This is a genomic window from Subtercola lobariae (assembly GCF_014640255.1).
GTDB lineage: Bacteria > Actinomycetota > Actinomycetes > Actinomycetales > Microbacteriaceae > Subtercola > Subtercola lobariae.
Genome location: NZ_BMGP01000001.1, coordinates 801,180 through 857,280, shown reverse-complemented (window position 1 = coordinate 857,280; position 56,101 = coordinate 801,180). Strand labels below are relative to the sequence as shown.

Genomic DNA, 56,101 nt, shown 5'->3' with positions numbered 1-56,101 from the left:
GGCCGACCACGCTGCCCTGCGTCAATGTGTCGGGCATCGACTGGATCGAAGACGACTCCCAGAAGCCGTCGTACACCTACACGACCTTCGGTCGGAGCCCCGCAACGCAGGTCATCGTCGATTCCAACGCCGTCTCGGCCTCGTCGGCACTTATCGACCTGCAAACGGCCGTCGCCGCCGTTCCCCAGACAAGCCAGTGCCTCGGCGCTGACGACCTCTTCGGCACCACGACTCCCACCCCCGACGCCGGCTAGCCACCAGCCACGTGGCCCTGTTCGGTTTGTCGGGCGATGCGTTCAGCTGTGCACGTGCACGTGCACGTCTCGACGGTGGCCGACTCGAACGACCAACACCAGCAGCCGATCGTCGCGAATCTGATAGATGACCCGGTAGTCGCCTGTTCTCACCCGCCATTCCCCCATGCCGCCCACAAGTTGTGTAGCGGCAGGAGGGCGCGGATCTTCGCTGAGCAGTTCTACCACCGCCTGAATGCGCCTGCGTGCTTGCGGGTCGAGCTTGCGAAGCTGGCGGCTGGCCGCGGGAGCAAGTTCTATGACGTAACTCACGAAAGTCCGAGTTCTGCCTTCACCTCTGCCCAGGGAACAGGAGTCTCACCGGTTCGCAGCATCTCTTCGCGAGCCAGTTCGGCTTCTCGAATGTCGGTCATGTCTTCTGCTAGAGCGATGAGGTGAGCGAGATCGTCAGAATCGATCAGTGCCGCAACCCGCTTGCCGTGACGCTCAAGATAAACGGGCTCATGCTCGGTGCGCACCTGATTCACTATCGAAGCAAGCTGCTGCCGTGCCGCAGAGACGGGTACATCGGAGAGAATCGTCATGAACAAATTGTACAAAATATCGCCACCGTGTACAACGGACAACAGGATAGCGGTTGTGGTTGTAAGAAGCTAGGCGTTCAGTCCGCGGCGGTCGAGGAGAGGGGCGATTTCGGCCGGGCGACCGCGGAAGTCGACGAATGCGTCGAGCGGGTCGTGCGAACCGCCCACGCCGAGCAGGCGGGAGCGAAAACGGTCGCCATTCGCGCGCGTAAGGCCGCCGTTGGCTCGAAACCACTCCACGGTGTCGGCGTCGAGTATTTCGCTCCAGATGTAGGAGTAGTAGCCCGCGTCGTAGCCACCTGAGAAGGTGTGGGCGAAGTAGGTGCTCGAGTACCGTGTGGGCACCGCAGGGTTGTCGAGCCCTGCCGCGGCTAACGCCGCCGCCTCGAACACCGACACGTCGTCGACCGACGCCGAGTCAGCCACCGAAAGGCCATGCCATGCCTGGTCGAGTAACGCAGCCGCCAGGTACTCGGAGGTGGCGAACCCCTCGTTGAACCCCGCAGAGGCCTGCAGCTTTTCAACGAGCTCGGGCGGCATCGGGGCACCGGTTTCGTGGTGCACGGCGTAGTTCGCCAGAACGTCGGGCCAGAGCATCCACATTTCGTTGACCTGGCTGGGAAACTCTACGAAGTCGCGAAACACGTTCGTTCCCGCGAATTTCGGGTACTTCACTCGCGCGAAGAGTCCGTGCAACGCGTGGCCGAACTCGTGAAAGAACGTGGTCACCTCGCTGTAGGTGAGCAACGTGGGCATATCGTCGGCGGGCTTGGGCACGTTGAGGTTGTTGGTGACGACCACCGGATGCCCGAGCAGTTCATTCTGCGATATGAGCGAGTTCATCCACGCGCCCCCGCGCTTCGAGTCTCGCGTGTACAGGTCGAGCAGGTAGAGACCGACGGGCGACCCGTCTTCGTTGCGCACCTCGAAGACGCGAACCTCGGGGTGGTAGCCCACGAGATCGGTGCGCTCGGTGAAACTCACCCCGTAGAGATGAGACGCCGCGAAAAACACGCCGTCGTGAAGCACACGTTCGGCCTCGAAGTACGGGCGCATCTCGCTTGTGTCGACGTCGTAGGTCGCCTTACGCACCTTTTCGCTGTAGTACGCCCAGTCGTGGGCGGCGAGCTCGAACTCGTCGCCGATGAGGGCTTGCAGGGCATCCATCTCGGCCCGCGCATTGCGAGCGGCGGGCCCGGCGAGCTGACTCAGCAGGGCGAGCACGGCCTCGGGCGTCTTCGCGGTTTCGTCGCTCGTGACGAAGGCCGCGTGGCTGGCGAACCCGAGCAACTCGGCGCGCTCGGCGCGAAGGCGGGCGAATTCGAGCACGATCGACCGGTTGTCGTAGCTGCCGCCGTGGCCACCGCGCGAGCGTGAAGCGCTCATGATGCGTTCGCGAAGCGCCCGGTTGGTGAGCGATGCGAGGTACGGATGCCCGGTGGGCAGCACCAACGTGATCACATACTTTGCTGGCAGCCCCCGCTCGCTCGCTGCAGCAGCCGCGGCCGAAATCTCGCCCTCGCCGAGCCCCTCGAGCTCGGCGACATCGTCGACCACCACTGCCAGCTCGTTCGTGTCGGCCAACAGGTTCTTCTCGAACCGGGTGGTGAGCGTCGAGAGCTTCTGGTTCAGCTCGGTGAGACGCCGCTTCGCGTCGGCATCGAGCCCCGCGCCGGCCTGCGTGAATTCAGCGAAGTACCGCTCGACGAGGTAACGCGACTCGGGGTCGAGCGACTCCCGAACCTCGTAAACCGTGCGAATGCGCTCGTAAAGCACCCCGTTCAGTCGAATCGCATCGGAGTGGGCTGCCAGCCGCGGTGCCAGCTCTTCTTCGAGCGAATCGGTCACGGCGTTGCTGTCAGCAGAGGCCTTGTTGAAGAACACCGCCGCAACGCGCGAGAGGGTCTGACCGCCGCGCTCGAGCTCGACGATCGTGTTGTCGAAGGTCGGGGCATCCACGCTGCCCACAATCGCCTCGATTTCAGCCAGGTGCTCGGCCAGCCCTCGCTCGAACGCAGGCGCGTAGTGCTCGTCGCGTATCTCGGCGAACGGGGGCAGCCCGAACGGCAATGCGCTCGGCTCGAAGAACGGATTCGTCATGCTTCGAGCCTAGGCCCCCGCGCAAAAGCAACCCCCGGGCGCAAATTGGGCAGGTGACGGGGCCGCGCGTAGCGTGAAGGCATGACAGTTTCTCTCGTGACTTTGAACAATGGCCAAACGATTCCGCAGCTCGGGTTCGGAGTGTTTCAGATCGACCCTGCCGACACGCAAGAGGCGACCCTGACGGCACTCGAGGTGGGCTACCGTCACATCGACACCGCCGAAATGTACGGCAACGAAAAAGAGGTTGGGCAGGCCGTCGCTGCGTCGGGCCTGAACCGCGAAGACGTGTTCGTGACGAGCAAACTGAACAACGGCTTTCACGCGAAACCGGATGCCCTGCAGGCCTTCGACAAGACTCTCGACGCCCTCGGCTTCGAATATCTCGATCTCTTTCTCATCCATTGGCCGCTGCCCGCCGTGGGTGACTACGTCGAAACCTGGCAAGCGATGCAAGAGATGCTTGCCGGCGGCCGCGTTCGTTCTATCGGTGTCTCGAACTTTCAACCCCACCACCTCGAGCGCCTGATCAAAGAGACGGAGGTCGTGCCGGCGGTCAACCAGATCGAAATTCACCCCTATCTCACCCAAGACGACGTGCGCACTTTCAACCGTGACCACTCAATCGCCACCGAAGCCTGGTCACCCATCGCCCAAGGCAAGGTGCTCGACGACCCCACCATCGTCGACATCGCCGAACGTCTCGGCAAGACTCCCGCTCAGGTGACTCTGCGCTGGCACATTCAGCGCGGCGACATCGTCTTTCCGAAGTCCGTAACTCGCGAGCGTGTCGTCTCGAACTTCAACATCTTCGACTTCGAGCTCACCGACCAAGACGTGCTCGCCATCACAGCGCTGAACCGCGACGAGCGCACCGGCCCGAACCCTGACGAGTTCAACCACATTCCGCGCTGACGGGCGTCACTGCCGCGCTTCCCTAACGCGTTTCCCTGCAGCGTTTCATTGCCGCGTGTCACTGCTGCGTTTCTTTGCCGCGTTTTCCTGCCGCGTTTGCCTGCCGCGTGCGCCGTGTCTCCAGCCGCGGCCCGCGCTGTAGCGTTGAGACATGACAGTACCGATGGTGACCCTCAATAACGGTGTCGAGATTCCGCAGCTCGGGTTCGGCGTCTTTCAGGTACCCGTCGATGAGGCCCAGCAGGCCACCCTCAGCGCCCTCGAGGTGGGCTACCGTCACATCGACACCGCGCAGTCGTACCGAAACGAGAAGCAGGTGGGGCTGGCAGTCGTCGAATCAGGGTTGCCGCGCAGCGAGGTATTCGTCACGAGCAAGCTGGGCAACGGTTTTCATGCGCCGACGGATGCCCGGTGGGCCTTCGAGCGCACCCTCGGTGAACTCGGATTCGACTACCTCGACCTGTTTCTCATCGACTGGCCGGCCGACGAGGTGGCCGACTTCGTCGAGACCTGGCAGGTCTTCGAAGAACTGCTCGCGTCGTGCGCTGTGCGGGCCATCGGTGTGTCGAACTTTCAGCCGCAGCACCTCGAGCGGCTGCTGGCCGCCACAGACGTGATTCCTGCCGTGAATCAGATCGAAGTGCATCCGTATTTCACCCAAGACGCACTGCGCGAGCAGAATCGCGCGAACGGCATCGCTACAGAAGCGTGGTCACCCATTGCGCAAGGCAAGGTGCTGGGTGACGAGACCATCGGAGCCATCGCCGCTCGCCACGGCAAAACGCCTGCTCAGGTGACCTTGCGCTGGCATATTCAGCGCGGAGACATCGTCTTTCCGAAGTCCACGACACCGGCGCGCGTCGCCGAGAACTTCGACCTTTTCGACTTCGAGCTGAGCGACGACGATGTGACCGCCATCACCGCGCTCAATCGCGACGACCGCACCGGCCCGAACCCCGACACGATGAACATGGTTCCCGACCGGCAGCGCGAGCTGAGGCCCTGAGCGCTGAGATCAGGCCCTGAATGCTCAGCTGAGGCCCTGAGCGCTGAGTTGAGGCCCTGTGCGCTCAGGCCCGGCAGCTACCGCGCGAAAGCGTACGGCTCAAGCGCGAGCGCGATGAGCTCGTCGATGATCTCCGGGTAGCTCAGCCCCGTTGCGATCCAGCACTTCGGAAACATCGAAATCGGCGTGAACCCCGGCATCGTGTTGATCTCGTTGATGACGAATCCACCCGGCGTCAAGAAGAAGTCGACTCGCGCCAACCCCTCGCAACCGATGGCCGCGAACGCCCGCACGGCGAGCGACTGCATCTCGGCGAGTTCGGCAGCCGTCAGATCGGCGGGGCAGACCAACTCGATGCCCGGCGCGTCAAGGTACTTCGCGTCGAAATCGTAGAACTCGCGGCCCGTCATCACGATCTCACCGGCGACGGATGCCCGTGCCGAAGCCCCCGAACGACCCTGCAGCACGCCGCATTCCACCTCGCGCCCCACGATGCCCTCCTCGATGAGCACGCGGTCGTCTTCGGCGAAAGCAACGGTCATCGCCGCGGCCAGCTCGCCCCATTCTTTGACTTTGCTCACACCGACCGACGACCCGGCTCGTGCCGGCTTGACGAAGACGGGCAGGGCGAGAGAACCCACGAGATCGGCAACCGACGACGGCGACGACGCCCATTCGCGCGCAGTCACCGTGTGCCACGGCGCCACCGCGATTCCGGCCTGCGAGAGCACGGTCTTGGTGAAGTGCTTGTCCATACCGAGGGCGGAGGCGAGCACGCCCGCGCCGACGTACGGCAGCCCGACGAGATCGAGCAGCCCCTGAATGGTGCCGTCTTCGCCGTAGGGCCCGTGCAGAATGGGAAAGACCACGTCGACGGCGCCGAGCAAGCGAACGGCACCCTGGGCATCCACCACCGTCAGCTCACGCGAGACCGCGCTCTCGGGCCAGTGCACACGCGTACCGTTGTCGTGCACCTCAGGCAAGTGCGCCGGGTCGAGCGTGAACTTGGTGGCGTCGTCGTCTTCGAGCACGAACGCCCCGTCGTGGGTGATTCCCACCGGAATCACCTCGTAGCGCGAGCGATCAATCGCCCGAAGAACCCCGCCCGCCGTCGCGCAACTGATTGAATGCTCGCTGGAACGGCCGCCAAAGAGCAGAGCCACCACGGTTTTGTCTGCCATCATTCGGCCTTTCGCCCTGGGGTTCGAGTGAATCTGTCGTGAGATGAGGTGCAATATCTCGAGGGTTCAGCGTACCGGCTAGCACCTGGCTGACCTGCTGCACGATGGGCATGTCGACTCCGCGGGCGGCGGCGAGAGTAAGAATCGGCGCAACCGAGGCCAGCCCTTCGGCCGTCTGCTGCATGCGCCCCACCACATCGGCGAAGCTGTACCCCTGGCCGAGCAGTCGCCCCGCGGTGTTGTTGCGCGAGAGCGGCGAGCTGCTGGTGGCGATGAGGTCGCCGAGGCCCGCAAGCCCAGCCATGGTCTCGGGATGCGCGCCGTACGCCATGGCGAACGCCGTCATTTCGGCGAGCCCGCGCGTGATGATGGAGGCTTTCGTGTTCTCGCCGTAGCCGACCCCGTCGACGATGCCGATGGCCACGGCGATGAGGTTCTTCAGCACCCCGCCGAATTCGGTTCCCACCACGTCGGTGTTGACGAACGAGCGAAAATATCGGTTCGTGGCGACCATAGCCACGGCTTCGGCTGTCGCCAGGTTGTCAGACGCAATGACGGCTGCCGTCGGCTGCTCTTTCGCGATCTCGAGCGCCAGGTTGGGTCCGGATGCTACAGCGAGCCGCTCACGATCGATGTCGAGACCCTGCTCGAGCACCTGGCTCATGCGCAGCCCAGTGCCCTTCTCGACACCCTTCATCAGGCTGATGACAATCGCCTCATCGCTCACGAGCGGTTTCAGCGCATCGAGGTTCGAGCGCAACGACTGGCTCGGAATCGACACGAACACCATGGCGGCACCGTTGACCGCTGCCTCGAGGCTCGCGGTGGCGCGGATGCTCGGCGGCAGATTGATGCCCGGCAGGTAATCGCTGTTGCGCTTCGCCTCATTGATCTCGCGAGCCAATTCGGGGCGACGAGCCCACAGGGTCACATCGGCTCCCCCGTCGGCCAGAATCTTGCCGAACGTGGTGCCCCAGCTGCCGGCACCGAGAATGGTGACCTTACGCGGCGGCGCGTCGATCACCTTCACCTTGTTTCGCCTGGCCATTTAGAGCGCCCCGTATTCTGTTTGGTTGTGTTGGGCCGGGTTCCAGCGCTCGGCCGGGGCTTTTTCGCCGCGAAGCTCTTCGACAAGCGACGTGATGGCCGCCATCACCAGTTCCGTCGCCTCGACGAGCGCGTTCTGGGTCAGGGCTTCTCCCCTGAAACGGCTCAGATCGACGGCATCGCCGAACCTCACGTGCACGGTTTTGCGTGGAAACAGACTGATCTTCTTGCTCCAGCGCGGCAGAATCTGCTGGGTTCCCCAATGAGCCACCGGAATCACCTCGACGTTGTTCTCGAGCGCGATGCGCACGGCGCCGGTCTTGCCACGCATCGGCCACAACGACGGTTCGCGGGTGAGCGTTCCTTCGGGGTACACGATGACGCCCTCACCCGATGCTGCGAGGTCGTGTGCAGCAGAGATGGCCATGCCGCCCGACGTTTTCGTCGCGCGCTCTACCGGAACCTGCCGCACGGCCCGCAGCGCCGAACCGAGCACCGGAACGCTGAACAGTGACGCCTTCGCGAGAAACCTCGGCACTCGCCCGAGCCGCCACACCGACCATCCGATGACCACCGGGTCGATGTCGCTGAAGTGGTTGGGGGTCAGCACGAACGAGCCCGTCTTCGGCAGCTTCTCGCCGTTCTGCACGTCGAGCTTCGAGATGGCCATCATAAATGCGATGGCCGGTGCCGCGAGTACGCGAAAGGTGAAATTCTTCTCGCTCGCCATCGGCAGGCGTTATGCCGCGAAGGAGAAGTCTGCTCCCAGCTTCTCGAGCTTGCCGGTGAAGTCACCGTAGCCCCGGCTGATCAGCCCGACATTGCTCACGCGCGACCGGCCTTGAGCCGTGAGCGCTGCGATGAGGTGGCTGAAGCCGCCGCGCAGGTCGGGAACCTCGATGTCTGCTCCGTGCAGCTTCGTGGGCCCGGTGATGACCGCGGCCTGCTCGAGTGCACGACGTGGAACCCGACGGCCTTCGCCCTCGAGCCCGTCTTTGTGCACCGTGATGTCGGCACCCATCTCGACCAGGGCCTCGGTGAAGCCAAAGCGGTTCTCGTAGACGGTCTCGTGCACGACAGAAGTGCCGATGGCCTGTGTGAGAGCAACGATGAGCGGCTGCTGCCAATCGGTCATGAAGCCCGGGTGCACGTCGGTCTCGATGACGACCGGCTTGAGGTCGCCGCCCGGGTGGAAGAAGCGAATGCCGTCTTCTTCGATGTCGAAGTCGCCGCCGATCTTGCGAAAGACGTTCAAGAACGTCATCATCTCTTGCTGCTTGGCGCCCACGCAGAAGATGTCACCCTTCGTGGCGAGGGCAGCGGATGCCCAGCTCGCGGCCTCGTTGCGGTCGAACAGTGCGCGGTGGTCATACCCCTTGAGGCTGTCGACGCCCTCGATGAGGATGACGCGGTTCGGCTCGATGGAGATGATGGCGCCCATCTTCTGCAGCACCGCGATCAGATCCATGATCTCGGGCTCGATGGCCGCATTCTTCAGCTCAGTGATGCCCTTGGCACGAACACCGGTGAGCAGAACCTGCTCTGTGGCACCCACGCTCGGGTAGGGCAGCTCGATGTTCGCGCCCTTCAACCCGTTGGGAGCAGTGATGTTGATGCCGCTCGGCAGCTTGTCGACCACGGCACCGAAGGCGCGCAGGGCGTCGAGGTGAAAGTCGATGGGGCGGTCGCCGATACGGCAGCCGCCGAGGTCGGGAATGAATGCGTGACCCAAGCGGTGCAGCAGCGGGCCGCAGAACAGAATCGGAATGCGGCTCGAGCCCGAGAGCGCGTCAATCTCGGCACTCTGGGCAATCGCCACGTTCGTCGGGTCGAGCACCAGGGTGCCCGATTCGGGGCTGCCCGTGATCTCGACACCGTGAATCTCGAGCAGACGCGAAACGACGTGCACATCGCTGATGTCGGGAACGTCGCGCAGAACGCTCTTCGTGTCGCCGAGCAGCGAGGCGACCATGGCCTTGGTGACCAGGTTCTTGGCCCCGCGAACGTCGATGCGGCCGCGCAACGGGCGACCGCCGTTGACGATGATGGTGTCAGAGAGAAGACCCACGCGAGCCGCCGCCTTCTGTGCGTCGAGCATAAGAGATGCGTCTTGGAGGAGTGTATTCATAAAAGGGTGCTGCCTACTTCACTGGGAGGGTCTTCGGTCGCCATGACGCGCGGCGGCTTTCGAATTCTGTGATCTCTGCCTCACTTCGCAGAGTGAGCCCGATGTCGTCAAGACCTTCGAGCAGCCTCCACCGAGTGTAGTCATCGATGGCGAAAGGCAGCCGGAGGTCGCCTACAGACACGGTTTTCGTGATCAGATCGACACTGATTTCACGCCCGGGAGCCTCATCGATGGCGGCCCAGATCTTCTCGATGTCGGCCTCAGAGAGCTGAGCCGCGAGCAGCCCCTGCTTACCCGAATTGCCGCGGAAGATGTCGCCGAAGCGCGAGCTCAGCACAGCGTCGAAACCGTAGTCGCGCAACGCCCAGACGGCGTGCTCACGGCTCGAGCCGGTGCCGAAGTCGGGGCCGGCGACGAGAATCTTCGCACCCGTGTACTCGGGCTGGTTCAGCACGAAGTCAGGGTCTTGGCGCCACGAGTAGAACAGGGCATCCTCGAAGCCCGTCTTTGTGACGCGCTTCAAGAACACGGCCGGAATGATCTGGTCGGTGTCGACGTTCGAGCGCGCCAGTGGCATAGCGACACCCGTGATGACAGATACAGCGTGCATGATCAGACCGCCTTCGAGGTAGCGCCGGCATCGGCGAGTTCGGCTTGCAGATCCCACGGCGACGAGAGCGTGCCGCGAATCGCGGTTGCCGCGGCGACCTGCGGCGACACGAGGTGGGTGCGGCCGCCCTTGCCTTGCCGACCCTCGAAGTTGCGGTTCGAGGTGGATGCACAGCGTTCGCCGGGCGCCAACTGGTCGGGGTTCATGCCCAGGCACATTGAGCACCCCGCAAAACGCCACTCCGCACCGAATTCTTCGACGATCTTGTCGATACCCTCGGCTTCTGCCTCGATACGCACTCGGGCAGAACCCGGAACGACCATCACTCGAACGTTGTCGGCCTTCTTCTGACCCTTGATGATGGAGGCGAAGGCGCGCAGGTCTTCGATGCGGCTGTTCGTACACGAACCCATGAACACCGCGTCGACCGCGATTTCTTTCATCGGGGTGTTCGCGGTGAGAGCCATGTACTCCAGCGCCCGTTCGGCGTTGGCGCGGTCGTTCGGGTCGGCGATGAGCGACGGGTCGGGCACGTTCTCGCTCAGCGAGACTCCCTGACCCGGGTTGGTGCCCCAGGTCACAAAGGGCTCGAGCTCGTCGGCGTTCAAGAACACCTCGGCATCGAACACCGCGGTGTCGTCGGTGACCAGCGTCTTCCAGTACTCGATTGCGTCGTCCCAGTCGGCGCCCTCGGGCGCGTGCGGGCGGCCCTTCAGGTACTCGAAGGTGGTCTCGTCAGGCGCAACCATGCCGGCGCGGGCGCCCGCCTCGATCGACATGTTGCAGACGGTCATGCGGCCATCCATCGACAGTGCGCGGATGGCCGAGCCGCGGTACTCGAGCACATAACCCTGCCCGCCGCCGGTGCCGATCTTCGCGATCACCGCGAGAATGATGTCTTTCGCGCTCACACCCGGGCGTAGCGTGCCCTCGACGGTGATGGCCATCGTTTTGAACGGCTTCAGCGGCAGCGTCTGCGTGGCGAGCACATGCTCGACCTCGCTGGTGCCGATTCCGAAGGCCATGGCGCCGAATGCACCGTGGGTCGAGGTGTGCGAATCGCCGCAGACCACGGTGACGCCGGGCATGGTGAGCCCGAGCTGAGGCCCGACCACGTGCACGATGCCCTGCTCCACGTCACCCAGCGAGTGCAGCCGAACGCCGAACTCTTTGGCGTTGGCGCGCAGCGTGTCGATCTGCAGGCGGCTCGTGGCGTCTGCGATGGGCCGGTTGATGGCGAGCGTCGGTGTGTTGTGGTCTTCGGTGGCGATGGTCAGATCGGGCCGGCGAACCGGGCGACCCGCGGCACGCAGACCGTCGAACGCCTGCGGGCTGGTGACTTCGTGAACGAGGTGCAGGTCGATGTACAGGAGGTCAGGGGTTCCGTCTTCGCCTTTGACGACAACATGGTCATCCCACACCTTCTCGGCGAGGGTGCGAGCCCTGACTTCTGACATTGGTCTTCCTTCTCGAGAGTGGGCGTGAGACGCCGCACTGTGCGTTTCTATCCGCTCATTCTAACCGCGCGGGTCTGAATTGATTCCCGGGCGCGCCTCTTGGTTGCTGTCGATGCGCATCTTGATGAGGCTCGCGACCGTCGCTACGGCCATCGAAAGAATGATGACGGCGAGGGAGGCGAAGGTGCTGATGTCGGGTACCCAGTCGATGCCCTCACCGTTGTTGATGAAGGGCAATTGGTTGTCGTGCAGGGCATGGAAAACGAGCTTCACGCCGATGAACGCGAGGATGAACGCGATGCCGTAGTGCAAGTAGACGAGCTTGTCGAGTAGACCGCCCAGCAAGAAGTAGAGCTGGCGCAAGCCCATCAGCGCGAAGATGTTCGCCGCGAACACGATGAACGGACTCTGCGTGATGCCGAAGATCGCCGGAATCGAGTCGAGCGCGAACAGCAAGTCGGTAGAGCCGATGGCGATGAACACAATGAGCATCGGCGTGAAGAACTTCTTGCCGCTGATGGTGGTGCGAATCTTGGTGCCGTCGAAGTCGGGTGAGAGAGCCACGCGTTTGCGCAGGATTCGCGTGATCAGGTTGTCTTTCTGACCCTCTTCATCATCGTGTTTACCGAAGGCCTGCTTGATGGCGGTGTAAAGCAAGAAGGCACCGAAGATGTAGAAGATCCAGCTGAAGTTCTCGATCAGGCTCGCGCCCAGCACGATGAAGATCGCGCGCAGAATCAGGGCGATGATGATGCCCACCATCAGCACCTCTTGCTGAAGCTTTCGGGGCACCGCGAAGCGCGCCATGATGATGACGAACACGAACAGGTTGTCGATGCTGAGGCTGTACTCCGTCACCCAGCCGGCCAGAAACTCCACCGCGTGCGTGCTGTCACCGATGACCCACATGAGCCCGGCGAAGATGAGCGCCAGCACCACGTAGAAAACGACCCAGAGCGTCGACTCTTTCGTCGACGGAATGTGCGGGCGCTTCAGCACCAGCAGCAAGTCGCCGACGAGAATCAGCGTCAGCACCACTAGCGACGTGATCTCGAACCAGAGGGGTAAAGCGGTCATTCAGTGAGCCTTTCGCGCGTCAAAGTCGCGAAAGTCTCTCCCGCACGCCGAGTTCGTTACACACTCGAATCGTGCCACCGCAACCGGGCTCCCGACGACGGAAACCGTATTGACGACAACGGTGAACTGGGATACTCCCCTTCACTGAGAAAGCTTACAGGAACCTCGACAACCTCGAGAAGCTCAGGCGCCGAGGTTCGTCTTCAGTTCGGCCTGGATGCGCTTCAGCTCAGAGGTGAACCGTGAGACAGCGGCCGCCGGCACGGCTGCCCGGGCAGCATGTTTGCGCAGATCGACCCGAACCGAGGCGCGAAAGCCGTTGAGTGCGAGTTCTACTTCGCGGATGGCGTCGGCGTTCTGAGTGCGCTGGTCGGCGGGTTGCTCGGTGCCGGTGGGTTGCTCGGTGCCGGTGGGTTGCTCGGTGCCGGTGGACTGCTCGGTGCCGGTGGATTGCTCGGTGCCGGTGGATTGTTCGGCGCCGTTGCCGTAATTGGGCTGCCGATCGGTGGGCCGTTCGCCTGCCGAAGCGCGAGTGCCCGAGGTGCTGCCGGTGTCGGTGTACGTGCGGCCCGGGTCTGGCCGTGACGACTGGGCCGCTGCGGCAAGATCCGCGCGCAGGCTGCGCATGGCGTCATTCACGCCCGCGCGGAGGCCGTCGGCGAGCTGCCGCACGGAGTCGGTCACGTTGTTCTCGATGGAGTCGAGGTCGTCGCGCCGGGCATCCAACTCGGCCCGGCCCGCATCAGTAATGGAGTAGACGGTTTTGCGTCCGTCGGTGCTCTTGGTGACCAGACCTTCGTCTTCGAGTTTCGCCAGGCGCGGGTAGATGGTGCCGGCGCTCGGGCTGTAGGTTCCGCCGAAACGGTCGCTCAGGGCCTGGATGAGCTCATACCCGTGGCGTGGATGCTCGGCCAGCAGACTAAGCAGGTACAACCTCAGATCGCCGTGGCCGAAGATGCCCGTCACGCTGTCGCCTCTGCCGGGGTCTCGTATGCCGGGTTCTCGTATGCCTGCGCGGCGGCCGAGCGTCGTACGGCGGTGATGTCGCCCGCAACGGAATTCGCGTGCACCTCGGCGAACCGGCCGTTCAGCGAACCAGTAGTGAAGTTCTTGCCCTTGCCGTAGATGCCGCGAAAGACGCTGCCGTCGAGGCTCAGCACGCCGGAAACAGTGTTGACGTTGTACCGGGCGCCGAGAGTGTCGTCGAAACGAACGGTGAAGCCACCCGAGACGGTGTTGTTGTCGATGGTGTCGACGGTTCCGTCGAGGTCGACGAAGACGTTGGCTGCGACCCCGTCTGCCGAGAACTTCGCCACCTCGCCACTGACCGTGATGTCGCCCGAGACGGTTTTGGCGCTGACGTCTCCCCTGTGATCGCTCACCGAGATCTCGCCGTTGACCGTGTTGATCTCGAGGTCTCCGGTGACACCGTCGATAACGACGTCGCCGTTCACTGAATTGATCTTCACCGAGCTCGTGAGGCCTGAGATGAGCGCGCTTGCACTCACTACGCCGAACTTGAGCGCAACCTCGCGGGGAACCAGCAGGCTCACGTCGGTTTTCGCCGTGCCGCGGAACGACGCGAACACGTCGATGAAGTTATCCCACCGCAACTGCGGGTGATCGATTTCGAGGTGGTCGCCGTCGATCTGCACCTTCAGGTCTTTGCCGCTGACCGAGTGCACCTCGACGCGGGCGCCGGGCTCGTCGTGCCCGATGATGTCGATCTTGCCGCCGATCAGGCTGATCTTGACCGAGCGAACCAGGTCGAGATCGATGACTTTCGGCTCAGACACGAGCCATTTCTCCAGCGCCATGCTGAACTCCTCTCACCGCCGCGGTGCTGCGAGCTGCACGGTTCTGGCAGTCGAGCTATATCGCGTCTTGCGTAGGCCCAGCGTAGGTCGGGGGTGCTGGCTAAGTCAAGCTATATCGCGTTTCTCGGCCGAATTGCAGCGCACGCCTGGTCGCCGGGGCCCGAGCGGGCTGGCGGCGCGCAACGGAATAGTCCACACACGTGTCGGCGTGCTGTGCGCACGCGCAGCGACGTGTGGACTATTCCGTCGAGCGGAGTCGCCTGGGCGCATGGGCGCCTGGGTGCCTGGGTGCCTGGGCGGTCAGCGTGCCACGACCCGTGGATGCTCGCGCCAGGCCGGAAGCTGAGCCATGTACTCGAGCGTGGCCTTCTCCACCTGCTCGGGCGAATCGGTCGGGTGCGACTTCTGCTGCCACAGCGCCATGCGCCGAAACCGCTCATCGAAGCTCTGCAGGTTTCCCGCTTCGTCGGTGCAGTGGTCGCAATAGGGGCCCGTTTCGATGGGCATGCCGCAACTCTGGCAGGTGAGCATGGTGGTGGTGTCGGTCGCCAGTGCGTCGGCCGGCATAGTGGGTTCGGTGGTGCTCTGAGGGGCTCCTCTTATTCGGCCGACCGACGTGAGGCCGAGCCGACGTGAGGCCGAGTCGGTGTTAGGCCGGGTAGCGCACCCAGGTGAGGGTCGCGAGCGAAGTGCCTGAGGTCGTTGCCACCGGCTCGACCGTGGTGAGGGTGAGCGAGCCGTCGGCAAGCAGGCCGATGCGGCGGCGCTGGGAGGTGTCGTTCCAGCTCGGAATGGCTGAGATCTCGATCTCGTGGGTCACGATCTGCGCGGCCTCGTCGACCCAGAAGCGGGCCGAGTAGGCGAGAAAGTACGCGTCGGCGCGGTCGGTGCCGGGGCCCTTGTCTGAGGCGCCGGCCTCATCGGTCGACCTGAGTATCTGCGCCGACATGCGGCCGTCACCGGTGTACAGAATCGAGCCCTGTGGATGCTCGCCGAGCGGCAATCGCGTCTCGCCCGTGTCTGCGGTCTCGACGTAGGAGCGAAGCATCCAGCTGCCGAGCAACGTAGAGGTGGTGGCGAGTGCGACTGAGGTCATACTCCATTATCGCGGCGCAGATGAGGCCGTGTCAGGCAGCGGAAGCCAGGCACGCGACGGGTGTGCCGACTTCTGTGAGGATTCGAATACGATCTCCGTGCGGGTTGCCATGTGAGCGACTCTTTTCGCCCGGACAGAGACCGATGCACGACAACACTCTCTCTTCCTGGAAGCGGTTCTGGGAACGGGGCGGGTGGTGGAAGGCACTGATCGTCGTGCTTGTCTACTACGGCCTCTACCAGCTCGCCGCACTGGTGGTGTTCTGGGTGTTCGGCGGGCTCGATCTCGCGGCAGGCAGCGCCTTGGGCATCTTCATCGGCACGGGCCTGCCGATTCTGATCGGCGGCGTCATACTCGTGGTCTTCGCGTGGTCGATCGGGTGGCTTCGCGAGCTGTTCGGCCGGCAGGCGATTCGCGGCCGCGGCTGGATGTGGGTGGCGATCGCCGTGGTGCTTCTCACGAACATTCTCCGATTCGCCGCCATCGACTATGCGCGTGCTGGTGCAGCCGTCGTTCTCTCGTGGATGCTGACGGGGCTGCTCATCGGCTTCGCGGAGGAGGTTCTGACGCGCGGCTTCGTGGTGAATCTGATGCGGAAGGCCGGGCATCCTGAGATCGCAGTCGCGCTGGTGTCGGCGGCGCTCTTCGCGGTGCTACACGGTGGTAACTTTCTCGGCGGCCAGAACGCCCCGGCGACTCTTCTTCAGGTGGGATACACCTTCTTCTTCGGCCTGCTGATGTACCTGGCGTATCGGGTGACCGGGCTGCTGATCGTTGCGATTCTGCTGCACGCCAGCACAGACCCGAGCATCTTTCTGCAAGTGACGTACCCGTCGGGTGGCCCACTCGCTGCGGTCGCGGGCTTCGGCAACGTCATTGTGATCATCACCGGGATCGTTCTGCTGATCGTGCTTATCGCCAGCGGAGGCAGAGACCGCGCGTTTGCCCGCCCCGCGCTTCTGAAGGGCGACCCTGCGCTCGCCGGTCAGTCGTAGGTGTGCAACAGCAGCCAGACGTCGCGGTGCTCGTCGTACCGAATGTCGAAGACGCGTGCCTCGCCGTCGTTAGCGGTCGCCTGAAACCGCCAGCCCGGGGTGGGGCGCGGCGGATGCGTCAGGGCGCTCGCGTCGAGAAAGAGCTCGGGAAGGGCATCCGCAAGCCGTGTCGGTGAGTCGGTGACGCGAAACCGCCTGGCACGCCAGACCAGGCGGTTGGGGCGGCCGTCTTTCAGCCAGACTGCGACCACTTCGTCGATCTGAATCATGTTGAGTTCCCTTCGCCGGTGCGGGTCGCCAGTGCATGGTGTCGCTCGGCCGCTCGCCTAGATCATTCGAAGATATGTTCGAATAAACCGACTGTAGACGGATGCTCGGTGACACGCCAAACGAATGTCGGAGCATCTCGTTAGCGTGTACGCATGGCTTATTCCACCTCGACCTCATTCATCGACATCGCAGCGAGCACCGAACGGGTGTGGGCTGCCGTCACGCGGCCCGAACTGGTTCTGCGCTGGCAGTACGGCAGTCACCTCATCACCGATTGGAGCGTTGGCGGGCCCATTCGCTTCATTTCGGAGTGGGAGGGGCAGCGGTTCGAGCAGTGGGGAACGGTGCTCGAGTTCTCACCTGCTCAGAGCCTGAAGTACACGCTCTTCGCGCCCCGGGCCGACTTGGCCGACGTGCCGGAGAACTACTTCGTCATGACGTACACGCTGACGCGTTCGGGCGATTCGACGCGCATCACGATCGTGCAGGAAGACCCGCGGCCGAGCGAGGGCGGTGACGACCTCTTCGAGGGCGCGGGTGATGACGGCGACGAGTTCGAAGATGAGCTCGACGACGAGGAATACGAGAGTGGCGAGGGCCGATTCGCCGACGACGGGGCGGCTCGCGAGGAGAACCCCGTGCTCATCGCGCTCAAAGAGCTCTGCGAGGAGTAAGGCTCGGCGGGGTCCAAGGCTCGGCGGCGCCGGAGCGGGAGAGGAAGTGGGAGAGCGAGACATGGAGACGTACACAGCAGCGCAGGTTCGTGCCGCTGAAGAACCGCTGCTCGCGGCGGGTATTCCGCTGATGGCGCGCGCGGCTGCGGCGCTTGCCGAAGAGACCCGGGCCCTGCTCGAGAGGTCTGGTGTCGCTACCGGCGCGGCTCGCGTGCTGGTTCTCGCGGGTTCGGGCAACAACGGGGGTGATGCGCTGTTCGCCGCCGCGCAGCTCGCTCGTCTTGGCGCGCGAGTGGCGATCGCGCCGACGTCTGAGCGCATCCACGAGGAGGGGTTGGCGGCGGCGGTCGCCGCGGGTGCCGCCGTGATCGCCGGGGGCTCCGCCGTCATCGACAAGGGCGCCACCAAGCTCGCCGGGGGCTCGCCCGGGATCGCCGATGGTGCGTCGTACGTGGAGCAGGTCGCCCGGGTTGCGGCCGAGAGCGACATCATTCTCGACGGAATACTCGGCACCGGAACGAGCGCGAACCCGGCATTGCGGGGGCTGGCCCGAGACATTGTGGCGGGCATCCTCGGCGCCATCACCGCCACCGCCAACACCACCACCACCGCAACCACCGCCGAAACGTCTTCGCACGCGACGGCAGGCACGGCTTCGGGCGAGTCGGGTACGGCGACGACCGGGCTCACCGAGCCCCTTGTGGTTGCGGTCGACCTGCCGAGCGGAGTCGGCGCCGACGACGGGGTTGTTCCCGACAGCACGGTGCTCGCGGCCGCCATCACCGTGACGTTCGGCGGCTGCAAGGCCGGCCTGCTGATCGAACCCGGAGCGCGCTACGCGGGCCGGGTCATCGTCGCCGACATCGGTCTGGGCGAGTCACTCCGGCGCGTGGCGAGCGACGACGCCAGTGGTTGAGCCCGCAGCATGAGCGCGCCTGGCACGCGGGCGCAGCAAGCCCGCGGGCACAGCAGGCTACAGACCCACGCTGCCCTGCATGATGCCACCGTCGACGAAGACGGTGGTCGCCGTCATGTAGGCCGACTTACCCGAAGCCAAGAACACCACGAGATCGGCTATTTCGTTCGGTTCTGCCAGCCGCCCCAGCGGAATGGCGTCGTTGAGGTCTTTGAGCTTGGCCGGGTCGGCCATGGTGCTGGCGTTGATGGGCGTTGCCACGGCACCGGGCGCCACGTTGACGCTGCGAATGCCGTACTTACCGAGTTCGACGCCCGCGGTTCGGGTGAGCATCCGCGTGCCGCCCTTTGATACGCAGTAGGCGATGTTGCCCGGCATCGGCCAGTCTTCGTGCACCGACGAGATGTTGATGATGAGCCCGCCGTCGCCCTGCGCGATGAACTGCTTCGCCGCGAACTGTGTGCCGAAGAAGGCGCTCTTGAGGTTGATGTCGAGCACGCGCTGGTACTGCTCTTCTGTGGTGTCGAGGATGCCCGTGCGAGTCTCAACCCCGGCGTTGTTCACCATCACGTCGAGTCGCCCGAACGCCTCGACGGCTGCCGCCACCATCGTGTGCAGATCGGCCGCCTTACTCACATCGGCCTGCACGCCCACGGCCTTGCCGCCAGCAGCCTCGATCTTGGCGATGATCTCGGTGGTCTCTTCGGGGTTGCTGATGTAGTCGATGACGATGTTCGCACCCTCGGCTGCGGCGGCGACCACGATACCCTCGCCGATGCCGCTGTTTCCGCCAGTGACGATGATGGTTTTACCTGACAGCAGCACGGTTTCTCTCCTTTGATGGCTACCCTCAGGCTATCGGCTGGGGCCGCGCGAGCTGGGGTCGGGGCGTGAATTTCATCTCGTTCGGCTGAGTGCCGCGAATCTCCACCCTGACGCCGATTTTCGGGGCTACGATTGCCCCGTGACCGACATCGAGCCCACTCAGCCCCCCGTCGTTGTGACCACCCCGAGGGCCGGGGCGACCGCGCCCGATTCCCAGGCAGCCGGCACGCCGGGCGCAGGCGGCTCAGCCACGAGTGCCGCACCCGGCACGACTGACACCTCCACCGGCGGCGCCACCACCATCGTGTACGTCAACCCGCCGGCCGCCCCGAGCGCACCCCTAGCCGTTGCAGCCCCCACGCCCTCGCGGAAGAGCGCCTCGCTGCTCACCGCCTACGCGCTCTTCTTCTTCTTCGGCTGGACGGGAATGCACCAGGTCTACCTCGGCAACACCCTGCGCGGCGTGAGCTACATCTTCACCTTCTCGTGGTTCACCATCGGCCTCTGGATCGACCTCTTCACCCTGCCCGCACAGGTGCGCCGAGTGAACACCGAACGGATTCTCGGTCTGCGCTGAGCATCAGGGTTCAGCCGGTCACGTCAACCGTCTCCGCGAAACCGCTCGACTGGTTACGGTTGACCTAGGCAGGAGCGTTCATGGCGAATCAGCATTTCACTCTCCCCACGGGGCGGGCCCTCGGTCTGACCGCGGCAGGCGATCCGGGTTCTCGGCGCATGGTGGTGGTGTGCCACCCTGCGCCGGGGGCGGGTGGCTTCGACCCCGATCCGCTGATCACGGCCGCTTCGGGCATCCAACTGCTCATGATCGACCGGCCCGGCTACGGCTCGTCTGACCCGTTCGCCCGCGACGACGACCCCACCATCGAGCAGCACGCCGACGACCTCGCGTACTTCTTGAACCACTCTGAGCGCGTCTCGCGCAACATGAACGCGGTCGATTTCGGTTCGGTGGGCGTCATCGGCTGGGGCGCGGGCGGGGCCACCGCCCTCTCGCTCGCGGCCCGTTACCCCGAACTCGTCGATCGGCTCGCGATCGTGGGTCTTGCGAAGGCGGGCGGTCGCGGGCTCATCGAACCGGTGCGGCGGATGCTCGGGCTTTCGCGCATCGAATCATTCTCCCCTCGCTCTGAACTTTCGCGTGTCATCGCGGCTCACGGTGAGCTCACGCTCCAGTCGCTCGGTATCGACGAAACGGACTCGGTCTTGGCGCAGCGCGGTCTTCGCGGCCGACTCGATCGCATGATCGACGACGCCGCACGGCAGGGCGCCGCGGGGCTCTCGAGCGACCTGATCGCGTTTCGCGACCGCTCCTGGACCCTCGACCTGCCCGCCATCACGGCCGAGACCCTGCTGATCTACGGCGATCGAGACCCCACGGCGACCGTCGGCGACGGCCACTGGTACGGCCGCCGCATCCGCGGTTCACGGGTGGTCGACGTCAAGAACGCCGGAGCTTTGGCGATTGTGAGCCAATGGCAGCGGATTCTTGCGCACGTGACTCGCCCGACCAGCTCGGCGCCCGTCGCTGCCGCCGACGGCCCCGCCTCCGCCGCCGCCTCTGCCTCCGCCTCCGCCTCCGAGTGAGTCCGATACGTCGAGTTGAGCCTGTTGTAGCGGCCTCAATTCGACGTAACGGGCTCACAACGCTGGTGGGATGCCATGCGACGCGGGAAGCTAGGGCGCTGCTAGCGCGAAGCGGGGGTCGAGGGCTGTTTGACCCCGTCGAGCAGCAGGTCGAGCATCCGTGCCGCCTGAGTGCGCTGCTCGGCGGTGCCGGTGATCATGCTCACACCGCCCATGGCGAGAAGCACGTCGTCGGGGTCGAGATCTGACCGCAGTTCGTCTGTCGCCACGCCGGCGGCCATCAACTCTGCGACCGCCTGCTGCATGAGGTCGCGGGTCTGCATGCGCAGGTCGCCGCCCGACGTCAGAACGGCCCGCAGCGCATCGGCCATGCCGTGTTTGGTGGCCATGTAGTCGGTGAACAGTTCCATCCAGGTGCGTAGTGCCGCGACCGGCGGCAGCGTCGTCACGAGAGTGGATGCCGCAGCCGCGAGCTTGGCCGATTCGGTTCGGTACGTCGCCTCAATGAGGGCCTCGCGGGTCGGAAACCGCCGATAGAGCGTGCCGATTCCTACTCCGGCCTCTTTCGCAATGGCTTTGAGAGAGGTGTCGGCCCCCTCGGTCTGAAAGAGGCGCGCCGCAGCTTCGAGCACGCGGTCGCGATTCGACTGGGCGTCGGCACGCAGACCCCGCGCGAGGTCACCGCTTGTTGGCTGCTCAAGAGTCATGACGCTCCACTGATCGGGGTTGCTATCTGGAGCCGCCTCCACTTATAGTAGTAAGCGGATTCAGCTCCACTTAGAGCGTACCCCAGAATCTTCGAGCGCGAAGGATGCCCATGCCCACCCCACTCATCACAACTCCGTTCGGCGCGCAATCGACCGCCGCAGAGGTCATTGCGGGTGTCGATCTCACCGGCAAACGCGCCATCGTGACCGGCGGCGCCTCGGGCATCGGTCTCGAGACCGCCCGCGCCCTCCTGAGCGCTGGCGCTGAGGTGACCCTCGCCGTTCGAGACCTCGAGCAGGGGCGGAGGGCGGCGGATGAGCTGGGCGCCACCGGCGGCGAGGCCAGCAGCAGCGGGCGCGGGCGCGAAAGTGGCGCCGACAGCACAAGCAGCAGCACCAGCACAAGCAGCAGCAACAGCAACAGCAACAGCGACAGCAGCACAAGCAGCGGCAGCGTTCGCGTGGGCCTGCTCGACCTGGCCTCCCAGGCCTCCATCGCCGCATTCGTCTCCGCCTGGTCGGGCCCGCTCCACATTCTCGTGAACAACGCCGGCGTGATGGCCACCCCCGAGTTGCGCACCCGAGAAGGGTGGGAGCTGCAGTTCGCCACCAACCATCTGGGCCACTTCGCTCTGACCGTGGGCCTTCACGATGCCTTAGCGGCGGCGCACGGCGCCCGCGTGGTGGTGGTCAGTTCGGTAGGTCACCTGAACGGCCCGGTTCTCTTCGACGACATCAACTTCGAACACGACCCCTACGACCCGTGGGCCGCCTACAGCCAATCGAAGACGGCGAACGTACTATTCACCGTCGAAGCCGCCAATCGCTGGAAGAACGACGCCATTACGGTCAATGCGCTCACACCGGGGCGCATCCGCACCGGCCTGATGAGACACCTCGACAGCCAGCCCACGGCCCCGCCCGCTCGGTTTCAGGCCGACAACCCCGACATCGTCTACAAGACGGTGGAGCAGGGCGCTGCAACCTCGGTGCTGCTGGCGGCATCACCACTCGTCGACGGTGTGACCGGCCGGTACTTCGCCGATTGCGCCGAAGCCGCGCCGCAGCAGCCGGGCATCCGTCTCGGCGTCGCCGACTACGCGGTCGACCCTGAGAATGCCCGGCGGCTGTGGCAGGTGTCTCTCGACCTGCTCAGCGCAACGCCCGACCCGGCGGGAGAAGAAACGCCGTGAAACGCAGCATTCTCGGCGTCACCGGCATCTCCACGCCAGCCGCGGTGCTCGGGGCTCGGTGCTCGGTGCTCGACCCTCGGTGCTCGGTGCTCGGTGCTCGACCTTAGGTTGCGTCGGCGCGGCTAGCTGGCCCTGGTGCGCCCGGGGTTCACGAGCAACGCGTCGACGATGAGGTTCAGCAGGCGGGCGATTCGCTCCGGCCCGTCGTCACGCGAGGTGGCGATGAACGCGCCCTGAGTCAGCGCCGTGATGTCGACTGCGATCACATCGGCCCGAAATGCGCCCGACTGCACGCCCGCCACCACGATGGTGTCGATGGCAGCAGTCACCCGAGCACGCGTCGTACTGCGCCGCCCGGGAGCCGCCCCCGCGCTCAAAGCCGGCAGAATGCCGCGTTTGGCGGCAATGAAATCGGCGTAACGGCCCATCCAGGCACGAAGGGCTGATTCGGGATCGAGCCGGCTGAGCAGATCTGCGGCATTGGTCGTCACTTTTTCGAGCTCGACCGCGTACACCGCCTCGAGCAGCGCCTCGCGGCTCGCGAAGTTGCGATAGAGCGTTCCGATGCCCACACCGGCGTCTTTGGCGATCGATTCGAGTGCGACAGCGTCGCCCGATTCGGCAAACATGGCCCTGGCGACCTCGATGATGCGGTCGCGGTTTCGTTGCGCGTCGGCGCGCAGGGGGCGCTGCACTTCGCCGGTGAACTCGGGCCGAACATCCTGAGTCTGAGCGTTTGCTGCATTCAAGTGGAGACACCTCCGTTCTTGCGATAGGTTGACCGTACTGGAGGTATCTCCGGTTATTCCATCATTGCATAAGGATGCCCGGCATGTCTGAAATCGCGTCACCTTCTCACAGCGGTAGTGCGCCGCAACGCCCGTATGCAGGCGGGCCTGCACCGCTGGCCAGCCACACCGTCTCTCGCGTCGGCTACGGAGCAATGCAGCTCGATCGCCTGCGCGGCGATCGCCAGGCGGCCGTCGACCTGGTTCGGCGAGCCGTTGAACTTGGTGTGAATCACATCGACACCGCGCAGTTCTACGGCAACGGGTTCAGCAACGAGATACTGCGCGAGGCAGTGAAACCCGACGACGGTGTGGTCATTGTGAGCAAGGTGGGCGCAGAGCCGAACCCCGGGGGCCAGCCTCACCTGAGACTCTCCCAGCGCCCTGAACAGCTGCGGCAGAACGTCGAAGCGAACCTCGCGAGCCTCGGCCTGGAGCGCATCGACGTGGTCAACCTGCGCCGCGCCGACAGCAACTCGAGACGGCAGGCCGAGGGCGACCAGATCGTCGACTTCGACGACCAGCTCGCCGCCATGATCGCCCTGCGCGACGAGGGCAAGATTGGGGCCATCGGGCTGAGCAGCATCACGCTCGATCGACTGAGTCACGCGCTTCCGGTGGGTATCGCCTGCGTTCAAAACGCCTACAGCCTCGTCGCACGCACCGACGAAGCCCTGCTCGAGCTGTGTGCGGCCGAAGGCATTGCCTGGGTGCCGTTCTTTCCGCTCGGCAGCGCGGTGCCGACTATGCCCAAGGTCACCGATGAACCGCTGGTGCGCGAATCAGCCGAGCGGCTCGGTTACTCGGCGTCACAAATCGGGCTCGCTTGGCTGCTCGCGCATTCGGCGAATACGCTGCTGATACCGGGAACCGCGAGTATCGATCACCTCGAAGCCAACGTGGCCGCGGGTGACGTACACCTCGACGCCGCAACCGTCGCTGCACTAGACAGCATCTAGCACCCCGCCAGGCATGAGGTCACACATGAGACGCACCGCACCGGCGACACCACGAGGCAGCGACGCCCGCCAGCGGCGAACGGGCACCAAGCGCGCGGGCCGACCTCACGGTCGAGTGCGGGCGGCGGTGGCGACGCTCGCCGTGGCGATTCTCGCGTCGGGGCTGGCGTTGGCAACGGGCGCAACAACTGCGACTGCTGCCACTCCTGCGGCTGCGACTGCGAGTGCGTCTGCGTCTGCGTCAGCAGTTGCGTCTGCATCAGCAGTTGCGGCTGCGACTGCTGCCACATCCCCATCAGCCACCGCGCCCGCATCCACAGCAGCAGCCTCGACCGGCCCGCACGTTCGTTCATTCTTCGTGCCGGTAGCCGAGTCGCCCGGCAGCGCCTCGACCATCCAACTCGACGTCGACCTGTACACCCCCGCCGTCACGCCTGCCCCCGCCGTTCTGCTCGCCCACGGATTCGGGCAGACCAAGGCCGACCTCGTACCCGAGGCGAAAGAACTGCAAGATGCCGGCTACGTGGTGCTCGCCTACACCGCGCGCGGCTTCGGCCAGTCGGGCGGCTCCATCGGGCTCGACTCGCTGAGCGGCGAGGTTCCGGATGCCCGGGCTCTCGTCGACGTGCTGGCAAGTGAACCCGCGGTACAGAACGTGAACGGCGACCCTGTCGTCGGGGTTGTCGGCGGTTCATACGGCGGCGCACTCGCCCTGATGCTCGGCGCGACAGATCCACGAATCGACACTGTTGTCGCCGCGATCACCTGGAACAATCTCGCGCAGGCGCTCGTTCCGAGCTCGGCGGGCGTCGTGGCAGACAGCAGCACCAGCTCTGGCACCGCCACTGATGTCTTGCGCGACTTCAAATCTGGCTGGGCCTCACGGCTTTTCGGGGCGGGAATCACACCGACCGACCCGTGCGGGCGCTTCACGCCAGCCTTCTGCGCCCTCTACCAGAATCTCATCAGCGGAGCGCAGCCGAGCGCTGCCGATCTGGCCCTCTTGGCCCAGTCTTCGCCGTCGACCGTGCTCTCGGGAATGAAAGCTCCGACGCTTCTACTGCAGGGGCTGCAAGACAATCTCTTCGGGCTCGACCAGGCCGATGCGAACGAACAGCAGCTGGTCAAGGCCGGCGCTCCCGTCTCGCTGCAGTGGTTCAACGGCGGCCATGACGGCGGCGGAATCGGGGGTACCGACACGATCATCACCTCGTGGCTCGCCGACCATCTGAAGGCGAACCTGCCGGTGCCGTCGACGTTCACCTATGCCGTGCCGCCGAGCGCTACCGGTTTCGGTCAGACCATCACCGCCGCGAGCTACCCCGGCCTGAACGGTGCCTCAACCGGGCAGCAGATCGCTCTCGCCGGCGCCGAAACGAGCATCGTCAACCCGCCGGGTGGCCAGCCGGAGTCTGTCACCGGCGTTCCGGGTCTGAACACGGGCAGTGTTGCGGGCGGGGCGATCTCTGGGTTGCTCTCAGCCTCGAACCCACCGGCCGAACAAGCCGCCTTCGTTTCGGCCCCGCTCACCGACCCGGTGATTCTCGCCGGCGCGGCGACCGTGCGCGTTCATGTGACGCCCGCGCCCGAAAACGCTGCACTCGAAAGCGCCGCGTCGACAAACGCTGGATCGACAAACCCTGGATCGACAAACGCTGCATCGACAAACGCCGCCGCTACCGGCGCGCCACCCACCACAACAGCATCGAGCGACGCCGTGCTGTACGCCCAGCTCTCGGTGACTACCGGAACCGCGACCCGAGCGTTGCCGGGCGGCGTGGCCCCGATTCATGTCGCTCTGCCCGCCAGCGGCGCAGATGTCACCGTGACCCTGCCTGCGACGGCGTGGAGCTTCACACCCGGTGACCGCCTAACGCTCACCATTCGCACCAGCGATTCACAATTCTCGGGAGCGGCCACTCCGGCCGCCTACAGCGTGGCGATCGATGGGCCGATCACTCTACCCACCGTTGCCGCACAGTCGACCGATAAGAGCGCCGGGCTTCCGACACTCGGTTCGCTGATCGGCATCGGCGTTACGCTTCTGGTGGCGCTCGGCCTCATTGTGGTCGCGCTCATTCGGAGTCGCCGCAGCCCGGCCACGGCAAAAGCGAGCACGAGCACGCGCCCCGGGGCGAGCCCCGTGCCCGGCGAAGCCGCGGCAGCGCCGTCAGCGGCGGCGGCGTTTGAATCTGAACGCGAACCCGAAGGGCCCCCGCTGCAGATCAACGGGCTCACCAAGCGCTTCCGCTCGGGCTTTCTCGCCGTCGACGACGTCTCATTCACGGTCGAACGCGGGCAGGTGCTCGGCCTCCTCGGCGAAAACGGCGCAGGTAAGACCACCACATTGCGTATGGTGGCCGGCCTCATCCGCCCCGACTCTGGCTCGGCGAGCTCGTTCGGAGCGACCATCAGCCCCGGTTCGCCCGTGCTCTCGCGGCTCGGCTGCTTCATCGAAGGCCCCGGCTTTCTGCCGCACCTCTCGGGGCGCCGCAACCTCGAACTGTACTGGGCAGCTACCGGTCGCCCAGCGAGCGAAGCGCAATTCGACGAGGCGCTGGCCGTAGCCGACCTCGGCGGCGCCCTCGCAAAGCCCGTTCGCGGCTACAGCCAGGGCATGCGTCAACGCTTGGCCATCGCTCAGGCCATGCTCGGGATGCCCGATCTGCTCGTTCTCGACGAACCCACCAATGGGCTCGACCCGCCCCAAATCACGGCTTTGCGGGGTGTGTTGCGAAGGTACGCAGAGGGCGGCAGAACCGTCATCGTGTCGTCGCACCTGCTCGGCGAAGTCGAGCTCACTTGCACCCACGTGGTCGTGATGTCGCACGGCAAGGTCGTGGCCACCGGCCCCGTCGGCGACATCGCCGGTGACTCGAGCGAGCTCGTGATCGGCGTCACCGACGTCGACGCAGCACTCGCCGCCGTGCGGAACTTGGGCGTCGACCGCGCCGAAGCTCATGAACCCAGCGGCATACGAGTTCTGCCCGGCGCGCACCCGGTCGATTCGGTAGTCGCAACGCTGGTCGAAGCAGGAGTGGGTGTTACGAGCCTGCAGCGCGGGCGGCACTTGGAAGAAGCGTTTCTTTCGTTGATCGGCGCAAGGGAGCCATCGGCATGAGCACAGTACGAGCATCCACTGCCCCAGCGACACGTGTGACCGCAGAGCGCCGGCACACCACGATGCCGTTTCGCGTCGAGCTGGCGCGCCAACTGAGTCAGTGGCGGGTGCGCATCGTGCTCATCATTCTCGTGGTGCTGCCTATCATTGTGAGAATCGCACTGCTCGTTGGCGGGCCGCCCGCAAGCAGCAGCAGTGGCGGCGGCACGGGCGCATCCAGCAGCAGCACGACCAGTTTGATCGCGCTCGCTCAGGTCAGTGGCACAACGTTCGCCGCATTCGTCATCGAACTGAGCGCCGGGTTTCTGCTGACCATCATCGCCGCACTGCTGTTCGGAGACATGATCGCGGGTGAGGCATCTCGCTCTACATTGAAATATCTGCTGACCATTCCTGTGCCACGTCTTCGGCTGCTGTGGGTGAAGGTGGCGGTTGCGTCGACCCTGCTGCTTGCCGGGCTCATTGCTCTGGCCGTCGTGGCGGTGGTTGTCGGCGTCATCTCGTACGGAACCGGCGGCATACAAATACCGAACGGCCCGCAACTCTCGTTCGCCGATTCGCTCGGGCGAATCGCCCTAGCTACCGCGACGGGGGCGTCGGGGCTGCTCTGGGCGGCCGGACTCGGCACCCTGCTCACAGTCGTGGCCAACAGCCCGCTGGCAGCGGCCGGTGGAGTCGTTCTGGTCTCGATCTTGTCGCGCCTGCTCGATTCGATTCCGACGCTTGGCGACATTCGTGTTGTGTTGCCGACGCATTACTCAGCGGCGTTCGACCAGTTCTTCATGTCGCCGGTCGATCTTGCTCCGGTGGCGAACTCCGTCTTGTCGGGATTGGTGTGGGCTGTTGTGTTCGGCGCTGTTGGTGCGTGGTGGTTCAGCCGCAAAGACATTTCCGGCTGATCGTGCGGCGACCGTACGGCTCGGCCGCATCCGAAGCCGTCAGGCATCACGCCGTGCCCGCGTCATGCTCACAGCTGAGTCAGTTCGCTGCTCACTCGCCACAGCTCGCGGGCGTTCTTTTCGTTGTACGACAGGTCTGACGAGCGCGTGAAAACCTGGTCGGTGCGGTCGAAGTAGTGGTCGTCGATGGGCACCGGGCTTTCGCCGGCGGCGAGCCCGGCCAGCGCTACGCTCGAGGTCTCGAGGCTGCCGAGGCGCGACGCGAAAATGCGTTTCATCACGGCACCCACCGGTCGCGGAATGCGGGCGAAATTCGTCTCCGTCATCAGCCCCGGGTTGAAGGCCGCGACCGAAATGCCCGACTGCTCCGCACGCAGTCGCCTCGAGAACTCGTAGCTGAAGTAGAGATTGCAGAGCTTCGAGTACGAATACCGAAGCCTCGACACAGCTGCCTTCTGCCCCGGATGCGCCAGCACCTCAGCGCCGGGCCACTTCAGGCGCGGCCCCGGCGGGCTGTGCATGTCGCTCGAGACAGAGATCACTCGGCCGTTCTCGGCGATCGAGTCGAGAAGCAGCTGGCTGAGCAGAAAATGACCCAGGTGGTTCGTTTCGAACACTCCGTCAAGTTCGTCGACGGTTTCTGCCGGGCCTCGAGAGATACCTGCGTTACACACCAGGGCGTCGATCGGCGCTTCGGCGGCGCTGTGCCACTCGGCGGCGAACTCACGCACCGACGAGATGGATGCCACGTCGAGGCGCATCGCGCGCACGTTGGTGTTACCCGTTGTTGCCGTAATGGCTCGTTGCGCAACGGTCGCTTTCGCCAGGTCACGGCAGGCGAGAACGACCGTGTTGCTCGTCGACATCGCCGCCAGCCGCCGGGCCGTTTCGAAGCCGAGCCCCGAGTTCGCGCCCGTGATGATGGCGACTCCCTCGAACGCTGCTGCTCCGTCTGTTCCGTCTGCTCCGTGTTCCCCGTGTGCTCCGTCTGCTCTGTCTGCTCTGTCTGCTCTGTCTGCTCTGTCTGCTCCAGATTGCGCCATGCTTACAGCCTAGGCTCTGCCCACGCGTCACTCAGTTCGAGCGAACCACTCCCCCTCGAGGTGTGGCTGCGGCGCCCGAAACGGGGCCGCATTGAGTCGCGGCGTCGACACAGGCTGCCACGTCGGCGGTGAGTACCTTCTGGTTCCACCCGCTCATGAAGTCGGCATGGCCGGTAACCATCGGGCCCTGGCTGGTCGGGCCCGTCGAAAGCGTGAGCCCCGTCGCGCTCGAGGTGGGGTAATTGACGTGCACCACGACCTGCGGAATCTGAACGGGATGCGAACTGGGGCATGTTGCGCTGGCCGACTGCATTTTCGCACCGGCATACACGACGTTCTGCTGAGTGTGGCCGTCGAGAGTCGTGCCATCCCAGCAATTCGGAAACGAGATGACCAGCCGTATGCTCTGGCCCGCCGGGCAATCATGAGGCGCGTCAGAGGGCTTCTCGACCGTGGTCTTCGCGGTCGCGTCAGACGGAGTCGAGCAGGTCCAGTTCACGATCGAATCGTCTTGCGGTACCGTGGCATTCTCGTTGCCCGCGATCATCGTGAGCCCGACCGGAATAGTCTGCACCGATTTCGCTGTGGCAGCCGGGGCTCGCCAGTAGATCAGTGCCTTCGACGGCGTCAACGCCACCCCGTTCTGGTAAACGACAGGAGTCCAGTACGCCGAAGAATCGGCAGAAGTCGAGCATGTCGTGCTCCCGCCCACGAGCTGGGCCGGTACCGAACTCGCGGTCGGTGACGAGTTTCCGAAGAAGTCGTGCTGCATCGACATTCCCGTCATACCTGGCATCATGATCGGGTCGTTCGGCGCTCGCAGCGACGTTCCGCAGGTATCGGTGAAGATGCCGGTCTTGCCGGTGGGAAAGCCTGCCGTGTTGACGCTGCTTGCGCCTGGGCCGCTTGTGGCGCTCGGTGCGGCCGCGCTGGCGGCAGGATGCCCGAGCACTCCCACTGCCAACGCAACCCCCGCGCCACTCCCCACCGCCACAAGTGCCACGGCGACGATGGCGCCCACCAGCACGAACTTTCTGCTGAACACGACTTTCTCCATTCCGCTGATCTCCTTCGCGCGCTCTACTACTTCAGGTGCTCTACTACTTCAGGTGCTCTACGAATTTCGGGTGCTCTATGAAGCCGGCGTGGGCGTCGCCGTGTGGGTGCCAGCACCAGACTGCACTCGGGTCTGAATGCGTTCTGCGACCTTCTGCACCTCGGCGCCGTACCCGCCGCTGAGTGCCGTGTTCTTGAGGGTGGCGGCATCCGTTGCTATGGCGGCGCCGGTGGCATTCTTGAGGCTGGTGAGGTCGGTTTGCAGGTTCGCCGGAAACTTTGCGAACAGCTTGGGCGAATTCACGAGCGTGGTGGCAATCTTCTGCGCTCGTGTTGGCGCGTCGCTGCCGGTGCGAATGTCGTTCTCGATTTCGCGGCGCAGAGGGCCTGAACGCAGCCCGGCGTGAGAATGCGCCGAGCCACTGGCATTGGCGCTGGCGCTCGGAGTTGGCGTCGGCGTCGGGCCGCCGGCGAAGGCGGCACTCGCACCGACGGCGCCCACCGCGATCAGGGCCGCGACGCCCACGGCGCTGCCTGCCGCAATGAAGCCGCGGCGATGCTTTCGCGCGGCAGGTGCGGCCTGCGTGAGTGGTGCGGGAGGTGCGGGAGGTGCGAATGGTGATGCGGGAACGTTTGAGGGGGTGGGTTCTGCGGGGTGGTTGGTCACGGTTGATCCTTTTCGGGCGAGGTAAGGCGAACCACGACATGGGTTCGATAGAGACAACCCTGCGCCCGCCAGAACAGCAGCAGGTTCGGCGCGTGTTCGAGGAGTGTAAAGATTGCGGGCATCCGCACCCCCACGAAGCCGCGCACAGCCCATGCAAAGGGCAACGGCGGTTAGATTGCAGCATGCAGTCAACCGAGAAAGGCCTGGTGGTGATCGTCGAAGACGACCCCGCCATAGCCGACCTCGAACGGCTCTACCTGTCGCAGGCCGGTTTCGGGGTGCACTCCGAGAGCGACGGGGAGCGAGCACTGGCCGAGATCAGGCGACTGAACCCCGTGGCCATCGTGCTCGACGTGGGGCTGCCGGGCCTTGACGGCATCACGATCTGCCGGAGGTTGCGCGAAGCGGGCAACTGGACGCCCATCATTTTCGTGACGGCCCGCGATGACGAGGTCGACCGAATTCTCGGGCTCGAGCTCGGGGCAGACGACTACCTCACCAAGCCGTTCTCGCCGCGCGAACTCGTGGCGCGGCTGCGCGGAATACTCCGTCGCACAGCCGGGGTTCTCGTTGGTCAGAAGCTTGTGCTCGGCGCCCTTGAGATCGATGCGGATGAACGGAGCGTTCGGGCATCCGGAACGCGCATCGACCTCACCGCGACCGAATTCGACCTGCTCGCTTACCTCTGCCGGGCGCCTGGGCGGGTTTTCAGTCGTGAGCAGCTGCTGTCTGCCGTGTGGGGGCAGGCGAATTACAGCGGGGCGCGCACGGTCGATGTGCATGTGGCGCAGCTGCGGGCGAAACTCGGCGAGGCGAGCCCGATTCGTACGTCGCGCGGGGTCGGGTATTCGGCGGCGGGGCGGACGTGAAGCGGTGGCTGGCCTCACTTTCGGGGCGAATCACGATTGTGACGACTGCCGTTGCCGCGCTGGCGGTGCTGGTGACGGCGGCCGTGGCGTTTCCGCTGATACGGGCGTCGGCTGTCGACCAAGCGCGGGCCGAGCTCGCCCAATCGGCAGAGAGTTTCGCGGCCACGCCCGCCGCATCGCTCGCACTCGTACAACGGCAACAGCGGCTGATCGGGCCCAGCGGAACCGAAGTCGTCGTGGTCACCGCAGACGGAGCGACCACGGGCGACGGAGCGAAGTACATCAGCGACGCGTTCGCGCGTCGAGCACTCGCCGGGCAACCGGTCTCCGACACGGTGACGGTTTCTGGCGAGCGGGTGCTCGTCGAAGCACGGCCCACCAAGGCGGGCGGAGCAGTTGTGCTCGCTCGCCCGCTCGACACGGTCTATGCCGGAACTGGCCAGGTTCTTGTGCGGCTCGGCATCGCCCTTGTCGTGGGGCTCGTGCTGGCCATTCTGATCGGAACAGCTCTCGCCCGATGGCTTTCGCGGCCTCTTGTCGCGGCTGCCGCGAAGGCTCGGCGGCTTGCGCATCGGGACGCGCCGGGTGGCCGAGATTCGGTGGGGCCGGGGTCGGTGGGGTTAGGCGAGTCGGTGGGGCGGGGCGAGTCGGTAGGGCCGGGCGGGTTTGTAGGGCCCGTCGAGTGGGTGGGGCCCGTCGAGTCGGTAGGGCCGGTGTGGCCGGTGTGGCGGGGCGGGGCGGCCGGGGCGGGCGGGACGGGCGGGGCGGCGGAAGCGTCGCCGGGTGCCGGGTGGGCCGCGCGCGCGATTTCGCATCTGCCGCGATCTGCCGTTACTGAAGTCGACGATGTCACCGCGGCGCTCGAAAGCCTCGACGCGGCACTACGAACGAGCGAATCTCGGCAGCGCGAGTTTCTGCTCTCGATCTCGCACGACATCCGCAGCCCGTTGACGGCCCTGCGCGGCTACGGCGAAGCGTTGGCTGATGGCGTCGTCGCACCTGACGACATTGCGCGAGTCGGAAGCACCTTGGTCGCCGAAACCGAACGATTGAACCGTTTCGTGACCGATCTGCTCGAACTCGCGCGCCTCGAAGCCGACGATTTCAGAGTGGATGCCCGCCCCACCGACCTCACCGAACTCGTTCAAACGGTAGAGCTGGCGTGGCAGGCTCGGTGCGCGCAGGCGGGCCTTCGCCTGCAGCTCTCTGCGGTAGCGGAGCCCGTCATCACAACCACCGACCCGCAGCGAGTGCGTCAGATCATCGACGGGTTGCTCGACAACGCGGTGCGGGCAACGAGTGCTGCGCCTGCAGACGGAGGAGGTGACTCGGATGGGGTGGCCGGAGCGGAGGGCATTGTCGTGTTGGCTCTGAGGAGGGCGGCTCGCGAGCCCGGGGAGGAGGCGACTCGGGGAAACGCTGCGACGCCCGGCCGGCAGTCAGAGCTTGTCTTGGTGGAAGTGCGAGACAGCGGGCCTGGACTGTCGTTGGGTGACCGATCTGTTGCCTTCGAGCGCGGGGTTCTCCACGACAAATACAGCGATTCGAGGCCGGTCGGAAGTGGCCTGGGGCTGTCGATCGCCTCGCGGTTGGCCGCGCGGCTCAGCGGCCGTCTCACCGTACATGAGGCACCCGAGGGTGGCGCCTGCTTCAGACTCGAGCTGCCGCTCTGACGTAGATCCGCATCGCGCACATGAGGCATTTCGCGGCGGGGCGCGGAGGGGCGCGGCGCCACCCAGCGACTTGCCTCAGACTCGCCGGCGTGCGTCAGTGAGTCGTGTTCGCGACGAGGAGACGGGCGTCCACGATCTGTGGAGGGTGTGAATCCACGGGGGCGCTTTTATCTGGGGCACACCGCCGTACATTCGAATCTGCCAACCGGAGTGTTCGATGGTGCGGTGATGGAACCAGCAGAGGAGCACACCGTTGTCAGTGTGGGTCGGACCGCCCTGGGAATGTTCGGTGACGTGGTGAATTTCGCACCACGAGGCAGGAATGCGGCAGCCCGGAATGATGCACCCGCCGTCGCGGAGGGTGATCGCCCGACGCTGCCAGCCGTCGAAGCAGCGCTGCTCGGTGCCGAGACGAATCACGCGCCCGTTCTCGGCGAGAACGATACTCTGCGTTCCGCCGGTGCACGCCATCTGACGCACCGTGCGGAGCGAGACCGGTACCTCGAGCCCGTCGATCCAACCGACACCAGCCGATGTGCCCACGGCACCCCGATCCCCGCAACGCCCGCCGACTGCGGAATGCGCACCGTCGCTGGAGTGCGCGTCATCGGTGGCGTGCGCGTCGCCGCTGACATGCGCGTCATCAGTCGAGTGCGCGTCGCCGCTGACATGCGCATCATCAGTGGAGTTCGCGTCGCCGCTGAAGTACGCATCGTCAGTGGCGTCAGTGGCGTCAGTGGCGTGGGCGCGTCCGGCCGAGTCAGCCGAATCGGCCGAGTCAGCCGAGTCAGCCGAATCGTGCACCTCGCCCAAGTCGCGCTCGGAGATGCTCACCAGCACGGTAGGCGAAGCTCCGCCGATGGTCGGCGCATCGGAGGAACGGGCCGCGTGGTCGAGAATCGACAATAAGACGTCGTGCTGCTGCATTCCGCGGGAACGCGAATCAATCACCGGTTCGGCCAGAGCCGAATCGGGCAGAGCTGGTTCGTGCGGAGCCGATTCGCCGTCGCGTGCACCAGCTTCACCCGGGAAGGCGACCACGCGGGAGACCGGCGAGAGGTGCGCGTCGAAGAGGCGCTTCAGGCGCGCCGCCGCCTCAGGCATCAGCATGCCCGAGAGAGGAACCCCCGACGAACGAGCCTTGCCGAGCGTGAGAAAACGATGACGCATCGCTCGCTCTTCGTCTGGCTCCACGCCGTCTGGGTCGATGAGTGAACGCCACACCGACGCCTGAAGTTTGAGGTCGTCGGCGGAGGCCGGAACCGGGCACTCCGGGCTGACCCCGAGAGCGGCCTCGACGAGTTCGTGCTCGGCCGCTTCGACAGCCTGCGAGTCGGCTCGAAGCGTTGACACCGAAAGCCCGGAGATGATCGCCGAAGCTGCATCTACACTGACTTCGCCTGTTTCGAAGGCAGCAGCGAGCGACGGAAACCGTGGAGGCAGCACCTGCCCCGACACAGAACATTCGTCCCGCAGAGCCGCACCGAGTCGCACCCATCGAGCTGCGGTCGCCGACGAGACCTGAGTGAGGCGTTGCAGCAACTCCACCGCGTTTCGGCAGCCCCTCTTCGCGCTGAGACGGTCGGGGCCGATCTCGGGCCGAGAACGATCGGCGAGTTCGGCAACGAGCGCAATCTGAACCGAGTCGATGACCCGCCCAACACGTGCAACATCGGAGGTCAGCCGAAGCAAATCGTCATCACTCGCCGCTGCCGGATCGATTCGCCCGCGAAGCTCTGCCGCACGCACGACGAGCGAATCGAGGTCGGCGAAGAGCCGTTCGATTGTCTCGTGGGGTGCAGAAGAAGTCATGCCTCTATTTTCTCACGAAAGACTGACTAAAGCTCATGAAATGTGGCTAGTGAGCCAATCTGTGGAGAACAAAAACTCCGTCAAATTGTGGAGGAGGAGGAAGAAGAAGAAGAAGAAGAGCGCGGCGAAGACGAAGACGACGAGACACCAGAGCCCGACCCCGAATCAGCCCCAGAACCAGCCCCCGCGGCAGCACCCACTATCTGCTGCTCAGGCTCCACCCGCTCCGACCGCACGAACCCGATGCCCACCAGAATCAGCGCCCCACCCACCAACTGCAGCACACTGAGCTTCTCGCCGAGCAGCAACCACGCGTAGAACGTCGCCGCGACCACTTCGAGCAGCCCCGCGAACGACGCGAGCCGAGACCCGAGCATCTCGCTGGCCGTGATACTCGCCGCGTACGCCACCGCAGTACCCACGACCCCCACGAGCACCAACGGAACCCACCACACCACCGCAGAACCGAACATCGACACGGTACCGAACGTGAACGTGAACTGCACCAGACCCACGGCGCCCACGATCACCAGCATCAGCCCGCCGATCAGCAACCCGAACCCGGCGAGCGCCACGGTCGGCAGCCCGTCGCTCGGCCGGGCGGCGATCACGTAGTAAATGGCGCATCCGACCATCGCAGCGAGCGCGAACGCGAAACCGAGAGCGTCGAAACTGCCCCCACCCCCGGGCGACACCACGAGAACAAGACCCACCAGTGCGACGACTGAGCCGACCAGCACAACGACCTTCGGCATCCGGCGCGTGCGTGCCCAGACGAACGCCACCAACAACAGCGGAGCCATGTACTCGATCAGAATGCCGGTCGATACCGGAATGCGAGAAATTGCAGCGAAGTACACGAGCTGCGTTCCCGCCACGCCCACGCTGGCCATCGCGAGCACGCGCCACCGTGAGCGCCAGAGGGCAGACCACCGGCCGCGCAGCGAAACGATGGCGAATGGAAGCAAAACCACTCCCCCGATGAGCACTCGAACGGTAACGGCTGCGCCCGGGCTCCAACCCGACTCGAGCAGCGGCTTGATGAGTGCGCCCGAGGTGCCGAAGGTGGCGGCGGCGAGCACGGCGATGGCCAAGCCGGCGGTTGTCGAAGAGCGTTTCATGTCGGTTCCGAAGGTGATCGGTTGGTGATCGGTTGGTGATCGGTGGGTGTGCGGCGAGTGGATGTTCGGCGAACCACACCCGAGAGAACTCCCCTTGCACGGCCGCTGATTCTGACGCTAGTCTTCTCACGAGTAAGGAGTCAATTTGCATTTTGCCCCTGACACCGAGGCCACGCTCGAATTCACAGTCGCGTTAGCCAACACGGTGGCTGGTGCGACGAAAAGTGGCGCCGACGAGATCTCGACTCCGGGCGAACTCACCGTGCTTCTCGACGCCCACCGCTACTCGGGGCGATTCGACCGCGACGAGGCCGAATTGGCCGACGTGCGCGACACCCGTGAGCGATTGCGAACGCTCTGGCTCCGGGGTCGCGACGACGCCGTGGTTGAGGTCAATGCGATGCTCGAACGTGCGCGCGCCCTGCCACAGCTCGTGCGGCACGACGATTTCGATTGGCACTTGCATGCCACCGAGCCCTCTGCGCCGCTCGCCGAACGAATTCGAGTCGAGGTCGCGCTGGCTCTGGTCGATGTGCTTCGAAGCGACGAAATGGGGCGACTGCGGGCATGCGCGGCCGATGACTGCGCCGGAATTCTCATCGATCTGTCGCACAACGGGTCGAAGCGGTTCTGCAGTGTTCGGTGCGGAAATCGCATGAACATGGTGGCGTTCAGGCAGCGTGCGGCGGCTGAGAGCACACCGTGATCGGGCGAGTGCGGGGCGCAGCATCCACAGCCCTGTGCGACCGAAACGGGGCCGTCGAGGAGCCGGCGGGCGGCGAGCACAGTGCATCCGTTACGCTCATTGATAAGGAATCTCCCAGTTTGAGGTTCGGCCGCACAAGAGAGGTGGGGGCAACGAGTGGCAATTGATAGAAGCCAGGCGCTTGATCAACCCGTCATCACCGCTCTTCTGCGGGCCGATCACACGGGTCTACTGCGTGTCGACGGGGTAGCTCAGCCGTTACACGGCACCTCCGAGGGCGAGGCTCTGCAAGCACTCATCGGCCTCATTCAGAACGAGGCGTCGAAGGTCGGGCAGACGGTGCGGGTGACCGTGCGGGCGCGAACGGGCCTCAGCATTCTGCTCGCCGCTCCCGACGGGTCGATCGAAGAAGAGAGCTTCGTTCCGTTCGAAGACCTGCCACAGCCGTGGCCGCCGGCCGAAGAGGATGCCCCGGCCGACGCATCTGTGAGCGAAGCGGATGCTCCTGCCGACGTTGCCGCCGACGCAGTGGATGCTCCCGCCGACGTTGCCGCGGGCCGTGTGGATACTCCCACCACCGCCGCGGGCCAAGAAGTCGACGCCGATGATGTGGCCGAAGATCCGATCGAAGGCAGCGGCGCGCACGACGAAGAGTTCGACGATGACGCCGATGACTACGACTACGACGACGGTGACAGCGCCGCGCTTCCCTCGCCGGTATCCGCCGGCCGACCCGCTTCAGACTTCGCGGCTGCGCCTGAGGCTGAAATCTCGACTCAACAGAACTCCACCCTCATCGAGCCCGAACCCGAACCGCAGCCCGAACCTGAGGGCGCCACACCCGAACCAGCCCCGGCCACCCCCGAAGCGAACGCACCAGCTACGCCGGTACGGGCATCCACTGAACCATCGTCTAACGCACCGACCGCACCGAAAGAACACATGTCAGAGCAAGAACGTCGTGATTTGCTCGACGCCCCCTCCTTTTTGGCGCTTCCGACTGTGGCCGAGCCCGCTCGTCGAGGTTTCGCCGGGTTCATGAACCACTTCGGGTTGCATCTCGCACCGGGCCCCGATGAGCGCAGCGAACGAGCCGATATCGCCGAGGTTTCACGGCATTTCGACGCGCACCGCACCATCAGCGTGATCAACCGAAAGGGCGGAGCGAACAAGACGCCCACAGTCGTCAACCTCGCTGCGGTTTTCGGACGTTACGGGGGTGGCGGCGTTCTGGCCTGGGACAACAACGAGACCATGGGCACGCTGGGCTGGCGCACCGAGCAGGGCGCCCACGAATCGACCGTGCTCGACGTGCTGGCAAGCGCTGACGAGTTACTCGATACGCGAGCCGAATTCGGCCAGATGTCGGGTTTCGTGCACCATCAGCAGGCCGACAAGTTCGATGTGCTGCGATCTGACGAAGATGCGACGGGCATTCACGAAATGACGGCCGACGAGGTCGACGTGGTGCACAGCATCGCGGCGAAGTACTACCGGCTCATCTTCATGGACTCCGGCAACAGTGACCGCGCCGAGAACTGGTTGCGAATGATCGACCACACCGATCAGCTCGTCGTACCGACAACCACGATGGAAGACCGCGCCCAGGCCGCGTTGCTGACGCTGCAGGCCGTGCAGAGTCGCAGCGAGAAGGCCGCCGAACTCGCGCGCAACGCGGTTGTCGTGGTGTCGGAGTGGCAGCCGAAGGAGTCGAGCATCTCGCAGCGCATGGCAGACGACTTTCGCCCGTACGTGCGTGACGTCGTGATTGTTCCTTTCGACCCTGCGCTGAAGGCGGGCCGCATTCAGTACGACGGCTTGCAGCCCACCACGAGACGCGCCTGGCTCGCGGCGGCTTCTGCGGTCGCGCGCGGCCTCTAACGAAGCTCCTGAGTCAGCGGTCTTCACCGATGGCGCGGATGCTACGCAGCTCATCGGCGAGGTCAGCCGACTGGACGACTGGCCGGCCGGGCGACGCCAGCGAATTGCCCGAAGCGCGCGAAGTGGCCGACGGGCGCGAAGCCTCCGACGGTAGCGAAGCCTCCGCCGAGAGTGAAGACGCCGCCGGGTGCGAAGCCTTCAGCGCCGCGAGCAACGCGGTACCGCTCGGCACGCCGAGACCGGTACACGCATCCCACCCCGGGCCCGCGGCGAATGCTCCGTTGTTGCCGACGGTGACATCTCGAAGGCCCGACGACAGCTCGTAGAGCTTCGGCTGCAACAACCCGAGGGGCGAGCCGAGCGACTGCACCAACCGAGCCACGAGCGCGGCCCACAGCGGAGCGACCGCACTCGTACCGCCGTACACCGCGCGCTTGCCGTCGACGAGCACCTCGTAGCCGGTCTGCGGGTCGGCGTTCGCCGCCACATCGGGCACTCCTCGACCGCCTCCTCGCGTCGGCGAGGCCGGAACCCCTGCGCTCCTCTGCCAAGCCGGTAGCGCGAACACATCGCTCACTCCCCCGCCGGTCGCACCGTTGCCTACGCCGTTGTTCCACACCGTCTCGCTGGTCACCTTCGTACCTGAAGCTTCGAGCCGAGTGCCCCCGCAGGCCAGCGCGTGCGGGCTCGACGCCGGAAAATCGGCGTGGTTGGCCCCGCCCGCAGCACTGTCTGAACTCCCGTTGTCTCCCGCGGCTGCAGTCACCGTGATGCCGAGAGCCGCCGCATCGAGCAGCGCGTCATCGAGCGCGGTGCGGGCCTGGGCTGTCCATTCGTCTTCGCTCTGACCCCAGCTGATGCTGATGGCGGCGGGGGTGGGTGTGGCATGCGCGGCGGTGGCCACGGCATCCAGAAACCCAGCGTCTGTGTTCGGTGCGAAATAGACGAGTATGGATGCCCGTGGCGAGAGCCCCCCGACGACCTCGATGTCGAGCAGCACTTCACCGTCTGCTCCCTGCGCGTCTTTGCCCGGTTCGTTCACGGCCCCGTCGACCCCGACGGCGCGAACGTCGGGCGTCTGAATGGATAACCCGCCGAAGTATGCATCGAGATCACTCTCCGCGAACCCGCCACCCAGCTCGATGATGGCCACGGTCTGGCCCGCGCCGTCAGTGCCGGCCGGAAAGTCGTAGATCTCGCCGAGTTGCACCGGCGTGTAACTCACCGAGGTGGCGTGCGCTTCGGCGACGCGAAACTGCGCGCGCGCCTGCGGCCGGTCGTCAAGACCGAGCACGGCCGTGACCACGCCGGCGAGCACGGCCGGAATGCTGAGACTGCCAGCTCGATGACGGTGCGTCACACGCGAACCGTCAGCGCCTTCACTGCTCGCCGCCTCGAGCGCCGTGCCAAAGACACGGTCGATGGTGCTGACGGGCCCTGACACCCTCACCCGGCGTGAAGCCGGGTCGGTCTCGATGATGGTGAGCCCGAGCCCCGCCAACGTGCTCGTCACCAGCTCGACGTCGGCCGCGCTAGCGCCGAATCGCGCTGCGAACTCGGCCGGCGGCAGAGGCGCGGCGTCGCCGCCCGCCAACGCGGCCGGGTCGGCAGCCCCGGCCCGGCGCAAGACGAGAGTCGCTTCCACGGCGGTCTCTCGAGCGAGTGGATGCGCGGCCGGGCGCACCCCAGGGGCCGGCTGACGCTCACTGCCGGGCAACGGTACGAGCTCGAGCGGCTGGTTCGATTCATGAGATTCGGTCATACATCGGGTTTACAGGCATCCACCGACACTGAGCAAGAGCTTGCGCGAAGATCACGCAAGCACCACACCCGTCATCGCATCACTGCCGGCACCGGCTGCGGCGCCGGCGGGCCCACGTACCTCGCGGAGGGACGGATGATCTTGCCGTCAGCCGCCTGCTCCATGATGTTGGCCGTGTACCCGAGCACCCTCGCCACCGCGAACGTCGGCGTGAAAAGGTGCCGCCCGATTCCGCAGAGTTCCATGACGATTGCGGCATACCATTCCAGGTTCGTGTGCAGCTCGCGCCCCGGCTTGAGTTGCTCCAGCAGCACCGGAATGCGCTCTTCGACCTGCACTGCGAACCCGACCCGCGGCCCGCCGAAGCCGAGCGCGACCTGCTTCAGCAGCGCCGAGCGTGGGTCTTCGGTGCGGTACACCGGATGCCCGAAACCCATAATGCGCGAACCGGCGAGCACTTGCGCCGTGATGTACGCGTCAATGTTCTCGGGCGTTCCGATGGCGTCGAGGGTATCGAGCGCCCGACTCGGTGCCCCGCCGTGCAGCGGGCCCGAGAGCGAACCGAGCGCGCCGACGAGACACGATGCCGCGTCAGCGCCCGTCGACGCGATGACCCTGGCGGTGAACGTCGAGGCGTTGAAGCCGTGATCGATAGCCGCGACCAGGTACGCCGAAAGCGCTGCCACATGCTCGGGTGGCGCCTCGACGCCGTGCAGCATGTAGAGGTAGTTCGCCACGAATCCGAGGTGCGGTGCGGGAGCGACGGGATGCTCACCGGCACTCAACCGGGCGAGTGCTGCGACGACGGTGGGCACCTTCGAAGCGAGCGCTACGAGGGCGGCCCGGCGGGCATCCGGAGCCTGATCGTAGAGTGCGAGCGAACCGACTCTGGCTCCTTCGGCGGTGAGTACGAGCCGCAGGCCGGCGAGCGGGTCGGCCTTGGGGCTGGCTGCCGCCGCGATCGCCAGCACCGGGTCGAGCGCGGGATCGAGAGCCGCGTACGACGCGATCTCGTTGGCGAAGGCAGCCCGTTCGAGCGGGGTCGGCAGTGCTCCGTCGAGCAGGAGCTGCCAGACGTCTTCGAGGGAGCGGGTACGAGCGAGATCGACGGCCGAGTATTGGCGGTAGTTGTAGAAGCCTTCGAGCCCGCGAACGTCGCTGAGCTGGGTTTCGGCGACGATCACGTTGGTGAGTCCTCGTGGTACGTCGATGGGCGTGTCGTTCATTCGGTCGGTGGGTTGCATCATTTCTCCTCTGCTGCGAGTAGGTTCAGATCACCACGAGAGTTGATGAGTGCGAAATCATTGTTGATCGAATCAATATGGCGGTGGTGGTTCGCGGGCAGGCGACGATGCCCGACACGCCCGACACGCGGGGAGAGGATGCGCCGATGAGCGACCTTCCGCGCCTGACAACGGCGCAGGCGGCTGGGCGGCTCGGTGTGAAGCCGGCGACGCTGTACGCCTACGTTTCGCGCGGGCTGATTGCGAGCATCCGTTCGGAGACGGGCGGTTCGACTTTCGATGCACTCGACGTCGAAGAGCTGGCGGAGTCGATGCGTCGGCCTGCTCAGCGCGCTCAGCCCACTCGGCCCGCTCAGCCCGCCGGTGAGCGCGAGGCGCCGCACCAACGACTCGCGCGAGCGGCGAGCGCACGCTCGGGGCGGCCGTTGATGGTGCTCGACTCAGAGCTGACGTTGATCGAAAACGACGAGCTCTTCTACCGCGGCAGGCGCGCCACCGACCTCGTCGCGCATGGGCCAGCCGAGCGCGTGATGGAGTTCTTCTTGGCCTCCACCCAGACCGCTGCGTTCACCGCCCCCGATGATGTCGTGCGGCGTGCGCGTGCGGCCGGCGATCTGCTCGGTTCGCCGCAGCGGATGATCGACCGACTGGCGCTGACGGTGACGCTGGCCGGATCACTCGACCCGCTGCGCGACGATCTCGACCCCGAGGTGGTGTTCTCGGCCGGCCGTCGCCTGATCGGCGCGATGGTAGATGCTCTGCCGCCCGCCGGGGGCGCGCCCCCGGTCACAGGTGCCGCCGGGCATCCGCACGCCTCGCTCGCCGAACGGCTGTGGCCCAAGCTGAGCGCACGGCCCGCGATGGGGGGCGACCTCGCGATGCTCGACGCAGCGCTCATTCTGTGCATCGACCACGACCTGGCAGTGGCCACGCTCGCGGCGCGTGTTGCGGCGTCGGCGCGGGCGCATCCGTACGCCGCCGTGTCGGCCGCCCTCGGAGCGTTCGACAGCAGCCTGCACGGCTCGATGAGCGTCACCGCGGCCGAGATGCTGCGCGAAGCGATGGGGCCCGGTGGCATCGAACGCGCCGTCGCCCGGCACGTGTCGGCGGGTCGCGGCATTCCGGGATTCGGCCACAGTGTCTACCGCAGCCGTGACCCGCGGTTCGTCTGCCTCATGCTCCGGATGCACGGCGAACCTCGCTACTCCGACGCCGTTCGAACGACCGAGCGACTCGTTGCCATCGTCAATGCGCGCGTGGCGCGACCGGCGAACCTCGATTTGGCTCTCGCGACGTTCGTGGCCGCCGCCGATCTGGTGCCCGATGCGGGGCACATCATCTTCGCGATCGCTCGCACGGCGGGCTGGTTGGCACACGTGGTGGCCGAGTACAGCGAACCGCCGTTGCGGCTTCGGCCGGAGTCGCATTACACGGGGCTGACGATGTAGATGCGGTTCGGGTCGAGGCAGTACCAGGCGGCCTCTGAACCGGGCTGGCACCGCCACATCACGGGCCTAGCCACACGACGCGCAGCGCTAAGCGGCGGCCCCAGCCACGCGACGCGCACAGACACAGTGCAAACACAGGTTCACGGGCATAGACGCACAGCCTCGCTGGTTACGATTGATTGTGACGAGAAGAGCCTTCGCGAGTGCGCGCCCCGCGCCCGCCCCTGCGAAAATCGGGCACAAGCAGGCCGTTCGAGTTACCATCGTCGGCCACGTGTGCATCGACGAGAACATCGGCGACGACAGCTCCGTCACCCGCGTGCCCGGTTCGCCTGCTGTGTACATGGTCAGCGAATTCGAACAGCTCTCCTACGTCGTGGCTGCTGTTGTCGCGCCCTACGGGGACGACTTTGTCGAGATCGCGCCCGAAACACCGCTGCTCGGCACGCCCGCGGCCGCGCCGACGTTGCTCTACCGCAACCTCTTCGTCGACGGTCACCGCCTGCAGGAGTGCCGTCATACTGAAGGGGCGGATGCCGTACCGCTCACCGAGGCGACGACAGACCAGCTCGCCGACTCTGACATCGTGATCGTGGCGCCCCTGCTCGACACATTTTCGGGCGACTACATCGAGCAGATCTTTGCGGCTACATCTGCCGGAGCGTTGCGGGTGCTCGTTCCACAGGGCTACTTTCGACGCGTGGGCGCCGATCACCGCATCAGCCAGGTCGAGTTCGCCGACTACGCGCACGTGCTGCCGTTCTTCGACCTCGTTGTGTTCTCAGACGAAGACTGCGTGGATGCTCTGGCCCGAGCATCCGAATGGTCTGCCGAGTTCGCCCAAACCCGAATCGTTGTGACGCAGAACGAGCGCGGGGCAACTCTCTTCGTGGGCGGAGTGGCCCACCCGGTGGCGGCGACCCCCGTCGAAACGGCCGACTCGGTGGTGACCATCGGCGCGGGCGATGTGTTCAGCGCCCATTTGGCGCTCGCCTCGTTCGCGTCGGCCACTCGCCCATCAGCCACGCGCGCATCGACGGCCCGGGCATCCGCCACCCGCGCGTCGACCTCTCGCGAATCCGCTCCGCGGGCATCCGCCGCACCCGCATCGCTCACCGCACGCGATCTCTTGGCGGCCGTCTCCCATGCGAACGCCGCGGCTGGCCGCTTTCTCGAAACCGAGCAATTGCGCGTGACACCCGAGCAGGCACGCCTCTCGGCTTGACCGCGGCGTGGCCGGCGCGAGCGCGACCTGACATGCTGAAGTCATGACGACACCGACACCTGCTGAAGGCCCAGCGAGCGACGGCCGAGGCGCTGGCGCCGGAGCCGAATCCGGCGGCACTCGAGGCGGGGCCGGGCTCGCACCTGCCACACGGGTGCTGTTGACGCTGGCCGCCGCGGTGATCGTGATCGTGGGGTTCTACCTCGGGCGCTCGGTCGTCGGCCCCTTCGTGTTGGCGGCCGTGATCGTGATCATCGTGCATCCACTTCGCCACCCGTTGGAGAAGCGTGGCGTACCCCGGTGGCTCGCGACGACCGCGGTGATAGTGGCGGCGTATCTGATTCTCGCGGTGATGGCCGTACTCATCGCCATTGCTGCGACCCAATTCATCAGCCTGCTGACACAGAGCTCAGGGCAAGTCAGCACCATCGTCAGCCAGGCGACCACCGCACTTCACGGCTTCGGCATCGATGTGTCGAGCCTGAGTTCGGCGGGCAGCGCGCTCGACCCCGCCACCCTCATCACGGCAGTGAAGTCAGTGGCCGGCTATCTGGCGTCGACCGCAACCGCGTTCTTCTTCATTCTGGCGTACATCATTTTCATGGGGGCGGATGCGGCGAGGCTCGGTCAGGTGCCCGCCCGATTCGCCCGCGCCAAGTCCCAGACGATTGCTTCGTTTCGCGAATACACCGCGGGAGTTCAACGGTATTACGTGGTGAACGCGAACTTCGGTCTCGTGGTGGCTGTGCTCGACGGTCTGCTGCTGTGGGCGCTCGGGGTGCCGGGCGCGTTCATCTGGGCGGTGCTGGCGTTCGTCACGAACTTCATTCCGAACATCGGGTTTGTGCTCGGGTTGATTCCGGCGGCGGTGTTCGCGCTCATCTCGGGCGGCTGGGTCATTGCGCTGGTGGTCGTTGTCGCCTACTGCGTCATCAACGTGACGCTTCAAGAACTCGTGCAGCCGAAATTCGTCAGCGACGCCGTGAATCTCTCGCTCACTCTCACTTTTGCGAGCGTGATCTTCTGGGTTGCGGTGATCGGGCCGCTTGGGGCACTGCTGGCTATTCCGTTGACGCTGCTCGTTCGAACACTCGTCATCGGCAGCGATCCCGACGCGGGCTTCGCGCGCTGGCTGACGGGCGACTATCGCGAGCCCGCGTCAGCGCCGACGCCGGCGCGAATGCACGAACCAGGGCCGGCGCCCACTGGCGACTCGAGTCGGCCGGCGGTCAGCCCAGAGCCGCCGGCACGGTGAACGTTCGATCCGGCTCAGCTCACGACGAGCGCGGCAGACGCCGCACGGCGACGTCGAGACACGTAGCCGAGCTGAAACATGATCAGGGCAATGGCCACCGCTGCCGCGCCCACCTCGGGAACAAGTTGCGCTCCGCCGACCGCGAGCGCAGCTGCGCCGAGCGGCGGTGCGAGCGCGATGCCCACGTACATGGCCGTGGTGTACCACGACAGCGCGAGCCCCGAGGTGGCAGGGTCGATCGAGATGAGCCGATGCTGCACGGGCGGCACCGAAGAGAACGCCGCCAGGCCCCACACCGCGAAGACGATGGCTGTGGCGAGGTAGTTGAGATCGATGATGGGCAGCGCGACGAGCGCAGCGATGTGCACCACGAGAAACACGGTGGCCGTACGACGGCTGCCGAGCCTGTCGGTGAGGTAGCCGGCGCCCACGTTGCCCACTGTGCCTGCGAGGCCGTAGATCAGCAGCAGCAGGGCGAGCAGGCTCCCGTTGCCTCCGGTGGCTCCCGCCGTGATCTCAGAGCTGAAGATGTACACCACGTTGAACCCGGCTGTCATGAACAGCGTCGCGGCCAGCACCAGCACCACGCGGTGATCGCGTAGCGGAGCGAACCGCTCTGTCAGTGTCACCGTCTTGCCGAGCGGAATATCGCGCACGAACAGTGCCACCAGTACGGCAAGCACGGCGGCAAGTGCGGCGACGATGTAGAGCGGCAACTGCCAGCCACCGACCGCGCCGAGCGCAGTGCCGAGCGGCGAGCCGAGAGCCGTCGCCGCGGTGAACCCCAGCGAGACGAACGCAATGGCCTGCCCACGCTTCACCGCAGGGGCGAGCGTTGCGGCCGCAGCCGTCGCCGCCGGTACCAGGGCCGCCCCGCCGAGCGCGGCCACGATGCGGCCCACCGTGAACAGCGTCAGGTTAGTGGATGCCGCGGCCAGAACGGTGCCGAGAGCAATCAGCACCAGCCCGCTCGACATCAGGGTTGTTCGCGAGAGCTTCGGCAGAGCGATGGCGATGACCGGCGCTGCCACCGCCACGACGATGGCGTAGAAGGTGATGGAGTAGCTGACGTCACTCGGCTTCACCCCGAGCGTGGCCGCGATGTCGGGCAGCAAGCCTGCGATGACGAAGGCGTTCGTACCCACGATGAACAGCCCTACCGCGAGCAGGGCGAGACGGGGGTAAAAGCGAGGTGTGTATGATTGTTCGATGAACGTCATACTATTAGCGTAGTCGATAGTTCGATAAGTATCAAACAATGAAAGCTCCGGATGACCGACAACCCGTACCCGCAACCCGCGGCCGCCGACATCAGGCTCACCGATATTCTGCACGCGCTCTCTGACCCGGGCCGGGTGAAGATGGTGCAGGTTCTCGCTGACGGTGGTTACCACGCGTGCAACGTCGATGAATTCGGCCTCGACATCACCAAGTCGACCCTGTCGCACCATTTCAAAACCCTGCGCGAAGCGGGCTTGACGACCATCAAGGTCAACGGACGCAATATGTGGATCGCTCTGCGCGAAGAGGAGCTCGAAGACCGGTTTCCCGGGCTGATCGCCGGCGTCACGAGCGCCGAGGCACGCAACGACCTGCAGAAGGGCGCCGACTACGGTACTGCCGACGCCGAGGCCGGGGCTCCGGCTGCCGCTGAAGCTGAAGCTTCCGATGCAGCCGCGGCTGCATCGGAAGGCGGCGCGGCGACCGAGGCCGGCACGGGCTCGGCGCGGTAGTAGTCCACCGACGCGGGCAGCGGTTCGGGTTCGTCGAACGGCAAGAACGCATCCCACGCGAGACGGCGCTGCCGCCTCGGGTCTGATTCGATGTGGTCAGTTTCGCCGATGATGTTGGTCAGCCGATGCTGCTCGGTGTACGCCGGCCACGTGCCGGCCAGCTCGCGCTGATTGGCGAAGCGCAACCAGTTCTCGCGCATCCGCTCGCCCGCCGCACTGAACGGCTCACGGCCACCCAGCGCGGTCATCACCCGGCCGAGCGAAACATCAGCCTGGTCGAAGAGCGCGTACATCTCTACGCCGTGGGTCGCGTCGAGACCCACCATGCGCAACAGGCGCGGAGCCACATCGAACCGGTACGCGAAGACCGGCGCGTACCGCGAGTGCGAATCGGCCACCTTGGTCGACGGATACCAGAAGGCGTAGTCGCCGCCGAAATCGGCCGCCGAACGACGTGACGGCAGGCCCGGATAGGCGTGCTGCATCAGTGTGCGAGCGGCCCGCGGGGCCCGCTGAAACATCGCCCGAATGCGCCGCGGCGAGCGCGGCAGAATGTCGATCTTGCCTCGAAACAGCGTTCCCTCGCGGTTGTTCGAGCCAATGATGAGCGGCACTCGGTGCGCTCGGCCCTCTCGAAATGCGGCGAGTGGATGCTCGGGCAGAAAGTCACCGTCGACCACCGGTGCGAGGCAGAACGTACCCGGAAACTCGTTGGGCACGTGCAATTGCAGGGCAAGCGACGCCGTGACGAGGTCGGCCGCGCTCGTGGCGTCGAGCAGGTGTGCCGCCTGAATCGGCCCGATGGGCCCTGTCGCGGGCAGCTCGGGGTGAAACTGTGCGCGCACGATCGAAACGAACTCTTCACCCCAGGTCTGGGCGAGCGCCTTCGGGTACACCGAGCTCGGCGGCGAACTCTGCGCAATGGCGCGGGCGAACAGTCCCGCTGCTGCCGGAGTCGCCATCAGCGTGGTGACCGCGTTGCCGCCGGCCGATTCGCCGAACAGGGTCACGTTCGAAGGGTCGCCGCCGAACGAGCGGATGTTCTGCTGCACCCACTCGAGAGCGGCGACCTGATCGCGCAGCCCCAGGTTGCTATCGATGGGCCGCGCTTCTGACGAATACCGGCTGAGGTCGAGGTAGCCGAGGGCGCCGAGGCGGTAGTTGAAACTCACGTAGACCACTTGGCCGGTGCGCACGAAGCCGTCGCCCTGGCCCGAGAAGTCGCGCGACGAGCCGGCGGCATAGCCGCCGCCGTGAATGAACACCATGACGGGCCGCAGCTCGGCGGCCGGGGTGGCGCGCCCGGCAGGGGCGGTGTCAGTGGCAGTGGGAGCGGTCTGGGCGCGCGGTTCTGCATCTGCATCCGGGTCGGCCGCAGGCGCTATGACGTTGATCGTGAGGCAGTCTTCACCTGACGGAACACCCGGGCCGACGCCCTTGAACTGCCCCTTATAGGCCTGCGTCGCGACTTTGCCGAAGTCAAGGGCATCCCGAACCCCGGCCCAGGGTACGACCGGCTGGGGCCTTCGAAACCGAAACTCGCCCACGGGCGGAGCTGCGTACGGAATACCCCGCCAGACGACGGTGGAGCCTTCGCGCGCCCCGCGCACCACACCGCCCGTAACCGGCACCTCTTCAAACATGCGGTTCTTCAAACATGCGGTTCTTCAGACATGTTGCGAATCTACCCGCTCGCGAGAGCCGAAACGACTGTCAATCCCCTACCGGCCCGCGCGCACCCGGGTTACGTTTCGAGGGTGCCGGTGATGCACCGACAGCCACCGTTCGAGAGGCTTTTCATGGCAACCGTCAGCGATTTCGTCATTCAGCGCATCAAAGAATGGGGTGTCACGCGCGTTTTTGGCTACCCGGGCGATGGTGCCGGTGAGTTCGATGGTGCTCTCGGCAAGGCGGAGCGAGACGGCACCGGTGTGCAGTACATCCGGCCGACTCACGAAGAGATCTGCGGCCTGATGGCTACCGCGCACGCCAAGTTCACCGGCGAGGTCGGCGTCTGCATCGCCACCTCGAGCCCCGGCGCCTTTCACCTGCTGAACGGGCTCTACGACGCCCAGATGGATAACCAGCCCGTGGTCGCCATCGTCGGCCAGCAGGGGCTGAACGCGCTCGGCACCTTCACCATGCAGGAGTCGAACCTCGAACGCGTCTTCGCCGATGTGGCGGTGTATGTGCAGACCATCGTGTCGCCCGAGCAGGCGCAGGCCGTGGTCGACACCGCGTTTCGCACCGCGCTGGTGCGGCTGGGGCCGGCTGTGATCGTTATTCCGCACGATGTGCAGGGCATGAAGATGGTCGAGCCTGCGCCCGAGAACTGGGTGTCTCGTTCGAGCGCGATCGCTCCGTCGACCGCGGTCGTGCCGCCTGAGGCCGAGATTCTCGCGGCGGCGCGGCTCATCAACGAGGGCAAGAAAGTCACTTTTCTGGTGGGGCACGGTGCGACCGGAGCCACCGACGAGGTGCTCGAGGCTGCCCGACTGGCCGGCGCGGGCATCATCACCGCGTTGCGCGGCAAGCAGGTGGTGCCGTCTGATGTGCCGTTTCACACCCAGCAACTGGGGCTGCTGGGTTCGCTGCCGAGCCTGCACCAAATCACAGACTGCGACACGCTCGTGCTGTTGGGCACGAACTATCCGTACGGCCAGTTTTTACCGAAGACCGGGCAGGCCAGGGCCGTGCAGATCGACCTCAAGCCCGAGCAGTTGGGGCTGAGATACCCGACAGAGCTGAACCTGTGGGGGGATGTTCGGGCGACACTTGCGGCGATCATCCCGCACCTCGAGGCGAAGCCCGACCTCTCGTGGCAGCAGAAGGTCGCCACCGAAATGGTGGAGTGGGAGAACGAAATGGCAGCGCAGGCCGAGCTGACGTACGACGACGGGGTGAACCCGCGCCGCGTTATTCACGAGGTCAACAAGCGGCTGCCCGCGCGCGCCATCGTCACCGCAGACGCCGGAACGACGGCCGATTGGTACGGCCACCACATCAGGCTGCGCGACGGGATGCTCGGCGACCTCTCGGGGCGACTCGCAACCATGATGGCGTCGATGCCCTACGCCATCGCCGCGAAGTTCGCCTACCCCGAACGCACGGTGGTCTGCACCATCGGCGACGGAGCCTTCCAGATGCTCGGCATGAACGAGCTCATCACCATCAAGAAGTACCTCAGTTCGTGGAGCAACCCGCAACTGATCATCGTGGTGATTCACAACAACGACCTCGGCCAGGTGTCGTGGGAGATGCGCACCGAAGACGGCAACCCGGTGTGGCGCACGGCGCAAGACGTCGAGTCGGTCGATTATGCGGGGTGGGCCGAGCTGCTCGGGTTCACGGGCATTCGGGTGCGAGACGACAGCGAGGTCGAGGCCGCGGTGGATGCTGCGTTCTCAACTCAGGGTGTCACGCTGATCGATGCCTACTGCAGCCGGAACGTGCCCCCGCTGCCGCCGCACATCACGTTCGAGTTCGCCAAGAACACGGCCAAGGCGCTGCTGAAGGGCGACCCGCTCGCTCTCGGCGTGGTTCGCGACTCTGCCGAGGCGCTCGTCTCCGAGGGCGTCGAGCGTGTGAAGGGCAAGCTGGGCCTCGGCGGCGGGGCTTGACACCACCCGCGCCGCACCCCGGAACCGGCCACCTCGATGAGAGCGACCGCATCGCACGAGCGCTCCGCGTTTCGGGCGAGAGCGACCGGAAAGGTCGCGCTGAACTGACGGCCCCGCTTCCGGACGAGAGCGACCGTTTCGGCGAGCGCCGAGGGTTGCGGTCGAGAGCGACCGCCTCGGCGGTCGCGGTCGCCCGGAAAGGTCGCGCTCGGGGTGGGCGCGGCGGGGTGAGGTGCGGTGGAATGGAACCAGGGCGCGGGGCGGGCGGCGCGCGTGGCGCGTGGTGCGGCGGCGCGCGTGGCGCGGCGGCGCGCGGGTTTTGGGCGGGAGGGGGTTAGGCGCGCGCCACGCGACGCGCGAGGGCGACCGCGGTGGCGGCGACTCCGGCGTAGAGGAGCAGGCGACGGAAGGTGCCGCGCGAGGCGCGCTTCGGCAGGGTGCGGTCGGCGTCGGTGGGGGCCATGTCGGGGGTCAGCGTGCCCGCTCCGGCCTCGGCGAGGTAGGCGAGCCGGCGCAGCGTTTCGGTGTTGCGGATGTGCAGCAGAACATCCATCGCCGCACGAGGCACGAGCGCGCCAGGCCCCCGCACCGGATGCTCGTCGATCTTCACCAGGCAGCCCTTTTTGTGGGGCTCGACCTCGATGGTCACACGGGCCTCGCCGAGCGGCCAGCCCTTGGGCTGCATGACGACTCGGTGCGGTGGGTTCCACTGCAGCGAGGTGGTTGCGTCGTTGATGAGTGCGGGCCAGACTCCGAACGAGTGGTGCAGGTGCGATCCGACGTGCGGCCAGGCGGCGTCGACATCGCGCATGCGGGATGCCCCCACCACCCAAGTGGGAAAGTACCAGCCCTCGGCCACGACCGCAAAAACGTCGTCGGGCGAGCATTTCATGGTGCGCTTGTTCGTCGACACGGGTCCTCCTCGGCTGGCTGGTGCGTTCTCTCACGCTAGGCGGCGGCCGGCGCCGGGCACAGTGCTTGCGCGAGCGGGGGTTTCGACGTAGGGCGGTGGGCCGGGCATCCATTCGGCCGCAGCGGTCAGCTGCGCGGCGCGGTCACCGAGTTCGGCTCGATGATGAGCATCACGCGGGTCTGGTCGCGGCCGCCGTACCAGGGGTAGTCGCTGCCCGTGTACTTGTGCGAGAGCTCGTTGATGTGCTCAGCTGCACCCTCGGTGCGCGTCGCGATGACCGTTCCGCGCACCTGCACGTAGCGGGTGGGCTCGCCGGGGTCGGCGATGGCCACGGCGACCCGCGGATCACGCTCGATGTTGCGCACCTTCTGAAAACCGGCCACGGTATTGATCACCACGTTCTCTCCGTCGGTGTCGACCCAGGTCTCGGTGAGCTGAGGCGAACCGTCGGGCATGGTCGTGGCGATGAAGCACAGGCTCGGTTTGCGGAGCAGGGTGAGCAGTTCTGGTGAGAGTGTCATAGCTTCAAGTATTGCCGGTCATCCGGCAGCCGATCGATTCGCACGCACGCACTGCACACGGGAGGGGCGACCATGCTGGGGCTCGAGATTCTGGTGATCATCGGTCTGACCATCATCGGTGGTGGGGCTCTCGCCAGAAAGCTGCGTCTACCGCCGCCGCTCGTGCTGCTCGTGCTCGGGGCGGCGCTGGGGTTCATTCCGTTTCTGAGCGGAATCGCCCTGCCGCCCGACCTCGTGATTCTGCTGTTCTTGCCCGCGCTGCTCTACTGGGAGTCGCTGAACACCTCGTTGCGCGAGATTCGCCGCAACCTCAGGGTGATCGTGCTCAGCGCCATTGTGCTCGTACTTGTGACGGCCGGGGTCGTGGCCGCCATCGCACACGGGTTCGGTATGCCCTGGCCCATCGCTTTCGTTCTCGGAGCCATCTTGGCGCCCACCGACGCCACCGCAGTCGCCTCGGTCGCCGGCCACTTGCCGCGGCGCAATGCCACGATTCTGCGCGCTGAGAGCCTCATCAACGACGGAACCGCTCTGGTCGTGTACGCCATCGCACTCGGTGCCGCCGTCAGCGGAACACCCATCACGCTCGGCTTCGCCGCCCTGCAGTTCGTCGCATCGTACGCGGTCGGAATCGCCATCGGAATAGCCGTCGGCTTGGTGGTCGTGCAGATACGCAAACTCGTACACGACAAGCTGCTGGTGAACACGCTGAGCGTCGTCACGCCGTTCGTCGCCTATCTGCCGGCCGAATACTTTCACGTGTCGGGGGTGGTCGCGGTGGTCAGTTGCGGGCTGCTGCTCAGCCAGACCGCCCCGCGCCTGGTCACGGCGAGCATGCGTGAGCAGTCGTTCGGGTTCTGGCAGCTCAGCACGTTCATTCTGAACGGTGCGTTGTTCATTCTGATCGGATTCGAGCTGCACACGGTGACCGAGGGTCTGGGCAGTGGATGGGCGGCAACCGTGGGCTTCGGCCTGATCATCGCCGTCGCGATCTTCGCCACGCGGCTGGTGTGGTCGAACACGATTCCGTACGTCATTCGGTTCTTCGACCGAAGACCGGTGCAGCGCACCCGGCGAATCCGGTTTCGGCAGCGCATACCCAATGCCTGGGCCGGGTTTCGCGGGGCGGTCTCCCTCGCGGCCGCGCTGGCGCTGCCCACCACCACGAGTTCGGGTGCTCCGCTGCCCTACCGCGACCTGATCATCGCGACGACGTTCATCGACATCCTCTTCACTCTTGTGGTGCAGGGCCTCACCATGCCCGCCATCGTGCGGTGGGCGAAGCTCGACCCCGACCCTACTGAGTTCGACGAAGAGCTGCTCGCCGAGCAGACGGGCCTGCGGGCCGAGTTGGATGCTCTGCCCGCCGTGGCGGCAACGCTCGACTCACCCCCTGCCACGGTCGACGCCGTGCGCAGCCTGCTCGAGCACAAGCTGTCGCGCATCCACCGCGAAGACGGCCACCCCGAACTCGCCGCCCGCGAACCCAACGAGGTCGACCTCAAAAACGACCTGCAGTCAGCCCTCGTACCCAAGAAGCGCGAGGCGATCGACCGCCTGCGCCGCGAGGGCCTCATCGACGACGTCGTGCAGCGCCGCGTGCAAGCACGCCTCGACCTCGAGGAGCTGCGACTGGCGCCGCCGCCCGAAGACGGCACCTGACGCTGCGCCCGCCCGCGCTGCCCGCTGCGCGACGCGGGTGGCGGTGTCAGTGCTCGGGGATGAGCGCGACCTTGCCTCCGGGGTGCTGCGAGCTGAGGTAGCGCAGCGCCTCCTTCGCGTCGGCGAGGGGGTAGGTGCGCGCCATGGGCACCACGAGCGATCCATCCGCGGCGAGAGCGATCAGACGGGCGCGCGCTGCATCGCGAAAGGCTGCGCTTTCGGGCATGGCTCCGCCGATGGCGATGAATCCGTGCTGCTTCGCCAGGGGCGCCGCGGCGATGGTCACGATGCGCTGCCGGTCGGGCACCAGCGCCAGCGACACCTCGCTCGCTTCGTCGGTACCGACGGCGTCGAGCCCAGCCACGATGCCGCTCGGCCGTGCATCCGCGGCCGCTGCGGCACGCACGCGCTGCTCGAGGCCGGGGCCATAGGCCACCGGGGTGCCGCCGAAGCGGCGCACCACGTCGAAGTTCGCCTCGCTCGCCGTGCCGATCACGGTGGCGCCGATGAGCCGCGCCTGCTGCAGCACGCTGACGCCCACCGCGCCTGAGGCACCGTTCAACAGAATCGTGTCGCCCGCGGCCACACCGGTCACGGCCAGCATCTCGGCGGCCGTCGCACCGGCGAGCAGCAGGTTCGCCGCTTCATCGAAGCCAATGGATGCCGGCTTCGCGAACACATCTTTGCCAGGCACCGTGATGGCGCTCGAGTATCCACCCGAGACACGGAACGCAATCACTTCGTCGCCGACCGCTCCCCCGCCCGACGCGATCTCGGTGCTTTCGCCGAGGGCCCGGATGACTCCCGACACCTCGTACCCGACCCTGATCGGCAGAATAGATCGGTCACCCTGCCGCGCCACGTGCTTGTAGTCGGCCGGGTTCATGCCCGCCGCCCGCACCTCGATGGTGACTTCGCCCGGCTGGGGCGCATCCACTTCGACCTCGCGCTCTTCGAACACATCGAGGCCGCCGAAATCGGTCGCAAACCACATCTTCTCCATGTGCCAATTCTGCACCGGAGAGCTGAGCGCAGCCGCCGCGCCCGCCAGACCGGCCGCGCCAGCCTCGGCCACCGCACGCCAGCTGGGCCGGGCCGCGCCGCCGCGCCCCGCCGCGAGACCCCTACGCCCCCAGCACCGCCGGCTGCCCGTCGGCCTCTTCTTCGTGCTCGATGTCTTCTTCGACCTGCGCTTCGACGTCAGCGCTCGACATGCGACGGCTGACAGCGAAGTAGAAGATCACGAGGGAGAAGGCTGCGACGATGAGCGTGTCCCAGTCGGCCGGCAGCAGGTTTAGCTCTGTGGTTCCGAAATCACCGAGGTAGCCGATGATGCACATGCCGAGCAGCCACGGCCAGATCCAGAGCGCTGACTGCCAGCGCGCTTTCGCGAGGTTCACGTTCTTCGCCTTCACGAGGGCGGCGATCACGAACAGAATCTGCCCGAAGAGCACGGCGACAGCCAGACGCCAGGTCGCGTCGAATCCGCCCCAGTAGATGATGAGGTTCGCGAACACGAAGCCCAGCGGCAGCATGAACATGGGCGCGGGCACCTTGTACGGATGCTCGCGCTTCGCGTCAGCCTTACGCAGGGCCGCGAGCGAAATCGGGGCGAACGAATACATGATGGCGGTCGCACCGGTGATGTAGCCCACCAACTGCAGCC

51 protein-coding genes and 2 pseudogenes (2 of these 53 only partly in view) are annotated in these 56,101 nt (G+C 65.7%); 22 read left to right on the top strand and 31 right to left on the bottom strand.

Annotation, left to right across the window (positions count from 1 at the left end; translation table 11 throughout):
- Positions 1-254: the 3' portion of a DUF3515 family protein gene (locus tag IEX24_RS04030; protein ID WP_188673995.1), read on the top strand. Its footprint begins 253 nt before the window's first position; only the last 254 of its 507 coding nucleotides appear in the window; the start codon falls outside the window, past its left edge; it ends in the stop codon at positions 252-254.
- Between the two features lie 42 nt (positions 255-296).
- Here the strand turns inward: IEX24_RS04030 and IEX24_RS04025 are convergent, their stop codons facing one another.
- The 3 genes from IEX24_RS04025 to IEX24_RS04015 form a co-directional block, all read right to left on the bottom strand.
- On the bottom strand, positions 297-566 hold the full coding sequence (locus IEX24_RS04025; RefSeq protein ID WP_188673993.1) for a type II toxin-antitoxin system RelE family toxin: 270 nt from the start codon (positions 564-566) through the stop codon (positions 297-299).
- A complete protein-coding gene (locus IEX24_RS04020) occupies positions 563-838 on the bottom strand; it encodes a type II toxin-antitoxin system Phd/YefM family antitoxin (protein WP_188673990.1) in 276 nt (91 codons plus the stop codon). The genes IEX24_RS04025 and IEX24_RS04020 overlap by 4 nt, the downstream gene beginning before the upstream one ends.
- A 69-nt stretch (positions 839-907) precedes the next feature.
- A complete protein-coding gene (locus IEX24_RS04015) occupies positions 908-2,938 on the bottom strand; it encodes a M3 family metallopeptidase (protein ID WP_188673987.1) in 2,031 nt (676 codons plus the stop codon).
- A gap of 81 nt (positions 2,939-3,019) precedes the next feature.
- Here IEX24_RS04015 and IEX24_RS04010 point away from each other — a divergent pair, with 81 nt between their 5' ends.
- Together IEX24_RS04010 and IEX24_RS04005 are read left to right on the top strand one after the other, a co-directional pair.
- Positions 3,020-3,853, top strand: a complete 834-nt coding sequence (locus IEX24_RS04010) for an aldo/keto reductase (RefSeq protein WP_188673983.1) — start codon at positions 3,020-3,022, stop codon at positions 3,851-3,853.
- Positions 3,854-4,004: 151 nt separating this feature from the next.
- Positions 4,005-4,859, top strand: coding sequence for an aldo/keto reductase (locus IEX24_RS04005; protein ID WP_188673980.1), 855 nt, complete (start codon positions 4,005-4,007; stop codon positions 4,857-4,859).
- A gap of 77 nt (positions 4,860-4,936) precedes the next feature.
- Here the strand turns inward: IEX24_RS04005 and IEX24_RS04000 are convergent, their stop codons facing one another.
- From IEX24_RS04000 to IEX24_RS03945, 11 genes and pseudogenes are all read right to left on the bottom strand, one after another.
- On the bottom strand, positions 4,937-6,040 hold the full coding sequence (locus tag IEX24_RS04000) for a D-alanine--D-alanine ligase family protein (protein WP_188673975.1): 1,104 nt from the start codon (positions 6,038-6,040) through the stop codon (positions 4,937-4,939).
- Positions 5,943-7,088 (bottom strand): NAD(P)H-dependent glycerol-3-phosphate dehydrogenase, encoded by a 1,146-nt coding sequence (locus IEX24_RS03995; protein ID WP_188673972.1) that lies wholly within the window; start codon positions 7,086-7,088, stop codon positions 5,943-5,945. Before IEX24_RS03995 ends, IEX24_RS04000 begins: the two co-directional genes overlap by 98 nt.
- Positions 7,089-7,817, bottom strand: a complete 729-nt coding sequence (locus IEX24_RS03990; RefSeq protein WP_188673969.1) for a lysophospholipid acyltransferase family protein — start codon at positions 7,815-7,817, stop codon at positions 7,089-7,091.
- Positions 7,818-7,826: 9 nt separating this feature from the next.
- Positions 7,827-9,215 (bottom strand): UDP-N-acetylglucosamine 1-carboxyvinyltransferase, encoded by a 1,389-nt coding sequence (gene murA, locus IEX24_RS03985; RefSeq protein WP_188673966.1) that lies wholly within the window; start codon positions 9,213-9,215, stop codon positions 7,827-7,829.
- Between the two features lie 13 nt (positions 9,216-9,228).
- Positions 9,229-9,825, bottom strand: coding sequence for a 3-isopropylmalate dehydratase small subunit (leuD, locus tag IEX24_RS03980; protein ID WP_188673963.1), 597 nt, complete (start codon positions 9,823-9,825; stop codon positions 9,229-9,231).
- Between the two features lie 2 nt (positions 9,826-9,827).
- Positions 9,828-11,282 carry a 3-isopropylmalate dehydratase large subunit gene (gene leuC / locus IEX24_RS03975; protein ID WP_188673960.1) on the bottom strand — a complete coding sequence of 485 codons (1,455 nt, stop codon included), beginning with the start codon at positions 11,280-11,282 and terminating at the stop codon, positions 9,828-9,830.
- 60 nt (positions 11,283-11,342) lie between these two features.
- Complete coding sequence (locus tag IEX24_RS03970; protein ID WP_188673957.1) at positions 11,343-12,359, bottom strand: TerC/Alx family metal homeostasis membrane protein; 1,017 nt, start codon at positions 12,357-12,359, stop codon at positions 11,343-11,345.
- A gap of 582 nt (positions 12,360-12,941) precedes the next feature.
- A pseudogene (locus IEX24_RS03960) lies at positions 12,942-13,325 on the bottom strand (PadR family transcriptional regulator); the annotation flags it as partial.
- Complete coding sequence (locus tag IEX24_RS03955) at positions 13,322-14,176, bottom strand: DUF4097 family beta strand repeat-containing protein (protein ID WP_188673946.1); 855 nt, start codon at positions 14,174-14,176, stop codon at positions 13,322-13,324. The pseudogene IEX24_RS03960 and the gene IEX24_RS03955, both read right to left, overlap by 4 nt.
- A 300-nt stretch (positions 14,177-14,476) precedes the next feature.
- Positions 14,477-14,683, bottom strand: a complete 207-nt coding sequence (locus IEX24_RS03950) for a hypothetical protein (protein WP_188673943.1) — start codon at positions 14,681-14,683, stop codon at positions 14,477-14,479.
- 142 nt (positions 14,684-14,825) lie between these two features.
- Complete coding sequence (locus IEX24_RS03945; protein ID WP_188673940.1) at positions 14,826-15,272, bottom strand: lipocalin-like domain-containing protein; 447 nt, start codon at positions 15,270-15,272, stop codon at positions 14,826-14,828.
- A gap of 143 nt (positions 15,273-15,415) precedes the next feature.
- On the opposite strand from IEX24_RS03945, the gene IEX24_RS03940 reads away from it, so the two are divergent.
- Positions 15,416-16,267: a CPBP family intramembrane glutamic endopeptidase gene (locus IEX24_RS03940; RefSeq protein ID WP_188673938.1), complete on the top strand. Its 852-nt coding sequence runs from the start codon at positions 15,416-15,418 to the stop codon at positions 16,265-16,267.
- On the opposite strand, the gene IEX24_RS03935 is transcribed toward IEX24_RS03940, so the two are convergent.
- A complete protein-coding gene (locus IEX24_RS03935; RefSeq protein ID WP_188673935.1) occupies positions 16,258-16,536 on the bottom strand; it encodes a hypothetical protein in 279 nt (92 codons plus the stop codon). The two genes, IEX24_RS03940 and IEX24_RS03935, sit on opposite strands and share 10 nt — an antisense overlap.
- A gap of 153 nt (positions 16,537-16,689) precedes the next feature.
- Here IEX24_RS03935 and IEX24_RS03930 point away from each other — a divergent pair, with 153 nt between their 5' ends.
- Positions 16,690-17,211, top strand: coding sequence for an SRPBCC family protein (locus tag IEX24_RS03930; RefSeq protein WP_188673932.1), 522 nt, complete (start codon positions 16,690-16,692; stop codon positions 17,209-17,211).
- 61 nt (positions 17,212-17,272) lie between these two features.
- Positions 17,273-18,127: an NAD(P)H-hydrate epimerase gene (locus IEX24_RS03925; RefSeq protein WP_188673929.1), complete on the top strand. Its 855-nt coding sequence runs from the start codon at positions 17,273-17,275 to the stop codon at positions 18,125-18,127.
- Between the two features lie 57 nt (positions 18,128-18,184).
- On the opposite strand, the gene IEX24_RS03920 is transcribed toward IEX24_RS03925, so the two are convergent.
- Positions 18,185-18,952 carry a glucose 1-dehydrogenase gene (locus tag IEX24_RS03920; protein ID WP_188673926.1) on the bottom strand — a complete coding sequence of 256 codons (768 nt, stop codon included), beginning with the start codon at positions 18,950-18,952 and terminating at the stop codon, positions 18,185-18,187.
- A 139-nt stretch (positions 18,953-19,091) separates the two neighbouring features.
- On the opposite strand from IEX24_RS03920, the gene IEX24_RS03915 reads away from it, so the two are divergent.
- On the top strand, positions 19,092-19,529 hold the full coding sequence (locus tag IEX24_RS03915; RefSeq protein WP_188673923.1) for a TM2 domain-containing protein: 438 nt from the start codon (positions 19,092-19,094) through the stop codon (positions 19,527-19,529).
- A gap of 80 nt (positions 19,530-19,609) precedes the next feature.
- Positions 19,610-20,557: an alpha/beta fold hydrolase gene (locus tag IEX24_RS03910; RefSeq protein WP_188673921.1), complete on the top strand. Its 948-nt coding sequence runs from the start codon at positions 19,610-19,612 to the stop codon at positions 20,555-20,557.
- Between the two features lie 101 nt (positions 20,558-20,658).
- Here IEX24_RS03910 and IEX24_RS03905 read toward each other — a convergent pair whose 3' ends face one another.
- Positions 20,659-21,264: a TetR/AcrR family transcriptional regulator gene (locus IEX24_RS03905; RefSeq protein ID WP_188673918.1), complete on the bottom strand. Its 606-nt coding sequence runs from the start codon at positions 21,262-21,264 to the stop codon at positions 20,659-20,661.
- Between the two features lie 110 nt (positions 21,265-21,374).
- On the opposite strand from IEX24_RS03905, the gene IEX24_RS03900 reads away from it, so the two are divergent.
- Positions 21,375-22,457 carry an SDR family NAD(P)-dependent oxidoreductase gene (locus IEX24_RS03900; RefSeq protein ID WP_203585935.1) on the top strand — a complete coding sequence of 361 codons (1,083 nt, stop codon included), beginning with the start codon at positions 21,375-21,377 and terminating at the stop codon, positions 22,455-22,457.
- Between the two features lie 122 nt (positions 22,458-22,579).
- On the opposite strand, the gene IEX24_RS03895 is transcribed toward IEX24_RS03900, so the two are convergent.
- Positions 22,580-23,206: a TetR/AcrR family transcriptional regulator gene (locus IEX24_RS03895; RefSeq protein WP_203585936.1), complete on the bottom strand. Its 627-nt coding sequence runs from the start codon at positions 23,204-23,206 to the stop codon at positions 22,580-22,582.
- 83 nt (positions 23,207-23,289) lie between these two features.
- Between IEX24_RS03895 and IEX24_RS03890 the strand changes: the two genes are divergently transcribed.
- From IEX24_RS03890 to IEX24_RS03880, 3 genes are read left to right on the top strand one after another with little or no spacing between them, the layout of a single operon-like run.
- The gene (locus tag IEX24_RS03890) at positions 23,290-24,204 is read left to right on the top strand and encodes an aldo/keto reductase (protein WP_188673912.1); all 915 of its coding nucleotides are present in this window, start codon (positions 23,290-23,292) and stop codon (positions 24,202-24,204) included.
- 25 nt (positions 24,205-24,229) lie between these two features.
- Positions 24,230-27,325 carry an alpha/beta fold hydrolase gene (locus tag IEX24_RS03885; protein WP_188673909.1) on the top strand — a complete coding sequence of 1,032 codons (3,096 nt, stop codon included), beginning with the start codon at positions 24,230-24,232 and terminating at the stop codon, positions 27,323-27,325.
- Positions 27,322-28,224: an ABC transporter permease subunit gene (locus IEX24_RS03880; protein WP_188673906.1), complete on the top strand. Its 903-nt coding sequence runs from the start codon at positions 27,322-27,324 to the stop codon at positions 28,222-28,224. The genes IEX24_RS03885 and IEX24_RS03880 overlap by 4 nt, the downstream gene beginning before the upstream one ends.
- 68 nt (positions 28,225-28,292) lie before the next feature.
- Here IEX24_RS03880 and IEX24_RS03875 read toward each other — a convergent pair whose 3' ends face one another.
- From IEX24_RS03875 to IEX24_RS03865, 3 genes are all read right to left on the bottom strand, one after another.
- On the bottom strand, positions 28,293-29,267 hold the full coding sequence (locus IEX24_RS03875; protein WP_188673903.1) for an SDR family NAD(P)-dependent oxidoreductase: 975 nt from the start codon (positions 29,265-29,267) through the stop codon (positions 28,293-28,295).
- A 31-nt stretch (positions 29,268-29,298) separates the two neighbouring features.
- Positions 29,299-30,324 carry a DUF1996 domain-containing protein gene (locus tag IEX24_RS03870; protein ID WP_188673901.1) on the bottom strand — a complete coding sequence of 342 codons (1,026 nt, stop codon included), beginning with the start codon at positions 30,322-30,324 and terminating at the stop codon, positions 29,299-29,301.
- 75 nt (positions 30,325-30,399) lie between these two features.
- Positions 30,400-30,990, bottom strand: a complete 591-nt coding sequence (locus IEX24_RS03865) for a hypothetical protein (RefSeq protein WP_188673898.1) — start codon at positions 30,988-30,990, stop codon at positions 30,400-30,402.
- A 182-nt stretch (positions 30,991-31,172) separates the two neighbouring features.
- Here IEX24_RS03865 and IEX24_RS03860 point away from each other — a divergent pair, with 182 nt between their 5' ends.
- Positions 31,173-31,859, top strand: a complete 687-nt coding sequence (locus tag IEX24_RS03860) for a response regulator transcription factor (protein WP_188673895.1) — start codon at positions 31,173-31,175, stop codon at positions 31,857-31,859.
- 38 nt (positions 31,860-31,897) lie between these two features.
- Entirely contained in the window at positions 31,898-33,532 is a 1,635-nt protein-coding gene (locus IEX24_RS03855) for a sensor histidine kinase (protein ID WP_188673892.1), read from the top strand.
- A gap of 75 nt (positions 33,533-33,607) precedes the next feature.
- Here the strand turns inward: IEX24_RS03855 and IEX24_RS03850 are convergent, their stop codons facing one another.
- Together IEX24_RS03850 and IEX24_RS03845 are read right to left on the bottom strand one after the other, a co-directional pair.
- Positions 33,608-35,344, bottom strand: coding sequence for an HNH endonuclease signature motif containing protein (locus IEX24_RS03850; protein WP_188673889.1), 1,737 nt, complete (start codon positions 35,342-35,344; stop codon positions 33,608-33,610).
- An 80-nt stretch (positions 35,345-35,424) separates the two neighbouring features.
- Positions 35,425-36,465 (bottom strand): EamA family transporter, encoded by a 1,041-nt coding sequence (locus tag IEX24_RS03845; protein ID WP_188673885.1) that lies wholly within the window; start codon positions 36,463-36,465, stop codon positions 35,425-35,427.
- 145 nt (positions 36,466-36,610) lie between these two features.
- On the opposite strand from IEX24_RS03845, the gene IEX24_RS03840 reads away from it, so the two are divergent.
- Positions 36,611-37,171 carry a CGNR zinc finger domain-containing protein gene (locus tag IEX24_RS03840; protein ID WP_188673882.1) on the top strand — a complete coding sequence of 187 codons (561 nt, stop codon included), beginning with the start codon at positions 36,611-36,613 and terminating at the stop codon, positions 37,169-37,171.
- A gap of 156 nt (positions 37,172-37,327) precedes the next feature.
- On the top strand, positions 37,328-39,052 hold the full coding sequence (locus IEX24_RS03835; RefSeq protein WP_188673879.1) for a chromosome partitioning protein ParA: 1,725 nt from the start codon (positions 37,328-37,330) through the stop codon (positions 39,050-39,052).
- Between the two features lie 13 nt (positions 39,053-39,065).
- Here the strand turns inward: IEX24_RS03835 and IEX24_RS03830 are convergent, their stop codons facing one another.
- Together IEX24_RS03830 and IEX24_RS03825 are read right to left on the bottom strand one after the other, a co-directional pair.
- Positions 39,066-40,814, bottom strand: coding sequence for a S53 family peptidase (locus IEX24_RS03830; protein WP_188673876.1), 1,749 nt, complete (start codon positions 40,812-40,814; stop codon positions 39,066-39,068).
- Positions 40,815-40,885: 71 nt separating this feature from the next.
- A complete protein-coding gene (locus tag IEX24_RS03825; protein WP_229715065.1) occupies positions 40,886-42,058 on the bottom strand; it encodes a citrate/2-methylcitrate synthase in 1,173 nt (390 codons plus the stop codon).
- Positions 42,059-42,204: 146 nt separating this feature from the next.
- On the opposite strand from IEX24_RS03825, the gene IEX24_RS03820 reads away from it, so the two are divergent.
- The 3 genes from IEX24_RS03820 (at position 42,205) to IEX24_RS03810 (ending at position 45,986) form a co-directional block, all read left to right on the top strand.
- Positions 42,205-43,506 (top strand): citrate/2-methylcitrate synthase, encoded by a 1,302-nt coding sequence (locus IEX24_RS03820; protein ID WP_188673873.1) that lies wholly within the window; start codon positions 42,205-42,207, stop codon positions 43,504-43,506.
- 181 nt (positions 43,507-43,687) lie between these two features.
- On the top strand, positions 43,688-44,731 hold the full coding sequence (locus tag IEX24_RS03815) for a carbohydrate kinase family protein (RefSeq protein ID WP_188673870.1): 1,044 nt from the start codon (positions 43,688-43,690) through the stop codon (positions 44,729-44,731).
- Between the two features lie 43 nt (positions 44,732-44,774).
- A complete protein-coding gene (locus IEX24_RS03810) occupies positions 44,775-45,986 on the top strand; it encodes an AI-2E family transporter (RefSeq protein ID WP_188673867.1) in 1,212 nt (403 codons plus the stop codon).
- Positions 45,987-46,000: 14 nt separating this feature from the next.
- Here the strand turns inward: IEX24_RS03810 and IEX24_RS03805 are convergent, their stop codons facing one another.
- On the bottom strand, positions 46,001-47,206 hold the full coding sequence (locus tag IEX24_RS03805) for an MFS transporter (RefSeq protein ID WP_188673865.1): 1,206 nt from the start codon (positions 47,204-47,206) through the stop codon (positions 46,001-46,003).
- A 51-nt stretch (positions 47,207-47,257) separates the two neighbouring features.
- Here IEX24_RS03805 and IEX24_RS19820 point away from each other — a divergent pair.
- A pseudogene (locus tag IEX24_RS19820) lies at positions 47,258-47,452 on the top strand (ArsR/SmtB family transcription factor); the annotation flags it as partial.
- Between the two features lie 143 nt (positions 47,453-47,595).
- On the opposite strand, the gene IEX24_RS03800 reads toward IEX24_RS19820, so the two are convergent.
- Entirely contained in the window at positions 47,596-49,362 is a 1,767-nt protein-coding gene (locus IEX24_RS03800) for a carboxylesterase/lipase family protein (protein WP_188673862.1), read from the bottom strand.
- Between the two features lie 156 nt (positions 49,363-49,518).
- On the opposite strand from IEX24_RS03800, the gene IEX24_RS03795 reads away from it, so the two are divergent.
- The gene (locus IEX24_RS03795) at positions 49,519-51,339 is read left to right on the top strand and encodes a thiamine pyrophosphate-requiring protein (RefSeq protein WP_188673859.1); all 1,821 of its coding nucleotides are present in this window, start codon (positions 49,519-49,521) and stop codon (positions 51,337-51,339) included.
- Positions 51,340-51,673: 334 nt separating this feature from the next.
- Here the strand turns inward: IEX24_RS03795 and IEX24_RS03790 are convergent, their stop codons facing one another.
- Positions 51,674-52,252, bottom strand: coding sequence for an SRPBCC family protein (locus IEX24_RS03790; protein WP_188673856.1), 579 nt, complete (start codon positions 52,250-52,252; stop codon positions 51,674-51,676).
- A gap of 125 nt (positions 52,253-52,377) precedes the next feature.
- A complete protein-coding gene (locus tag IEX24_RS03785; RefSeq protein ID WP_188673853.1) occupies positions 52,378-52,773 on the bottom strand; it encodes a PPOX class F420-dependent oxidoreductase in 396 nt (131 codons plus the stop codon).
- A 72-nt stretch (positions 52,774-52,845) separates the two neighbouring features.
- Here IEX24_RS03785 and IEX24_RS03780 point away from each other — a divergent pair, with 72 nt between their 5' ends.
- A complete protein-coding gene (locus IEX24_RS03780; protein ID WP_188673851.1) occupies positions 52,846-54,435 on the top strand; it encodes a Na+/H+ antiporter in 1,590 nt (529 codons plus the stop codon).
- Between the two features lie 46 nt (positions 54,436-54,481).
- Here IEX24_RS03780 and IEX24_RS03775 read toward each other — a convergent pair whose 3' ends face one another.
- Positions 54,482-55,438, bottom strand: a complete 957-nt coding sequence (locus IEX24_RS03775) for an NADP-dependent oxidoreductase (RefSeq protein ID WP_188673848.1) — start codon at positions 55,436-55,438, stop codon at positions 54,482-54,484.
- Positions 55,439-55,559: 121 nt separating this feature from the next.
- On the bottom strand, positions 55,560-56,101 hold the 3' end of the coding sequence (locus IEX24_RS03770; protein ID WP_188673844.1) for an APC family permease. Its footprint extends 1,147 nt past the window's final position; only the last 542 of its 1,689 coding nucleotides appear in the window; the start codon falls outside the window, past its right edge; its stop codon occupies positions 55,560-55,562.

Bases quoted from the DNA above. Each gene is read 5' to 3' on its own strand.
- IEX24_RS03935 (WP_188673935.1), bottom strand. From the start codon at position 16,536: ATGATTCAGATCGACGAAGTGGTCGCAGTCTGGCTGAAAGACGGCCGC.
- IEX24_RS03805 (WP_188673865.1), bottom strand. From the start codon at position 47,206: ATGACGTTCATCGAACAATCATACACACCTCGCTTTTACCCCCGTCTC.
- IEX24_RS04010 (WP_188673983.1), top strand. From the start codon at position 3,020: ATGACAGTTTCTCTCGTGACTTTGAACAATGGCCAAACGATTCCGCAG.
- IEX24_RS03885 (WP_188673909.1), top strand. From the start codon at position 24,230: ATGAGACGCACCGCACCGGCGACACCACGAGGCAGCGACGCCCGCCAG.
- IEX24_RS03820 (WP_188673873.1), top strand. From the start codon at position 42,205: ATGAGCGACCTTCCGCGCCTGACAACGGCGCAGGCGGCTGGGCGGCTC.
- IEX24_RS03995 (WP_188673972.1), bottom strand. From the start codon at position 7,088: ATGGCCAGGCGAAACAAGGTGAAGGTGATCGACGCGCCGCCGCGTAAG.
- IEX24_RS03845 (WP_188673885.1), bottom strand. From the start codon at position 36,465: ATGAAACGCTCTTCGACAACCGCCGGCTTGGCCATCGCCGTGCTCGCC.
- IEX24_RS03940 (WP_188673938.1), top strand. From the start codon at position 15,416: ATGCACGACAACACTCTCTCTTCCTGGAAGCGGTTCTGGGAACGGGGC.
- IEX24_RS04015 (WP_188673987.1), bottom strand. From the start codon at position 2,938: ATGACGAATCCGTTCTTCGAGCCGAGCGCATTGCCGTTCGGGCTGCCC.
- IEX24_RS04000 (WP_188673975.1), bottom strand. From the start codon at position 6,040: ATGGCAGACAAAACCGTGGTGGCTCTGCTCTTTGGCGGCCGTTCCAGC.
- IEX24_RS03900 (WP_203585935.1), top strand. From the start codon at position 21,375: ATGCCCACCCCACTCATCACAACTCCGTTCGGCGCGCAATCGACCGCC.
- IEX24_RS03905 (WP_188673918.1), bottom strand. From the start codon at position 21,264: ATGACTCTTGAGCAGCCAACAAGCGGTGACCTCGCGCGGGGTCTGCGT.
- IEX24_RS03870 (WP_188673901.1), bottom strand. From the start codon at position 30,324: ATGGAGAAAGTCGTGTTCAGCAGAAAGTTCGTGCTGGTGGGCGCCATC.
- IEX24_RS03880 (WP_188673906.1), top strand. From the start codon at position 27,322: ATGAGCACAGTACGAGCATCCACTGCCCCAGCGACACGTGTGACCGCA.
- IEX24_RS03830 (WP_188673876.1), bottom strand. From the start codon at position 40,814: ATGACCGAATCTCATGAATCGAACCAGCCGCTCGAGCTCGTACCGTTG.
- murA (WP_188673966.1), bottom strand. From the start codon at position 9,215: ATGAATACACTCCTCCAAGACGCATCTCTTATGCTCGACGCACAGAAG.
- IEX24_RS03850 (WP_188673889.1), bottom strand. From the start codon at position 35,344: ATGACTTCTTCTGCACCCCACGAGACAATCGAACGGCTCTTCGCCGAC.
- IEX24_RS03910 (WP_188673921.1), top strand. From the start codon at position 19,610: ATGGCGAATCAGCATTTCACTCTCCCCACGGGGCGGGCCCTCGGTCTG.
- IEX24_RS03955 (WP_188673946.1), bottom strand. From the start codon at position 14,176: ATGGCGCTGGAGAAATGGCTCGTGTCTGAGCCGAAAGTCATCGATCTC.
- IEX24_RS03875 (WP_188673903.1), bottom strand. From the start codon at position 29,267: ATGGCGCAATCTGGAGCAGACAGAGCAGACAGAGCAGACAGAGCAGAC.
- IEX24_RS03810 (WP_188673867.1), top strand. From the start codon at position 44,775: ATGACGACACCGACACCTGCTGAAGGCCCAGCGAGCGACGGCCGAGGC.
- IEX24_RS03950 (WP_188673943.1), bottom strand. From the start codon at position 14,683: ATGCCCATCGAAACGGGCCCCTATTGCGACCACTGCACCGACGAAGCG.
- IEX24_RS03945 (WP_188673940.1), bottom strand. From the start codon at position 15,272: ATGACCTCAGTCGCACTCGCCACCACCTCTACGTTGCTCGGCAGCTGG.
- IEX24_RS03825 (WP_229715065.1), bottom strand. From the start codon at position 42,058: ATGCAACCCACCGACCGAATGAACGACACGCCCATCGACGTACCACGA.
- IEX24_RS03785 (WP_188673853.1), bottom strand. From the start codon at position 52,773: ATGACACTCTCACCAGAACTGCTCACCCTGCTCCGCAAACCGAGCCTG.
- IEX24_RS03925 (WP_188673929.1), top strand. From the start codon at position 17,273: ATGGAGACGTACACAGCAGCGCAGGTTCGTGCCGCTGAAGAACCGCTG.
- IEX24_RS03780 (WP_188673851.1), top strand. From the start codon at position 52,846: ATGCTGGGGCTCGAGATTCTGGTGATCATCGGTCTGACCATCATCGGT.
- IEX24_RS03860 (WP_188673895.1), top strand. From the start codon at position 31,173: ATGCAGTCAACCGAGAAAGGCCTGGTGGTGATCGTCGAAGACGACCCC.
- IEX24_RS04020 (WP_188673990.1), bottom strand. From the start codon at position 838: ATGACGATTCTCTCCGATGTACCCGTCTCTGCGGCACGGCAGCAGCTT.
- IEX24_RS03970 (WP_188673957.1), bottom strand. From the start codon at position 12,359: ATGACCGCTTTACCCCTCTGGTTCGAGATCACGTCGCTAGTGGTGCTG.
- IEX24_RS03890 (WP_188673912.1), top strand. From the start codon at position 23,290: ATGTCTGAAATCGCGTCACCTTCTCACAGCGGTAGTGCGCCGCAACGC.
- IEX24_RS03795 (WP_188673859.1), top strand. From the start codon at position 49,519: ATGGCAACCGTCAGCGATTTCGTCATTCAGCGCATCAAAGAATGGGGT.
- leuC (WP_188673960.1), bottom strand. From the start codon at position 11,282: ATGTCAGAAGTCAGGGCTCGCACCCTCGCCGAGAAGGTGTGGGATGAC.
- leuD (WP_188673963.1), bottom strand. From the start codon at position 9,825: ATGCACGCTGTATCTGTCATCACGGGTGTCGCTATGCCACTGGCGCGC.
- IEX24_RS03775 (WP_188673848.1), bottom strand. From the start codon at position 55,438: ATGGAGAAGATGTGGTTTGCGACCGATTTCGGCGGCCTCGATGTGTTC.
- IEX24_RS03800 (WP_188673862.1), bottom strand. From the start codon at position 49,362: ATGTTTGAAGAGGTGCCGGTTACGGGCGGTGTGGTGCGCGGGGCGCGC.
- IEX24_RS04005 (WP_188673980.1), top strand. From the start codon at position 4,005: ATGACAGTACCGATGGTGACCCTCAATAACGGTGTCGAGATTCCGCAG.
- IEX24_RS03990 (WP_188673969.1), bottom strand. From the start codon at position 7,817: ATGGCGAGCGAGAAGAATTTCACCTTTCGCGTACTCGCGGCACCGGCC.
- IEX24_RS03930 (WP_188673932.1), top strand. From the start codon at position 16,690: ATGGCTTATTCCACCTCGACCTCATTCATCGACATCGCAGCGAGCACC.